Genomic DNA, 57,208 nt, shown 5'->3' with positions numbered 1-57,208 from the left:
ATGACCGGGAACACGATCGTGAAGAGCGTGATGCCGAAGCTCGGCACACGCTTGACCTCGTTGAGGTCCGGACCGGACTGGGTGTCGATGCCGCCGGCCACGGCCGGTGCGTCGACCGGGACCCAGCGGGCCGCGAGCTTGGAGAGGAGCGGGCCGCAGATGATGACCGTCGGCACGGCGACGGCGAGACCGAACATCAGGGTGAGGCCGAGGTCGGCCTTCAGCGCGGCGATGGCCACGAGCGGACCCGGGTGCGGCGGGACCAGACCGTGCAGGACGGACAGGCCGGCCAGCGCGGGGATGGCGACGCGCATGAGCTTGAGCCCGGAGCGCTGGGCGACCAGCACGATCACGGGAAGCAGCAGCACGAGGCCGATCTCGAAGAACATGGGCAGACCGATGATGACCGCGACCAGGGTCATCATCCAGACGAGCTTGTTGCCCTTGGCCTTGTCCAGCAAGGTGTCGACCACGCGGTTGGCGCCACCGGAGTCGGCGAGGAGCTTGCCGAGCATGGCGCCGAGGGCGATCAGGAGGCCGACCTCCTTGAGGACACCGCCCACGCCGTCTTCGAAGTTGGAGATCACCTTCGGGAAGTCGACCCCGGAGGCCAGGCCCACGAACGCCGAACCCAGCACGAGGGCCAGGAAGGGGTGGACCTTGAGTTTGGTGATGAGGAGGACGATCGCGGCGATGCCGAGAAGCGCCACGATGATGAGCTGAGTGTCATGCCCTGTCCACGCCGTCGTGTTCATGCGATTTCTGCCTCTCCATACGGGGTGGCCTTCAGTCCGAGACCCTGGATGATGCGGTGTGCTTCCTCTGCGGGCGTCCCCTCGATGTCCACGATGAGGACGTTCTCGTCCTCAGTGGGCTCTTCGAGAGCCTCGAACTGGGACTGGAGGAGCTCCGGCGGCATGAAGTGTCCATGGCGCGCCTGGAGGCGGTCGGAGATCTGTCCCTTGCCGCCGTGCAGGTAGACGAACACGACGTTCGGGCCGCGGAGCACGTCCCGGTACCGCTTCTTGAGCGCGGAGCACGTCACGACGCCGGGTTCACCCAGCGTGTCCCGGTTACGGATCCAATCGGCGATGGTGTTGAGCCACGGCCACCGGTCTTCATCGGTGAGCGGCTGGCCGGAGGCCATCTTGGCCACATTGGCCGCGGGGTGGAAGTCGTCGCCCTCGGCGAGTTCCCACCCCAGCGCACCGGCCAGAAATCCGCCCACGGTCGACTTGCCGGAGCCCGAGACACCCATGATCACGAGGACCGGGTGCTCGATTGCAGTCTTCTCCATTGAGGTCTGCCCTTCAGAGGAATAAGTATTATTTAATTTCTCTAGAACTGTAGACCCAGCCTACTCCTCGCGCAAGATGGCGCTGTGGAATAAATCACATTTTTAGAAGCCGGCGAACGTCGACTCCGCGTTCACGAACACCACGTGGAAGCACTCGACCAGAGCCTGTTCCCCCGCCTCGGTCCGCGCCCCGTTCTCTCGCAACTGAGCCCTGACCTGGGCGTCCATGGCTTCGGGATCCGGGTGCTGGGAGGCGTGGATGTGGATGGCGGCGAGCTTGGCCTCCACCGTCCCGGTGACGTCGACGAAGTGGTTCTCCCGTTCTTGAGGAGCCGCCATGAACCAGAGCTGCGGGACCTTGTACGCCCGCAGACCGCGCGCCTCGAGCTCGGGGTATGCGAACGGGTTCTCCGCCGCGGGGTACACCGCACGGGTGACGATCTCCCCCGCCGCCAGGTGATCCGGATGGCTCTTCTGCAGACGCTCCCAGTTGCGCTCCGGGTGCATGGTCAGCACCACATCCGGCCGGTACTCCCGGATCAGCGCGACCACCTGGCTGATGACCTCATGGTTCGGCTCGAGGTACCCGTCGCGCTCGTGCAGAGAGTGGACCGTCTCCACGCCCACCAGGGCGGCGGCGCGGCGCTGTTCCTCGACCCGGCGGGACGCGATGTCCTCCTCGGCCTCGAAGCCGCCCGCGTCGCCGTCAGTCATGACGCAGTAGATGACTTCCACCCCCGCGGCGGTCCAGGCGGCGATGGTGCCGGCCGCGCCGAAGTCCACATCGTCAGGATGCGCGGTGAAACAGAGCACCCGCCCGCCCTCACGCGGAGTGAAAGCGGACGGGTGATGAGTGATGCTCACGTGGTTCAGCCCTTCCGGCGCCGGATCTCTTCGCTGGCCTGCGGCAGCACGGTGAACAGGTCGCCCACGATGCCGAAGTCGGCGATCTCGAAGACGGGTGCGTCCTCGTCGGTGTTGATCGCGACGATCACCTGCGCCGTCTGCATGCCGGCCTTCTGCTGGATCGCGCCGGAGATGCCGGCGGAGATGTACAGCTGCGGGGACACCACGACGCCGGTCTGGCCGACCTGCGAATCGTGGCCGATCCAGCCGTTGTCGGTGGCGACGCGGGACGCTCCCACGGCGGCGCCGAGCAGATCGGCGAGCTCCTCGACGGGGCCGAAGTCGCCGTCCACGCCGCGGCCGCCGGCCACGACGATCCGTGCGTCGGCCAGGTCCGGACGGCCCGTGGCCGGCTTGGCCTCGCGGGACGTGATGCGGGCCGCCGTGCCGTAGGCGGACTCGGGAAGGTCGATCGCCTCGGTCCGTCCGTCGACCGGAGCCTCGGACGGCTCGACCGCGTGCGCTTTCACGGTGTAGACGGCCACGGCGGTGCGGGCGCGGGCCACCGTGGTGTAGGACCCGGCCAGGACGGACTTGGTGGCCGCGCCGTCGGCGCTGAGGGACACCACATCGGTCACGACGCCGGCGTTCAGCTTCACGCCGAGGCTCGCGGCGAGCTCCTTGGCGGCGACGCCGTTCTCGAGCAGGACGACATCGGCGCCGGAGCGCGACACGGCTTCTGCGACGAAGGCGGCCCGCGCGGAGCCGCCGAGCGTGCTCACGGCGGCAGGGGCGGTGTAGGTCACCGCGGCGCCGTACGCGGCGGCTTCGGTGGCTGCGGCGTCGTCGCCGATCAGGGCGACGGAGACGTCACCCAGGCCGCGGCCGAGGGTGAGGAGTTCGCGCTGGTTCTTCTTGAGGGCGCCATCGGGGCTGGTGATAACTGCAAGGACATGTGCCATGGTTCGCTCCTGGTAACGCTAGATCAGCTTCTCGGCGGCCAGGAACTCGACCAGCTTGATGCCGGCGTCGCCCTCGTCCGTGATGATGGTGCCCTGGGTGCGGGCCGGGCGCTCCTGCGCGTCCTCCAGGACCGTGAGCGATCCCGCGGCGCCGACAGACGCCGCGTCGAGGCCCAGGTCGCCCAGCGCCAGGGGGTGGGTTTTCTTGCGCTTGGCCGCGATGATGCCCTTGAAGTTCGGGTACCGGGGCTCGTTGATCTGATCCGTCACCGACACCACGGCCGGCAGGGACGCTTCGAGGGTCTCGGCGAAGCCGTCCACTTCACGGGCCGCGGCGACCGTTGCGCCGTTCACGTCGAGGGACTTGGCGTGGCCGACATAGGCCCAGCCGAGGCGGTCAGCCAGCTGCGCGGGGACCAGCGAGGTCTCACCGTCCGTGGAGGCCATGCCGCCGATCACCAGGTCCACGGGACCGTCCTGGGCGATGCGCTGGATCGCTGCCGCGAGCGCGAGGGAGGTGGCCGCCGCATCCGAACCGGCCAGGGCCGGATCGCTCAGGTGATACCCCTCGGAGGCGCCGATCTGCAGGGATTTCTTGATGGAGTTGGAGGCTCCGTCGGCGCCCATGGTCAGGGCGATCACGGTGTTGCCGCCCTTCTCACCGCCGTTCGCCTCACTGATCTGCAGAGCCGCTTCCAGAGCGTACTCATCGAGCTCGGACAGGATGCTCTCCGAACGGTCGACGGTGTGACCCGGACCGGACAGATGGCGCTCGAATTGAGCGTCCGGGACGTGCTTGACCAAGACCACGATCTTCATGGTTCTCCCATAGTGTTCTCACGCAGGCCTCGGTTCAGGCCCTGGCTGACGGGAATCACCGCGCGGGGCGGGCAGCCGCATCTGCCCGCGACGATGCGGGCGGTCGGCTGCATCTCCAAGCTTGCCACACGACGGAGGCCGGGTCCTGCCGCCGGTCACGGTGCGTCACCACGACCAGCGGCGGAACCCGGCCTCACGGGGCAGGCCGCGCCTGGCGCCTACTGCTTAGCGGCGTCCAGGGTCACCTCGATCTGCTTGCTCTGACCGTTCCGCACGACGGTCACCGTCGCCTTGCCGCCGGCAGGCTGCTCGCGGACCGCCGCGGTCAGTTCCTTGGCGTCGGAGATGGTGTACCCGGCGAACTGGGTGATCACATCGCCCTTCCGGATGCCGGCCTTGTCGGCGGCGGACCCGGGGACGACGCTCATGACGAGCCCGCCCACGGAGAACGCCGAGGAGTCGCCGGAGCCGGCGGCCTGGCTCTGCACCGTGGTGCCGAACTGGCCGTGCGTCGCCTTGCCGTCCTTGATGATGTCCTGGGCGATCCGCTTGGCGTAGTTGATCGGGATGCTGAAGCCGACGCCGATGTTGCCGGTGCTGCCGCTGCCGTCGCTGGAGCTGCTGCCCGCCGTCGCGATGGCGACGTTCACGCCGACCACCTCGCCCTTGCCGTTGACGAGGGCGCCGCCCGAGTTGCCGGGGTTGATGGCCGCATCCGTCTGGATGACATTGAGGTACACCGAGCCGCCGGAGGACGAGGACTTGTTCTGCCCGAAGGGCGGGGCGAAGTTGTAGCCGCCGTCGTCCTTGCCGGAGTCGCTGCCGTCCGAGGGGGCAGCCGAGGACTGCACCGAGATCGTGCGGTTCAGGGTGGAGACGATGCCGTCCGTCACCGTGTTGGTGAGACCGAGCGGCGAGCCGATGGCCACCGCCGTGTCTCCGACGTTGAGCTTGCCGGAATCCCCCAGCGTGGCGGGGACCAGGCCGTTCGGGTCAACCTTGATGACCGCGAGGTCGGAGAGCGGGTCCGTGCCGACCACGGTGGCCTTGAGGACCTTGCCCGCACTCGTGCGGACCTCGACCGTGGGCTTGGAGACGGCGCCATCCAGCGTCACGACGTGGGTGTTGGTCAGGATGTGGCCCTGGTCGTCGAGCACGATGCCCGAGCCGGTGCCCGAGGAGCTCCCGCCACTGGCCGCGATGGTCACGACGCTCGGGGCGGCCTTGGCCGCGGCGGCCGTGACCGCGGTGACGCTGTCCTTGTTGTTGATGACGATCCCGCCCTGACCGCTGCTGTTGGACTGGGTCGCCGCTGCGGGCTGGCCCGCGTTGAGCAGGGAGTTGCCTCCGACGCCGACGGCGCCGCCGACCAGTCCTGCTGCGAGCACCGCCGCCACAAGCGTGCCGACGCCGATCTTCCGCGCCGTCTTCGGCTGGCCGGCCGGCGTGGTGTAGGGCTGAGCCGGGGCCGCGTGCTGCGCGTAGCCGCTCTGCTGGCCGTAGAACGGGGCGCCGGGTGCCGGTGCGCCGCCGTCGTGAGCTCCCCCGTGCTGCGAGGCCGCCGCACCTGCCATCGCCGGCGCGTAGCCCGGCTGAGGCGGCTGCTGCGGCTGGGGCTGCTGGTAGCCGCCCTGCTGGTAGGGCGCCTGGTGGGCCTGCGATTCCTGGGGCTGGTCCTGCGAGGGAGACCCCGAGGCGGCCGGGTGGCTCGGGAGGGCCTGAGTGGGCTCCGTGGCGCGCTCGAGAGGCATGGTCGGGTGTTCCTGGGGACGAGGCTCCTGGGAAGCCGGTCCGCCGTGCTCGTTGCTGGGGTTCTCCGTCATCGTTCTGCCTTTCAGATTCGTCTTCTGGCTTCCACTATCCATAAGGAGTCTGAGCGGACTGAAAGCACTGGCTGACTGTTTGCTGAAAGCCTAGACGGCACGGCTGACCGGCCAGGGAACCTTTTCGCCACGGGCGGAGTTCCTTTGATGGACGCCCCTTTCGGGGCATGCCTAGAATCAAGGAAATGCCACAGCGGCCAACGGCTGAGCAGTACGGCTGGGGGACGTTCATGGCAGCGGGTCCGACTACCTCAGCGGGTCCCGTGACTGCTGAAAGGTAGCGGATGCGCACCCTGTTGAAACAGGCCAGGACGATTCTCGCCGTGGGGCTGGGCCTCTCGGCCACACTTCTCCTCGGCACCACCGCCGCGCAGGCGGCCGACCCCGTGACCATCGGTCCGGGACAGAACATCGTGGATCCAGGCAACAAGCTCGACCACGGCAAGGTGCAGTCCGCCATCAGCAAGCTGTACAAGGACCAGAAGATCAACCTCTACGTCGTGGTGGTGGACACCTTCACCAACCCCTCGGCCCCGACCGATTGGGCCAACGCGGTGGCCAAGAAGAAGAGCTTCGGTTCCAAGGACCTGCTCTACGTGGTGGCCTCCTCCGAAGGCAAGGCCAATCTGACCCGTGGCCCGAAGAGCCCCATCAGCAATGACCAGCGCGGCAAGATCAGCGACGCCGCCACGGCCCAGCTCGCCCAGGGCAAGCTGGACTTCACCGCGGCAGCGGTCGCGGTCGCCGAGCAGACGGACAAGGAACTCTCCGGCCCCGGGGCCACGCCCTTCCTCGTCGGCGGCGCCGTGGTGGTCGTCGGTGGCGCGGGCGCCTTCTGGCTGGTCCGACGTCGGCGTCAGGCCGCGCAGGCCGCCGGCATTGAGAACGCCCCCACGGAGCAGGACCGCCTCGCCCGGATGAGCATCGAGCAGCTGCGGGCCGAAAGCGGGCCTCTGCTGATCGCCGCCGACGACGCCATCAAGACGAGCGAGCAGGAACTCGGCTTCGCGGAGGCGCAGTTCGGCCCCGACGCGGTGAAGGACTTCGCCGCGGCCGTGCAGCAGGCCAAGGCCCAGCTCAGCGAGTCCTTCAAGTTCCAGCAGCAGCTGGACGACCATATCCCGGACACCCCGGAGCAGCAGCGCACCTGGCTGACCCAGATCATCGGCTACTCCGAAGCGGCGATCGCGTCCCTCACGGATCAGCAGGCGTCCTTCGACTCCCTGCGTGAGCTGGAGAAGAACGCTCCGCAGGCCGTGGTCCGCATCAAGTCCGACGCGGGCACGGCCACCCAGGCCATCCAGGACGCCGAGCAGAAGCTCGAGGGTCTCCGTCAGGGCTACGCCCCGACGGCCCTCGCCCAGGTCCAGGACAACATCGCGCAGGCACGGGAGCGGCTCGACTTCGTCGGCAACGCCGTCAACACCGCCGAGGAGCGCCTGCAAGCCGGCGACGGCGGTCAGGCCGCCGTCGCGGTCCGCGCCGCGGAAGGGGCCCTGGGCCAGGCGCAGAAGCTCGTGGAGGCGATCTCCTCCGTCGACCAGAACCTGGCGCAGGCCAAGACCTCGCTGGAGGCGGCCGTGTCCCAGGCCGCACAGGACCTCGCCCAGGCGAAGGCCTACGCCCAGACCGGTCAGCACCCTGAGCTGAACGGGCCCGTGGCGGGCGTGGAGGCCGCTCTGGCCGGGATCAAGGCCCGCTACCAGGACGGCCACCTCGATCCGGTCGCGGATCTGCAGGCGCTGTCCAACTCGACGGGCGCCCTGGATCAGGTCCTCACGGGCGTGCGGGATCAGCAGGAGCAGGCCCAGCGGGCGCGCGCGTCGCTGCAGCAGAGCATCGTCACGGCCCAGTCGCAGATCAGTGCCACGAGCGATTACGTCGCGGCCCGCCGCGGCGGTGTCGGAACCGAGGCGCGCACCCGACTGGCGGAAGCACAGCGCAATCTCGACTACGCCATCTCCATCTCCCAGAGCGATCCGGTGCAGGCCCTCAACTACGCCAACCAGGCCAACGCGCTGGCCGGACAGGCCGCCCAGCTGGCCCAGTCCGACGTCGACCAGTTCGGCATGAATCAGCGCGGCTACGGCGGCGGTGGCATGTTCGGCGGAGGCAACGGCAACGGGCTGGGAGGCGCGATCCTCGGCGGTCTCCTGATCAACTCGATCCTGAACAGCGGCAACCACCACGACTCCGGCGGGGGCTGGGGCGGTGGCTTCGGCGGAGGCGACTCCGGCGGGGGCGGCTGGGATGGCGGCTTCGGTGGGGGCGACTCCGGCGGCTGGGGCGGCGACTCCGGCGGCGATTCGAGCTTCTGACCCCGCCGGACCAGACCTTCCGACGTCACACACTTTCAGACCCACATCACCCACGAGTCCATGACCACGCCGGCGGCGGCCGCCTTCGGCATCACGGGCCACACGAAAGGTAACACCATGGCAAAGCAGTCCATTTTCGGTCGCATCGCGCAGCTGGCCAAGGCGAACATCAACGCGCTGCTCGATTCCGCCGAAGACCCGCAGAAGATGCTGGACCAGATGGTCCGCGACTACTCCAACAACATCGCGGAAGCGGAGTCGGCCGTGGCCCAGACCATCGGCAACCTCCGCATGCTGGAGCAGGACCACGCCGAGGACGTCCGCAACGCCCAGGACTGGGGCAACAAGGCCCTCGCCGCCTCTCGCAAGGCCGATGAGTTCCGCGCGGCCGGCAACGCAGCCGATGCCCAGAAGTTCGACAACCTGGCCAAGGTCGCCATCCAGCGTCAGATGAGCTCCGAGAACGAGGCCCGCGCGGCCGAGCCCAACATCGCGGCGCAGACCGAGGTGGTGGACCGTCTCAAGACCGGTCTGGACCAGATGCGCGGCAAGCTCAACGAGCTGACCTCCAAGCGCAACGAACTCGTGGCACGCGCGAAGACCGCTCAGGCCCAGACCCAGGTCAACGATGCGCTCCGCAGCATCGACATCATGGATCCCACCAGCGAGGTCGGCCGCTTCGAGCAGAAGATCCGCCGCGAAGAGGCCAAGGTCCTCGGCCAGCAGGAGATCGCCGCATCGAGCCTGGACGCCCAGTTCAACCAGCTCGAGGACCTCGGTGAGCAGACCGAGATCGAGGCCCGCCTGGCCGCCCTGAAGTCCGGTGGCAGCCCCGCCGCGATCTCCGGCACGCCGGCGTCTCCCGCCGCTGCCAAGCCGCTGGCCGGCGCCGGCACCGTGAACGAAGAGGACTTCGACCGCCTCTGAGGCTCACCGGCTCCTGACGGAGCCTGAACGGGTGCGCACTACCGTGAAAGAGCCCCCGGACCCTTGGTGGTCCGGGGGCTCTTCTGTTCGCTCTCGACGCCGGGTGCCGGCCCGGCCCGCCGATGGGTGCTTCTGGCACGGGAGAGCCTGGCACGGGTTCATCGGGGCCGGTGCCGGGCATGGCGGGGCCGGTGCCCGGCCTCAGCCCTCGTTGAGCCGCTGGAACAGCCGGTGGTCCTGCCACCGGCCCTGGATCCTCAGATACCGGGGGGCTGTGCCGAAGACGGTGAAGCCGTTCTTCAGGAGCACCCGCTGGGACGCCGTATTGTGCAGCAGCGTGCCCGCCTCCAGTCGGTGGAGCCCCAGCGTGCTGAAACCGTGCTCGACGGCCTCCCCCACGGCCCTGCCGGCCAGGCCGCGGCCGGTCCGCCCGGCGGCGACCCAGTAGCCCAGGCTGCCCGATTCGAAGGCGCCCCGCACGATGTTGTTGATGTTCAGGCGTCCGGCCACGGCGCCGTCGTCGTCCACGATGACGAAGGGCGCCCTGCTCCCCTGTGCCAGCGCGTCCAGCGCGCCGCGGATCTCCGCGCGCTGGCCCTCCTCCGTGAAGAAGAACTCGGGCCGCACGGGCTCCCACGGCGCCAGGTGCTCCCGGCTCTCTTGGAGCAGGGCGGCGACGGCGGGGGCATCGTTCAGAGTGATCGGGCGCAGGGTGTGGGGGCGCAAGGTGGTCATCAGCTCATCCTGCTCGGCGCCGGGCCGGACGGCAAGCGGACGGGCCACCTCCCGGGTGGAGTCGAGCTTGCACTTTCTCGGGGTTCCGCCCCGACGACTCCCGAGAAACTGCAAGCTCGACCCGTGCCAGGGTATGAAAAAGGGCCGGAACCCATGGTTCCGGCCCTTGCGCGTTGCGGGGACAGGATTTGAACCTGTGACCTCTGGGTTATGAGCCCAGCGAGCTACCGAACTGCTCCACCCCGCGTCGTACCCTCAACGCTACCCGCTGAGACCCTCCAGACCAATTCGGGGCCGCGTGATCTCCGCCTCATGCGCCGGGCCCCGGAAAAGCACCGGGAAAACAAGAAGGCCGGAACCATTGGTTCCGGCCTTCTGCCAGTTGCGGGGACAGGATTTGAACCTGTGACCTCTGGGTTATGAGCCCAGCGAGCTACCGAACTGCTCCACCCCGCGTCGCATGAACTACTCTACCGGCTGATGAACCGCAGACCAAATCGAGGTGACGTGATCAGCGCCTCACCTGCCGCGACACACGACGCGGGGCGGGCTTCCGGGCTACTTCCCCGGGCTGGCCGAGGGGCTCGACGACGGCGACGGGCTGGGCGTCGCCCCGCCCTGAGCGCCCTCGGCGGCCAGCGCCCGGTTCAGCGCGTCCTGCAGCTTCTTCTGCTGCTCGCCATAGGCCGCGAAGTCGCCGTTCTTCAGGGCCGCCTGGCCGGCGTCGATCGCCTTCTTCGCATCGTCCAGAGCCGCCTTCAGGCCCGGTGCGGGAGCCGTGCCGCCGCCGGTGTTGCCCGAGGACGAGCCGGAGCCTGTGCCGCCGCCGTTGCCGTTGTTGTTCGCGGCGTCGCCGGCCTTGGTGCCCGAGTTGCCGCCGAACAGCTGATCGAGTGCCGCATCGAGCGTCGGAGCGAAGCCGACCTGGTCACCGAACGCCACCAGCACGCGCTGCAGCGTCGGGTACGCGGTGCTGCCGGTCGATTTCAGGTAGACCGGCTGCACGTAGAGCAGACCGCCACCCATCGGCACCGTGAGCAGGTTGCCGCTCACCACGGACGAGGCGCCCTGCCGCAGCAGGTTCAGCTCGCGGGAGACATTCGGATCCGAGTCGAACTTGTTCTGCGCCTGACCCGGGCCCGGCACCAGCGTGTCGGTGGGCAGCTTGAGGAGCTCGAGCTGGCCGTACTTCGGATCCTTGACGCCGGTCTTGTCGCCGGCGTCGCCGTTCGCGGCCAGGAAGCCGTACAACACGTTACGGGCGTTGCCGCCCACGGTCTGCGGGATGAAGGTGCTCGTGAGGCGGAACGCCGTGCTGGACTCGCCCGGCATCTGCAGGGACATGTAGTACGGCGGCTGCTTCACGGGGGTGACGTCATTGCCCTTCACGGTCGGATCGTTGGGCACGCTCCACGCGTCGTTGTTCTGGTAGAAGCCGTCGGCGTTGGTCACGTGGTACCGGCCGAGCAGCTCACGCTGGACCTTGAAGAGGTCCTCCGGGTAACGGACGTGACTGATCAGGTCGCCGGACATCTCGGAGAGCGGCTTCACCGTGCTGGGGAAGACCTTCTGCCAGGCCTTGAGGATCGGGTCCTGATCGTCCCAGGCATACAGCGAGACGGAACCGTCGTAGGCGTCCACCGTGGCCTTGACCGAGTTGCGGATGTAGTTCACCGACTCACCGGGCAGCGCCGAGAGGCGGCCCGCAGCGGTCTGCGAATCGCGGGTGGCGGTGTCCAGCTCCTGCGACTGGGAGTAGGGCAGATCGCTGCTGGTGGTGTATCCGTCCACGATCCACTTCACGCGGCCGTCCACGACGGCCGGGTACGCGTTGCCGTCGATGGTGAGGTACGGGGCGACCTTCTCCACACGCTGGCGCGGGTTCCGGTCGTAGAGGATCTGGGAGTCGGCGTTCACGCCGTCTGAAAGGAGCAGATCGGAGGACTGGAACTTGATCGCGTACAGCAGCTTGTTCAGCGGGTTGCCCACGTTCGGGCCGCCGTTGCCGGTGAAGGTGTACTGGGTTTCGCCCTTGTCCTTGCTGGCCGGGCGGTCCTGCTCGCGGTGCGGAGAGCCGTCGGGGGCGCCCACGATCGAGTACTCCGGCGAGTTCTCACCGAAGTAGATCCGCGGCTGGTACTTGCTGTCGTCACCGAACATGCCGTTGCTCGGGATGCCCGCCTGCAGGAAGTCCGGCTTGCCGTCCGAGGTGAACTTGTTGCCCTTGGCCGCCACGACGCCGTAGCCGTGCGTGTAGACGATGTGCTTGTTGTACCAGGACTGCTGGTTCGCGTTCAGGCCGTCCGGGTTCAGCTCGCGCAGGGCGATCACCGTGTCCTGGACCTTGCCGTTGACCTTGTAGCGGTCCACGTTCAGCGTTTCAGGGAACTGGTAGTAGGGACGGTACTGCTCGAGCTGTTCGAACGACGCCGACACCAGGTTCGGGTCCAGCAGACGGATGCTGGCCGCGGTCTCCGCGTCACCGCGCAGGGCGCCCTGAGCCGCCGTCGTGGTCGCCTTGTAGTCCTTGACCGCGATCTTGTCGAGGCCGTACGCGGCGCGGGTGGCGTCGATGTTCCGCTGGATGAACTCCTTCTCCAGGGTCTGCTCCGAGGGGCGGACCTGGAACTGCTGGATGACCCACGGGTACAGGCCGCCCGCGAGGAGGGAGGTGATGATCAGCATGGCGGTGCCGATGACGGGCAGGCGCCACTTGCCGATGACCGCGGCCACGATGAAGAGCACGGCCACGATCGCTGCGGCCACCGCCAGGATCGAGCGGGTGGGCACCACGGCGTTCACATCCGTGTAGAGGGCGCCGGCCCAGCGTCCGACGTTGGGATTCTGCACGGTGGTGTAGCGGCCGAGCCAGTAGTTGGCGGCCAGCAGGAGGAGGAAGACGGCGATCGTGATGCCGAGCTGCAGACGGGCGGCATGGCTGAAGAACACGCCGCGCGGCTGGATCCGGATCGCACCGTAGAGGTAGTGGGTCAGCAGACCCGCGAGTCCCGCCACGGCCACGATGCTCATGAGCAGGGACAGCAGGAATCCGAGGAACGGCAGCGAGAAGACGTAGAAGCCCAGGTCGAGGTTGAACTGGGGGTCGGTCCGGCCGAACGACTCCTGGTTGAAGAAGAGCAGGACCTTCGGCCACTGCCCCATCGCCGCGGTGCCCGCGAAGAGGCCGAGGACCGCCGGAAGGCCGATCATCACGGCCCGGCGCACCGGCTCCAGCTGAGCCTGGTAACGGCCCAGATTGTCCTGTGCGGCCTGATCAGGCGCATAGACGGGGCGGGCCCGGTAGGCCACTCGGATCGAGAAGTAGACGGCCAGTCCCATGAGCAGGAACACGGCCAGGAAGACTCCGATCCGCGCCAGATTCTGGGTCACGAAGACCCCGATGAACCCGAGCTGCTGGTACCAGAGGACGTCGGTCCAGACATTGGCGAAGAAGACGAAGCCGGCCACGAGTGCGGCCACCACGATGAGTGTTGGCACGAAGGCTCCGCGTCGCCTGCGGGGCCCGGGGGCTGACATGGGATGGGGTGTTCCTGACACGCTCAGTACCTCGATGGAAGTTTCGCTGCGGTGATGGACGGGGGACCCGTCACACCTGTTCCACGAACGGATCGGCCGTGAGGTTCCCCGCCTTCAGCCTAACTCCCCCGCCCCTCGCCCCGCCCGGGCCGTTCCCGCACGGCCTGCCGGATGACGTGGCACGACGCCGCGGAGCGGGCCGGGCGCCACCCGGCCACGCGCCGTCGGAGGCTCAGCCTGCCGAGCAGTGCGGCAGGGCGGCGAGGTCACCGCCCTTGGCGTAGGTCTCCACCGCGGTGCGGGCGTCCGACACCGTGCTCACCTTCACGACCTCCAGCCCGTCCGGGATGTGGCCGACCACTTCGTCGCAGTTGGCCGCCGGGGCCAGGAAGAGGCCCGCGCCGGCCGAGTGGGCACCGTGCATCTTCTGCGCGATGCCGCCGATCGGCCCGACCTGGCCATCCGGGGTGATGGTGCCCGTGCCGGCGATGTGCTTCCCTCCGGTCAGATCGCCCGGGGTCAGCGTGTCGATGAGACCGAGGGTGAACATGAGGCCGGCGCTCGGACCGCCCACCTGGTCCAGCTGGTACTGGACCTTGAACGGGAACTCGAAGGAGAAGGCGAGCCCGATGCCCATGAGGTACCGGCCGTCATCGTCCTTCACGGGGGCGAAGCGGACGGTCGGCTTGTCACTCCCGCGCTGCACCTGGACGGACACCTCGTTGCCGTTCGACGCGGCGAGCGCGTCACGGACGGCGGTCATCGAGGTGGAAGGTTTCCCGTCGATGCTCAGGAGGACGTCGCCGTCCTTCAGCTTGCCCTCGGCCGGAGAGTTCTGGGTGAAGCCGCCCACCGTGAGCTTCTGCTGGAACGGGATCTTCAGCGCACCCAGGGCCGCCGCAGTGGCGTTCTCCTGGGAACTGGTCATGGCCTGGGCGTTCTCCTTCTGGTTCTGCTCCTTGGTGACGCCCTTGGGGAAGATCTGGGCCTCGTCGTAGACCGCCTTGGACGGATCGAGGAACGCCTGGATCAGCTCGAAGCCCGTCACCTTGCCGCCGGGGCCGCCCGAGACGTACACGGTGGTGAGGTCGAGGTCGCCCTGGGCCGGGAAACTCTCGTGCCCGGTGACCTGGATGACCTTCTTGTCCTCGACGGTGCCGATCGTGTTGTAGGTCGGACCCGGGGATTCGATCACATACGGGAGGGGCACGAGAGAGCCGAACGCGAGCACCGCGAAGAACAGTCCCCAGAGCACGGCGCCCAGCGGGAAACGACGACGGCGCCGCCCTCCTGGCGTGCCCTCCGGCGGGGCCGGCGTCGAATAGGGCTGCGCCGGCGGGGTCGCCGGGAACTGCTCGCTCATGGTTTCCTTCCGGATCAACGGTGCTCACTCAAGGGTAGGCGGCGAAACTGGGTGTCTCCCGCCGTCGGACCGTGCTTTGCCCTCAGCGAAACCGCCATCGGCACCGGCGACAGGGCCACCCGGCCGGAGGTACCGTGAAGGAAAAGGCCCAGGAAAGATCGGTGGACCATGAGCAACGAGCCCAACACGAACAACCCCGGCGAGGATCCCCAGGACCAGTTCCAGGAGATGCTGCGGCGACTCATGGGAGGTGCTGCGCCGGAGGGCTTCGACGTCCAGGAGTTCGCCAAGGCCAGCGGCCTTCCGGATGACCCCCAGTTCCTGGCCTCCATGTTCCAGCAGGTGCAGGCGATGCTCTCGTCCAGCTCCGACGGCCCGGTGAACTGGAAACTGGCCCACGACACCGCACGGAACGTCGCCGCTCAGTCGAGCGACCCGACCCCCAGCTCCGTCGAACAGCGCGACGTCGATCAGACCCTCCGCCTGGCGGACATGTGGCTCAACAAGGTCACCGACTTCCCCGAGCCGAACATCATCGGCAAGGCCTGGTCCCGTGCCGAGTGGGTCGAAGCCACCATGCCGACCTGGCGCCGCCTGACGGAGCCCGTGGCCAACAGTGTCGCCAAGGCCCTCACCGACGCCATGACGCAGAACCTGCCCGAGGAGCTCAAGCTGCAGGGCCTCGGCGGCATGATGGGCGGGGCCGGCTCCATGCTCCAGAACATGGGCGGCGCCATCTTCGCGATGCAGCTTGGCCAGGCGATCGGGTCGCTGGCCACCGAAGTGGTGGGCTCCACCGAGATCGGCATCCCGCTGGCGGACCTCGAGATGGCCCTGCTGCCCACGAACATCGCGGCATTCGGCGAAGGCCTGGAGATCCCTGCCGAGGACGTCCGGATCTACCTCGGTGTCCGCGAAGCCGCCCACGCCCGCCTCTTCACCTCCGTGCCGTGGCTGCGCGGTTACGTCCTGGGCGCCATCGAGGACTACGCGCGGGGCATCCACATCGACGTCTCGCGCATCCAGGACCTGGCTCAGGACGTCGACCCGTCCAACCCCGAGTCCCTACAGGCCGCGCTCCAGGAAGGCGTGTTCATGCCGGAACGGACCCCCGCCCAGCAGGCCGCGCTCGACAAGCTGGAGACCGCGCTCGCCCTCATCGAAGGATGGGTCGACGAAGTGACCACGGAAGCGCTCGAGGGTGTGCTGAGCACCGCCCCGGCACTGAGGGAGACGGTCCGCCGTCGTCGCGCCACGGGCGGTCCCGCCGAGCACGCGTTCTCCTCGCTCGTGGGCCTGGAGCTCCGGCCGCGCCGCCTCCGTGAGGCCGCCGCCCTCTGGGCCGCGCTGAAGGAGGAACGCGGGACCGAGGGACGCGACGCCGTGTGGAAGCACCCCGACCTCATCCCGACCACGGAGGATCTCAACGACCCCCAGGGCTTCGGCGCCCGCCGTCAGCTGGCCGAGGCGAGCGACGCCGAAGTGGACGACGCGATCGAGAAGCTGCTCTCCGGCGGTTTCGACGGTCCCGCCGAGGGGCCGACGGACGAGGACGGCAAGCCCGGCGCCTGAGGCACCGAGATCTTGTGTGCTCAGTTGTTGCGGATGATGCGCCGCATGACCCGCACCAACTGAGCACACAAGCTCACCGGGCCGTCATCAGTCCTCGCTGAGGCCCCTCGACTGCGCGTACGCAACGCCCGAAAGGAACGCCTTCGCCTTCTCCAGATCGGGGTAGGCCGAACACAGCTTCCAGAAGTCCGGGCCGTGCCCCGCCACGAGCAAGTGCGTCAGTTCGTGCACCAGGACGTAGTCGACCACCCAGTCGGGCATGCCCTGGAGCTTGTCGGAAAGCCTGATGGAGCGGTCCGCGGGGGTGGCGGATCCCCACCGCGAATTCTGGTTGCTGACCCAGCGGACGCTGCTCGGCCGTGCCTGACCGCCTAGGTACCGCTGGGACAGGAGCCGGGCGCGCTCGGCGAGTTCGTCGTCGTTGCGGCCGGCCGCCTTGCCGGAGGCTTCCCTCGACTGGAGGCGGAGCAGCATCTTCTGCACCCATTCGTCCTCCTGAGCGTGGGTGAAGCGCGCCGGGATGGCGACGACGACAGTCCCGCCCTCCCAGAACGCGCTCACCGTCCGCTTGCGGCGGGCCGAGCGGCGCACCACCACGGGGGTCCCGTCCGGCGCGAACCGGGGCTGCTCCGCTTGACCCGCACGGCTCATTGAGCCGCCACCACCTTCAGCACGGCCTCCCCGTACTTCTCGAGTTTGCGCTGCCCCACGCCGGAGAGGACCGCTAGCGCCTCCATGGTCTCCGGCTTCTCCTCCGCGATCAGCGTGAGGGTCGCATCGGTGAAGACCACATAGGCCGGGACGTCGGCCGAGGAGGCCTCCGCCTTGCGCCACTCACGCAGCGCCTCGAACAGCTTCTCGTCCAGCGACGGCGGGCAGTCGACGCAGCGTCCCACCTTCCGTTCCGGGCCGGTGGTGAGCTGCGTTCCGCACACCTTGCACTGGGTCGCGACGGCCTTGACGCGGTTCTTGCGGAGCCGTGCCGCGGATTCGCGCACCGTGGTGCCGTTGCCACCGGGCCGCAGGGCGTCGAGGAAGCGGGACGGCTTCCGATGGGCCCGGCCGCCGGGGGTTCGCGCCGTGGACCAGGTGAAGCAGAGGTCGGTCCGCGCACGGGTGATGCCGACATAGAGCAGGCGCCGCTCCTCATCCACGTCGGACGGGGTCTCGGCGAAGGAGATCGGCATGAGGCCTTCACTCATGCCCACCAGGAACACGGCGTCCCATTCGAGGCCCTTGGCGGAGTGCAGCGAGGCGAGGGTGACACCCTGCACCGTCGGGGCGTGCTGGGCCGTGGCCCGCTCCTGGAGCTCCGTCACGAAGTCGAGCAGGGAGAACTCCTCCCCGCGGCTGGCCGCCAGATCCTGCGCCAGGTTGACCAGGGCCGCCAGGGACTCCCAGCGCTCCCGGACGGCGCCGCCGCCCACCGGCGCCTCGGACGTGTAGCCGAGGCTCGACAGGACATCCGCCACGGTTCCGGCCACGGCGGCGCCGCGGGTCGAATCCGCCCGCGACGCGGCCCGCAGCTGGAGCATGCCTTCACGCACTTCGCGGCGCTGGAAGAACCGTTCCCCGCCACGGAGCTGATACGGGATGTCCCGGGCGGACAGGGCCTGTTCGAATGCCTCGGACTGTCCGTTGGTGCGGAACAGCACGGCGATCTGTGCCGCCGGGGTCCCGGCGGCGATGAGCGTCGCGATGCGTTCGGCCACGACCGCGGACTCCGCCTCGTCGTCGGGGCACTCGATGAACACGGGTTCCGCGGCGTGCGGGCGCTGAGCGACGAGTTCCATGGGCTTCGCCCAGATCTTGTCGGCCTCCGGCCCACCCGAGGGGCGACTGTGCAGGAGGGTGTTCGCGAGCTTCACGACTTCCGGCGTCGAGCGGTAGTCCCGGATCAGGCGCACCACCTGCGCCTGCGGGTAGGTCTTCGGGAAGTCGAGGAGATGCCGCGGGGTCGCGCCCGTGAAGGAGTAGATGGTCTGGCTGGCATCGCCCACGACGCACAGTTCCTCACGGCCGCCCAGCCAGAGCTGGAGGAGCCGTTCCTGGAGCGGGGAGACGTCCTGGTACTCGTCCACCACGAAGTGCCGGTACTGGTCGCGGACCGTCGCGGCCACCTTGGGGTCCTCTTCCAGGATGCCCACCGTGATGAGCAGGACGTCCTCGAAGTCGATGATGTTGCGGTCTGTCTTCACCTCTTCGTATGCCTCGAAGATGCGCGCGACGGCGGGCAGCTCCAGGCCGCCCGGCTCGCCACGGCCCTGCGCGCGGGCGAGGTAGTTGGCCGGGGTCAGCATCGAGACCTTGGCCCACTCGATCTCGGCCGCGATGTCCCGCACCGCGGCCCGGTCCACGGTCAGGCGCAGCCTGCGGGCCGACTCCGCGATGAGACCGGCCTTGTGGTCCAGGAGCTGCGGGACCGAGCCGCCGATCGCCTGCGGCCAGAAGTACTGGAGCTGGCGGAGCGCCGCCGCGTGGAAGGTGCGGGCCTGCACCGCGGGAACGCCGAGGTCCCGCAGGCGGCTGCGCATCTCCGCGGCGGCGCGAGCCGTGAACGTCACCGCGAGAAGGCGCTGTGGGGTGTAGACCCCGGAGTGGACGCCGTACGCGATGCGATGCGTGATGGCGCGCGTCTTACCGGTCCCGGCGCCGGCCAGGACACACAGCGGCCCGGTCAGCGTGGTCGCGACCGCTCGCTGTTCCGCATCCAGGCCTCCGAGAATCCGTTCCTCGAGGCTGCTGCCATTCTCCACGTCCAGGGTGGTTGCTCCTTCAGTCACTGCGGCCCGTGAGGTGCCGTGTCATGCGTCGTGCGTGGTCTTGCGGGTGATGCTGCGGTGTGGTCGGCAATGGTGCTGCGACCGGTGGGCCGCTGGCGCTTCGGTGGTCGAGGCGCCGGCGGCGCTTCGGTGTGAGCGGTCGGTGTCACGCCCCTCCATCCTGCTGGATCCGGATCGGTGGTGAGGCGGCAAGGCCGATGCACACCGGTCGCAGTCGCCTCAGATCCAGGTGTCTGAGCTCCAGGTGTCTGAGCTCCTGGTTGTCGGAACCGCAAGTGCCGGGAACCGTCGCTCGCCGGTTCAGGTCCTTACGCTCACCGGCGGCGCCGGAGGTTCCAGCACGTCACCGCCGTACCAATGTTCGATCAGATTCCTCGCGATCGACAAGCGGCTCGGAATGATCACCGTGCCGGCCAGGACGGCCTCCTGCAGCTCTTCACGGGTGAACCAGCGGGCATGCGTGACCTCGACGCCGTCCGGCCGGGCGTCGCTGCTCCGGGTCCGCGCGGTGAACCCCAGCATGAGGGACGCGGGGAAGGGCCAGGACTGCGATCCGAGGTACTGGACCGCGTCCACCTCGACCGCGACTTCCTCCCCCAGCTCGCGGACGACCGCCTGTTCCAGGGACTCCCCTGGGTCGACGAAGCCCGCCAGGACCGAATGACCTTTGCCGTCCGCCGGTCCGCCACCGCCCAGCAGGATCCGGCCGTCCGGTCCCACCACACTGACGATGATGGCGGGATCCATCCGCGGGAATATCTCCACGTTCTCCCGGGGACAGCGCCGCACCCAGCCGCTCTGCTCGGTCTCCGTCGGCGTCCCGCAGCGCGGGCAGAACCCGTGGCCCTCGTGCCACCCCGCGATCGCCTGGGCCTCGATGAACAGCTCTGACTCCAGAGCGGAGAGCCACGCGCCGCTCTCGCGGTAGCCACGCCACACGGTGCCCGCGGGAAGTGCGGGGTGATCTGCCGCGAGCGGTTCGCTCAGCACCAGGGCGACGACGGCGGTGCCCGCCGGCAGCGCACCGTCGCCGGGCGCGGGGGCCGGGCCGGCGTCGTCGTCGTGCGGAGGGCGCACACGGCCCAGGTGGATCTCCTGCAGAACGCGGACCGGACCCAGGGAGTCGACCTCGGCGGGCGAGAGGAAGACGAGACGCTGTGTGTCCTCGCCGGAGACCACCGGGGTGCTGCGCTGGGCCAGAAGAAGGTACCGCGTGGCGGGGTCTTCGCGGAGCGCCGCCAGAGCTCCAGCACCGGCTCGTTCCCCCGAAACGCGGTCCATGAGGGCCGGGGGCGTCCCGAGAACCGTCGGTGAGAGCAGACCTGCGGAAGTGGTGGAAAGCCCTGGGGAATGCATGTCTCAACCGTACCCACTGCCCTCCGGGATTGGCGACTCGCCGCCCGTGCTGGGGACAGTCGGGGACACACCCCTCTACGGTGGAAGATGTGAAGCGCTCCCCCCTCGAACTGGCGGCCCTGGCCGCCGCTGCAGTGCCTGGACTCTCCCCCACCGCCGTCCGGGCCGATCTTGACGACCCCTCGGACTTCGACGCCGTGCTCCTCTTCGGCGAGGACGACCAGCGCTGGCGCGTCCGTTCGCCCCGCCACGAAGAAGCCAGTGCGCGGCTCGAGAGCGAGTTCGCCATTCTCCGGGCTTTCCCGGCCGGCCTGCGTGCCGAGCTGCCGTTCCGGATCCCCACCGTGCTCGGCTGCGTCCGTCGCGGGCCGCTGAGCACCTTCGTGTACACCCATGTCGCCGGGCAGTCGCTCCAGCTGGATCAGCTGGAACGGTCCGGGGATGCGGCGGCGAAGGAGGTGGCCTCCGTGCTCGCGGCCATCCACGCCCTGCCGCAGGACGTGGTGGACCGCGCGGACCTCCCCCGCTACAGCGCCAATGAGTTCCGGCAGCGCCGCCTGAACGAACTGGACCAGGCCGCCACCAGCGGAAAGATCCCCGCCGAACTTCTGCTCCGCTGGGAGCACGCGCTGGAGGACGTGACGCTGTGGCGTTTCAACGCCTCCGTCGTGCACGGCGACCTGCACGAGGACAACCTCCTGTTCGACGACGGCAAAGTCACCGCCGTGACCGGCTGGACCGATCTGCACATCGGCGACCCGGCGGACGACTTCGCCTGGCTCGTCGCCTCCCACGACTCCGCCTTCGTGGACGCCGTGCTGCATCACTACCGCGACGCGCTGCCCGGCCCCGCCGGGCAGGACCCGGACCCCCATCTGCTCCGCCGTGCCGCGCTCTCCGCGGAATTCGCCTTGGCGCAGTACCTCATGAAGGGTCTGGCCAAGAACGACGCCACGGTGATCGCCGAGGCGGAGACCATGCTGTCCGACCTCGCCTCCGATATCCGGGAGAGCGAAGCAGCCGCCCGTGAACTCGAGGAGGCGGAGGAGGCGGCCGCCGAGGCGGAAGCCGCCGAGGAGCACGAACGCCTGGCGTACGAGCGACCGGCACAGGATCGCCCGTCGCAGGATCGGGAAACGAACGGCCCCACCCCCACGACCGGGCCGGGCGCCAAGGTCACCGTGACCTCGCTGTCCGCCGCGTCTGGAGGGGAATCGGTGAACGCCGCCGATGGCGGGTCGGATGACGACGTCGCCGAGGGGAACTCCCCCCGCCTTTCCGTGGTGCCCACTCCGTCCGGCTCCCCGGCCGACCACGCTGCCGATGGCAGTTCCGATGCCGCCGGCGCTGACGGTGACGCCGACGTCGCCTCGGTCCAGGACTCCGAGGGTTCCCCGGAGACCGATGCCGTGGCCGGTTCGGAGACGGCGAACAGCGCAGCCGACGAGAACGCGTCTTCCCCGTCGTCCGAGCACGAGGGGGAACCGGGCGCCTCGCAGGCCGGAGTCGAGACCACGGCCCTGCCGGTCATCAAGCACGAGAGCTGACCGGCTGATCGGACGGTGACGCGCCCGGCTTCGGCCGGAGCGCGTCGCTGACGATCCTCTCGAGTTCTTCCGCTCCCGCCAGGTCGTGGGGCCTGATCTCCTGCCCGTCGGCGACGTAGTAGAACGCTGCCCGGACCATGTCCAGGGGGACCCCCCGCAATCGGGACCATGCCAGGCGGTAGACGGCGAGCTGCACCGACTTCCGCGCCAGGTCCTGGGCGTCTCGCGGGACCCTTCCGGTCTTCCAGTCGACGAGGTCCCAGCCGCCGTCGGCATCGCGGAACACAGCGTCGATCCGTCCACGGACCACCAGGGGTCCCACCGAGGTTTCGACGGGCGCCTCCAGATACGCCGGAGTCCGCTGTGCCCACTCCGAGTCCTTGAACCGGGACACCAGCTCATCCAGTCCCAGCGCGGTGTCGAAGGCGGAATCCTCACTCAGCGGCTCGTCGAGATCCAGCATTCCGGCCTGACCGAAGAACTCCTCCACCCAAGCATGGAACACGGTGCCCTTCCGGGCGGCCTGACCCGGCTCCCGGGGAACGGGACGCCGGAGCCGGCGGGCGACCGCCTCGGAGTCCGTCCCGAGCTCCACCAGAGTGGATGCCGAGATGTGGGCGGGCAGGCGGACTTCGTGCCTCCGGGGCTGCCGCTGCTGGGCCGCGAGCAGGAGTTCGGCGTCCTCCCACCAGATCTCACCCTGCGCCGTGCGGACGGGGCTCTTCCCGTCGCGGCCTTCCGCCGCAGTGCCGGGTCCACCGGTCCGGCTTTCCGGACCCGGCTCCAGAGCGGCGAGCACGGCGTGAGCGGATGCTTCCAGGGCCGCGCGCCGCCCGGGCACCAGGCTCCTGCGCTGCCCGGTGTCGCCGTCGACCGGGCCTTCCAGGGGGTCGTACGGCCACGGGGATCGCCGGGTCTGCGCGGTCAAGGGGTTCGTGTCCGGGATGTCCTCCTCCCCCACGCTGAGGCCGTGAAGCTGGACTTCAGCGAGCTCGTCGTCCTCGGCCAGGGGCAGCAGCTCTGCCAGGAAGTCCGACATCGGCCGGAGAGCCCCGGCCGTGGCGTAGGCATGACTGGACACCCAGAGCAGGTCCTTCGCCCGGGTGTACGCGACATAGGCGAGCCGCCGTTCCTCGCGGACTGCGTGGGCCTTCGCCTCTTCGGCGAACACCTTCGCGCTGCGGGTCCACTCGGCCTGACCCGCCTCCGTGGTGTCCCACAAGGGCAGACTCGCATGATCGCCGCGCAACGGCCACGGCAGGGTGTCGATCTCGGTGTCCCAATGCGCGGCCCGCTCCGAGGGGAAGTCCTTGGTGTTGAGGCCTGGCACGAACACCGCGTCCCATTCCAGACCCTTGGACGCGTGAACGGTCAGGATCTGCACGGCTTCGGGATCGGGTTCCGGGGGCGCTGCCGCCAGCCCGTTCTCCTCACGCGCCGCGGCCTCGAGCCAGGAGAGGAAGGCCAGCAGGTCCACCCGTTCATTGCTGCGGTTGAACTGGAGCACCTGGTCCGTGAAAGCCTCCAGATTCCGGCGCGCGGAATGCAGGCTCCTCCCAGCACGCGCTTCCACTTCGATGTCGAGGAGCATCGCCCGCTCGACTTCGGCGATCAGGTCCACCAGTTCATGACCCAGGTGGCCGCGGAGCCGGCGGAGTTCTTCGGAGAGCCGTTCGAGCCTCTGCTGACCGAGCGGACTGAGCGACCGCCCGGCCGGCGACACCCAGCCGGGTCTGGGCAGGAAGTCGAGTCCCTCGATCAGACTCGAGTCGTCCACCGGGTCAGGGGTCAGCGCGCTGTCGTCATCCAGTTCTTCAGCGTCTTCCCGGATCCGGGCGGACCGGCGACGGGCCAGTTGGGACGACCACTCCTGAAGGGTCATGAGGTCCGCGGGGCCGATCCTCCAACGGGCTCCCGCCATGAGACGCATCAGCTTGTCCGACCGCCCTGGATCGGCCAGAACATGCAGGGTGGCCGTGAGATCCATGATCTCCGGCGTCTCCAGCAGTCCGCCCAGGCCGATGACCTCATACGGGATCCCGCGCAGCTCCAGGGCATCCTGGACCGGCAACATCTGTGACCGCTTGCGGCACAGCACCGCCATCGTGCGGGCGGGCTGGCCCTGAGACCGGAGGGCGAGCACATCGTCGGCGAGCGCCGCCGCCTCACGGTACTGGTCCGCGAAGCGCGCCAGGACGACGGCGCCTGCCGGCGCACCCGGGCGTGGCCGGAGCTCGGGGACGCTCTCGGTCCCGGCAGCACGGGACGAGAGCGGTCCGGCCACACGATTCGCGACTTCCAGGATCCGTTCGCCATTGCGCCAGGCGGTGGTGAGGTAGTCCGTTCCGGACGGTTCCAGACCGCCGTCGGGCCGCCGTCGCGGGAACGCCTCGGTGAAGCGGAAGAGCTGGCCCGCGGAGGCGCCGCGGAAGCCGTAGATCGACTGATTCGGATCGCCGACGGCGGTGACGGCGTGGCCGTCGCCGAACAGTTCCGAGAAGAGCACCATCTGGGCGTGCGAGGTGTCCTGGAACTCGTCCAGAATGACCACTTTGCTGCGGTCCCGCTCGAGCTGCCGGGCCTGCGGGACATCCTGGGCGATCGTCGCGGCCAAGGCCACCAGATCGCCGTAGTCCAGAAGGCCGCGCTGCCGCTTGGCGTCCGCGTAACGGCCCACCATGCGGGCCAGGGCCACCCGGGTGCGGAACTTCGTCTGGAGAGCCCTCGCCGCGGTGTCGGCGGCCCGGCCGGTCACTTTAGGAGGCAGGGCCTCGTAGTGCGCGAGCAGGTCTGCGACCCACTCCTCCACGCTGACACGCTGCGAGGAGCCGGCCAGCGCACCGGGCACCGCAGGACGGAGGTGCTCGGCACACTCGCCCGCGAGCTTCAGAACCCCGTTGACCAGGCTCGACTTCGCTGCCTCGACGTATTCCATCGGGCCGTCGTAGCTCTCCACCACCTGGCTGGCGAGCTGCCAGGCCTGGGCCGGACCCATGAGCGTGACGTCACGCTCGATCCCGAGGCGCAGGCCGAAATCGGAGACGAGAGAATTCGCGTACGAGTGGTAGGTGGAGACCCGTGGTTCGTGCAGCTCGTCCACGGCCAGTTCCACGGGGGCGATACCGAGACGCTGATTGACCTGGGCGAACTGCTGGAGGGCCTTCCGGACCCGATGAGCGAGTTCACCCGCGGCTTTGCGGGTGAACGTGACCCCGAGAACCTCTTCGGGACGGACCAGACCATTGGCGACGAGCCACACCACCCGGTCGGTCATGGTGGCGGTCTTTCCCGACCCCGCGCCCGCGATCACCAGCAGTGGCTCGAGGGGTGCGGAGATGATGCGGGACTGCTCCTCCGTGGGAGTGTTGCCGCCGAGCAGCGCGGCCAGGTCCTCCGGCGAGATGATCGCCGACGTGGTTTCAGTCATTCCGTGACTTGCCTTCCCGAGTGGCACAGCGGGCAGACCTCCGGGGTCTTGCAGCCGCCGAAGGGTGTCCCCGCCGAATCGTGCCGGGCTTCGAATGCGTGACCGGCCATGGCGATGGCCGCCTGGTGGACGAGATCCATCGCCCATCCGTCGTCCGGACCCAGCTCCGGCTGCTGCTGTTCGGTGAACCCCTTGGTGCTGTCACCGAGCTGGACCAGCGCCGCGCCGCCGCTCCGGGAGATGGGCGGGACCACCCGGTTCACGCCGGTCCTCTGGCCAGCGGAGGAGGCATCCTGGACGACACCCGCTTCGAACGCGCCGGCGTTGATGGCCGCCTGATACGTGCCGAGCTGGGCGTGCTGAATGATGTCCTCCTTCCGCGGTTTGGACTTGCCGGTCTTCAGGTCGACCACGTAGGCGCCGCCCCGCGAGTCCACCTCCAAGCGGTCGATCTGGCCCCGGATCCTGGTATGCAGCGTTCGGGCCGTGGTCTCCCCCTCCGGCACGAACTCCAGTGGCTCCTCCAGGTCCACGGTGAAATCAATCTCCACCGCTGCGAGGGACCGTCCTGCGCCCGTGCCTCCTGTGCCCTTCAGGGATGCGACGTAACCGGCGAGCTTGAAGAGCATCAGATCCGCACGCCGGCGGAGGGCGTCGTTCTCCCAGCCTTCCGGCAGCCCCAGTTCCGGCCAGCGTCGGTCCAGCAGCTCCCGATACTCCTCGAGAGTGGCCTCCGGCAGCTCCGCGGCGATGGCATGGATGAGCGTTCCCAGGCTCCTGGCGAAGTCCGTGTGCGCCTCTCCGCCGGCGGCCGGGACGAACCACTCGAGCGGCGATTTGCTGGCCTTCTCCACCTTCGACGGCGAGACCACCACGGTCCCGCCGTCCGGAACGAGATCGTCCTCGGTGCTGGCCGGAGACAGGCCCCACCACTGTGCGGGGTGCGCTCCCGGGACGTCATGCCGGGCGAGGAGCGCGAGCACCTGGGCAGCGTCCTGCGCGACGGCGGTGCGCCCGTCCCGAGGATCCGCGCCCTCCGGCACGGTGGGCTGCGCGTTCGCGTGCGCTTCCTCCGCCGTGCGCCGCAGCTCGGCGACCAGCGAGCGGAGATCCAGGGAACGGATGGCCTGAGTCCCCACCTCGTCCGAGGCCCCGGGGACGGCCAGCTCCAGGAACGCCGAGGAGCGGGATTCCTCGTCCTCCACCGCGGTCAGCACGAGCCGCTCGGAGGCCCTGCTGAGTGCCGCCACGAAGGTCCGGAGCTCATCGGTGCGGATGGCACGGAGCCGCTCGCCGGGACCCTGCTGCACGGCGACCGCAGGACCGTGTTCCATCGCGTCGGCGAGCAAGGTGTTGCCCAGGAGCTCACCGCGCAGCCTGGTGTTCGGCCAGGTCCCCTCCTGAAGCCCGGCGATGAAGACCACCGGCCACTCGCGTCCCGCGGCGCCGGCCGGAGTCAGGACCTCCACCGCTTCCTCCACGGGCGGGCGGGCGGTGAGCGTGTCCATGGGGAGCTCCTGCGCGGTCAGGTAGTCGTAGAACTGCGCCGCACCCGACCCGGGGAACTGGGTGGCGAAGCGCTCCGCGCTTTCGAACAGAGCCATCACGGCGTCCAGGTCGCGATCAGCGCGTGCGCCGGCCGTGCCGGATTCAAGGGCGGTCTCCGCCCACGGGTCGGCAAGGCGGGAGGCCTTCCAGATGGCCCACAGCACGGTCTCCCCGTTGGCCGCCCGCTCCTGCGCCGCTTTCCTGCCGCCCGCCAGCATCCGGGCGATCCTCAGGGCGTGACGGGCCACGAGTCCCATCGTCTCGAGCCAGTCCGGATCCTCCAGAGCCTCCACGAGCAGCTCATCGCTGCCCCGCGTTCCGCCGGCGGTCAGTTCTTCATGACGCAGACGCTGCCGCAGGCGCCGGATGTCCAGGCTCGAGGCCCCGCCGACCCGCGAGGACAGGAGTTCCACGGCTCGTTCAGGGTCCAGGGCGAGCTCTCCCAGGACCACGCCCAGGACGTCCAGCAAAGGCCGAACCGCCAGTTCGTCACGGACGGCCGTCTCCCCGAGAGACACCCGCACGGGGATCCCCTGGGCCAGGAGGAAGCGTTGCACCCGTGAGACTTCCGCACCGTTGCGGACCACCACGGCGAGGTCCTCAAGGCTCTTCTTCCCCTTGAGGTGTTCGGACTTGATCTCCGAGGCGAGGAACCGCAGTTCGTGTCCGCTCCCACGGAACACCGCGCCGGTGACGGGCGCCTTCCGCCAGGAATTCTCAGCTGCGACGGCGTCGCCATCGCTTCCTTGGGCCGTGGGCGCCGCCGTGGTCTCCAGCGTGCGCGCCCAGGAGGCGTCCGCACCGCGGGGCACCCGGGCGGCGGCACGCCGGTACACCTCGGCCAGGGGCGGGGTCAGCCGGTGCGAGGTGGTGAGCTCCAGGTTCAGGGCGCGCCGCCCGTCCGTGCCGGATCCAGCCGTGCCCACTCCGTCCGTGCCGAGCTCCTCCGCGACCCGGGACACCAGGTCCGGGCGCGCGCCACGGAATCCCTGGACCGCGGTGTCCGGGCAGACCGTCGCGATGACGTCCTTCCCCTGCGCGACGTCGAGGAAGAGCTCGTACACCGAGCGGTTGGACTCGTGCAGATCATCCACCAGGATCAGCTGGAGGCGGTCCCGCTCGGCGGCCAGGAATTCCGGCGCCCCGGCGAACACCGATCGCGCGGCGGAGATGATCCCCGCGGGGTCGAAGGCCCCGGCGTTCCGCAGGTCCATGACATCCCGGTACTCACGGTAGAAGCGTGCCGCGGCCAGCCACTCCGGGCGCCCCACCGCCTCGGCGAGCTCCTCCAGGTCCTCCGCGCCGCCGTCGTGCTCGATGAGGCGGTCGAAGAGTTCCCGGACCTCCTGCCGGAAACCGCGGGTGGGCAGGGCGGCTTCCAGGTCGCGGGGCCAGGTGATGCCGGTGCCGGGAGTCTCCCGCGCGCCGTCCAGGAGTTCCTTGATCACCTGGTCCTGTTCGGGTCCGGACAGCAGGCGGGGTGGGCCGTCCAGGGCGACCGCCCCCTCGGCGTGGGCACGGCGGATCACGTCGAAGGCGTAGGCGGCCCAGCTCCGGGCCGGGGTGGTGCCGAGGCTCCTGCCCAGCCGGGCCGTCAGGGAGTCCCGCAGACGAGTGGCCGCCACACGGCTCGGAGCCAGGACGAGGACACGCTCCGGGTCCACCTCGCCGGCATCCACCCGTCGCACGGCGGCTTCCACGAGCGCGGTCGACTTCCCGGTTCCGGGCGCACCCCACAGGATCACGGGTCCGCTCCCCTGCGGGAGATCGACCGCCGCCTGCTGGTCCGCGCTCAGCCGCGGCTGAACACCCGCCACGCGCAGTGGCGGCAGCAAGGTGGGACGCGCGCCACGGGCACCCGTGGCCTGCCTTCCTGAGTTCTCTTCCGTCACGCGAACCATTCCATCACGGTGCTCCGACATTCTTTCCGGACCCGGCACCCTCCTCGGCTTCCGACCGCCGCAGAGCATCGGCGAGGGCATCCATCAGCAGGAAGTCCTCTTCACGGGGCGCCCAGCGCGCTGCCGGGAAGTCCACTCGCCAGCGGCCCTCCCCGGTCCGCGCGAAGTCCTCCACCTGGCCCCGGAGCGGAGTCCCCTCCTCCCGGTACCGCCGGAAGGCCTCCGGTTCATGGCCGCTCGGGGCCTCTCCGCTGGCCCGCAGCACACGCCACCAGCTGAGGCCCTCCGAGTGCCTCGCCATGATCGCGCCGATCTGACGCGGACCGCCCTGCCCGAGCAGATCGGAGATGTCGCTGTACGCCACCGCAGTGCCCCGGGGCACCATGGCCACGATCCGCCGGACCGCATCGATGTATTCCTGCCGCATGTTCCTCAGCGTAGAGGGCCGCGTCCGACCTGCCCTGCCCTGAACGCCGCATGTGGACAATTCCGTCGGCCGGTCCAGGTAGCGTTGAGGCATGAGCAGCACGCAGCGGAACGAGAGCATCTGGAACGCGGGTCCCCGCGCGGCCTTCGACGTCGAGACCACCGGAAAGAACTCCCGCGCGGCCCGGATCGTCACCGCCTCGCTCATCGTCGTGGACGCGAAGGGCGACGTTCTGCAGGAACACGAGTGGCTCGCGGATCCCGGTGTCGAGATCCCCGCCGAAGCCGCCGAGGTGCACGGCATCACCACCGCCAAGGCGCGAGCCGAAGGCCGGCCGGCCGCCGCCGTCGTGCTCGAACTCCGCAACACCATCCAGGAGCTGTTCGACGCCGGCACGCCGGTCATGGCTTTCAACGCCAACTACGACTTCACGGTCCTCGCCGCCGAATGCGCCCGCCACGGCATTCCGCAGGTCACGCGCTTCCCCGTGCTGGACCCGTTCATCATCAACAAGCAAGTGGACCGGTACCGGAAGGGGACCCGGACCCTCGGGGCGCTCTGCGAAGAGTATGGCGTCCGCCTGGACAACGCCCACACCTCCGCCGCTGATGCCCTGGCCACGGTGCGGCTGCTGGACGCGATGGCGCAGAAGTTCCCCAAGATCGTGATGCCGACGGCGTCCCTGCACCGGCTGCAGATCGAATGGGCCGCGGCTCAGGCCGCCGATTTCCAGCAGTACCTCCGCCGGACGAAGCCGACCGCCGTGATCGAAGGCGAGTGGCCGGTCCTGCCTCCCGAAGAGCCCGAGCGCGGCGGTTTCTGACTCCCCTCGCCCCCCCGACGACGGACCGTGGCCGTCGACGTCGTCGTGGCGGGCTGGCCCTGCCGCCCTTGACACCCGCGCCCGGTGAGATCAAGGTCACAGCGCGGCGTGATCCGGCCCGCAGTCCAGTGCTTCTGAGATAGCCCCCTCTCACCACCGCTTTCCCAGCGTATCTTCAGCTTAAGTTGCAGAAAATTCGGTGAAATCAAGTCAACTCCGAATGTTACGCCTTCATGAAGCCGACAATCGCACCGTGCCATACTTAAATTCATTCTTCGGCTCGCGCCGGGTGGCACCATCAGAACCCCTTCGCGCGGGCCGTTTCGACGACCGGAACCCCCGGAGTCCGCACGGATCATCTTCCGCGAACGGACCGGGCCAGGCCACGAGAGAAAGCACCACACCCTTGAAACTGACCGGAAAACTCCTGAAGACCGGCGCCGTCGCGGCCGTCCTCTCCCTGTCCCTCGCCGCGTGCGGCGGGACCTCGGGCCCGGCCAGCGGCGGTGCCTCCACGGATGCCCTCGCAGGCGCTCAGACGCCGGACAAGTACACGACGGCGGACGTGACCCCCCTCGACAAGATCGAGAAGGACAAGCTCGGCCTCCTGACCCCGGGCGTCCTGAAGGTCGGCACCCTGTCCGACGCCCCGCCGAGCATCTACATCGACAAGTCCGGCAACTTCACCGGCTTCGACAACGAGCTGCTCCGCGCCATGGGCGCCAAGCTCGGCCTCAAGGTCGAGTTCGCCTCCACCAAGTTCCAGAGCCTGCTTGCCCAGGTCAAGAACAAGCAGTTCGACGTCGGGTCCTCCTCCATCTCCACCACGGACGCCCGTCGCAAGACCGTCGGCTTCACCAACGGTTACGACTTCGGCTTCATGGCCCTCGTCTCCAAGACGGACAGCAAGGTCAAGGCCATCTCGGAGCTCAAGGAAGGCGTCCGCGTCGGCGTCGTCCAGGGCACGGTCCAGGACGACATGGTCACCAACCAGCTCAAGCTCGATCCGGTCCGTTACCCGGACTACAACACCGCCTACGCGAACGTGAAGAGCGGTCAGATCGACGCCTGGCTGGCCCCGTCCCAGCAGGCCGAAGGCCAGATCAAGGAAGGCGACGGCACCAAGATCCAGGAGAAGAAGGTCGCCACTCAGAACTTCTCCGCCTACGCCGTGGCCAAGGACAACCAGCCGCTGACCGACGCCCTGAACTCCGCCCTCGACGCCGTGATCGCCGATGGCACCTGGACCAAGCTCGTGAAGCAGTGGTTCCCGGAGCGCAAGACCGACGCCGAGCGTCTGCCGGACGGCTGGAAGCCGGGCAGCAAGGCCGTCAAGGTCCCCGCCGACAAGTAACGGCTGACCGCAGGTCACGTCGCTGTGAACACCGCCCCTCAAGCCTGGGCCCTTCGGGGTCCAGGCTTGAGCGGCTGATACCGAAGGAGTCATATGGACGCCTGGAGCCGCCTTGCGGACACCTTTCTGAACTGGGACTACATCGCTGAGGTTCTGCCCACGATGTTCTCCTACGGCTTGCTGAACACGATCGTCCTGGCTGTCAGCTCGGCACTGATCGGCATGGTCCTCGGCATCCTGCTGGCCCTGATGGGCATCTCCCGGAACCCCGTGGCCCGGTGGATCGCCCGCATCTACACCGACGTCTTCCGCGGCCTGCCCGCGGTGCTGGTCATCCTGGTGATCGGCCTGGGCTTCGGCCCGATCTTCAAGGACCTCACGGGTCTCTCGAGCCCGTACCCCATGGCGATCATCGCCCTCGGCCTGATGGCCGCCGCGTACACCGGCGAGATCTTCCGTTCCGGCATCCAGAGCGTGGACAAGGGACAGCTGGAGGCCGCCCGCGCGCTCGGCTTCGGCTACGGCTCGTCCATGCGCTCGATCGTGGTGCCGCAGGGCATCCGCCGCGTGCTGCCGGCCCTGATGAACCAGTTCATCTCGCTCATCAAGGACTCCTCCCTCGTCTTCACCCTGGGGCTCATGTCCCGTGAGCGCGAGCTGTTCCAGATCGGCCAGGACTTCGCCGCGAACAACGGCAACCAGTCGCCGCTGGTCGCCGCCGCCATCTTCTACCTGGTGCTGACCATCCCCCTGACGCACCTGGTCAACTACCTCGACAACCGCCTGCGCACCGGCAAGGCCCAGAAGGCCGAGCCGGATGAGGCCGCAGCCGTCATCGGGAAGGGATCCCACGCATGAGCCAGTTCGAATCCGGTTCCCTGACGGGCAAGAACCTCCACCTCGCCTTCGGCAGCAACAAGGTGCTCCGCGGCATCGACCTCCATGTCGAGAAGGGCACGGCAGCCTCGGTCATCGGCCCGTCCGGCTCGGGCAAGTCGACGCTGCTGCGCGTCATGAACCGCCTGATCGAGCCCGATCAGGGTGACATCCTGCTGGACGGCCGCTCGGTGCTCAAGGACAATCCCGACGAGCTGCGCCGCCGCATCGGCATGGTGTTCCAGCAGTTCAACCTGTTCCCCCACAAGTCGGTGGGCGAGAACGTCGCGTTCGCCCTGCGCAAGCTCCGCAAGCTGCCCAAGGACCAGGCCTGGACCGAGGCTCTGGCACAGCTCGACAAGGTCGGGCTGAAGCACAAGGCGGAGGTGCGTCCCGCCACCCTGTCCGGCGGGCAGCAGCAGCGCGTCGCGATCGCCCGCGCCCTCGCCATGCAGCCCGAGGTCATGTTCTTCGACGAGGCCACCTCGGCCCTGGACCCGGAACTCGTCAAGGGCGTGCTGGCCCTCATGACGGACCTGGCGAAGGACGGCATGACCATGGTGGTCGTCACCCACGAGATGGGCTTCTCCCGCAACGTCTCCAACCAGGTGGTGTTCATGGACGGCGGCGTGGTGGTCGAGAACGGGTCCCCGGACCAGCTCTTCACCGACCCGCAGACCGACCGTCTGAAGACCTTCCTCTCGGACGTGCTCTGACGCCCTCCCCGTTCGCGAGGGAACAGGTGAGGCCCCCATCCGGCTCGGGTGGGGGCCTCACCTGTTCCCTCGCGGGGTCAAGGGCACGACGACGGCGGCGGCGAACCGCGCGCGGGTCACAGCGGCAGGACGCCGGCGCCCTTCAGATCCCGCATGACGATCGTGGAACTGAGCTTGGCCACCCCGGGCAAGGCGGCGAGATGGGTGTCGTAGAGGGTCTGGAAGCCGGCCAGATCGGTGGCCACGCACTTCAGGAGATAGTCGGGATCCCCGAACAGCCGGTACGCCTCGACGATCTGCTCCTCCGCCACCACGGCGTCCTCGAACGCCCGGATCGTCTCCTGGGACGTCTCCCGGAGCGTGACGAACACGAGGGCCCCGAATCCGAGTCCGACGCTCTGCAGATCCACCTCGGCACGGTAGCCGCGGATGACGCCGTCGGCCTCCAGATCCTTGAGCCGTCGATGGCACGGCGCCACGGTCAGCCCGACCTCCGCGGCCAGCGCGGTGGCCGTCATCCGGCCGTCCTTCTGGAGGCTGCGCAAAATACTTCTGTCAATGGCGTCGATCACGAGAAGAATCTATCGCACATCCAGCGAATCCGCCGCAAAGTCGCGAGCACTTCTCGCGGAGATTTCCCTAGTCTTGCGCCATGGACTTCTCGCCGTTCCTGGGCTTCGCAGGCATCTCCCTGGCCCTCGTCATGACTCCGGGCGCCGACTGGGCCTACACCATCGCCGCCGGCCTCCGCCGCTCCTCCCCGGTTCCGTCCGTGGCGGGCCTCTGCACGGGCTACGTCCTCCACACCGCCCTCGTCACGGCCGGTCTCGGGGTGCTCCTGGCGGCCCGGCCGGATCTCGTGTCCTGGCTGTCCATCGCGGGGGCCTTCTACCTCGCCTGGCTGGGTCTGAGCACGCTGCGGTCGTGGCGTTCGGCACGGATCGAGTCGACCGGCCCGGCCTCCTCGGGCGACCTTCCGACCCTGGACCAGAACGCGGGAACCCTGCAGTCCACGCCGACGGCCGAGCGTCCACGCCGCGGGCGGGAGTTCCTGGTGGGGCTGGGCACCAGCGGCATCAATCCCAAGGGCGTGCTCCTCTTCGCCGCGGTCATGCCGCAGTTCGTGACGCTGAGTTCACCCCTGCCGGTGGCCGCGCAGACGACCGTCATGGGCCTGTCTCACGTCCTGATCTGCGTGCTCGTCTACGGGGCAGTGGCGTTCGCCGCCCGCCGTCTGCTCCGGAGCCGCCCCGGGCTGGCCCGCACGGTCACGCTGGGCAGCGGATTGCTCATGCTCCTGATCTCCGTCGCTCTCCTCGTCGAGCAGGGCGGGCACCTGCTCGCCTGAGGCCGCTCCCCCCGCCCCGGCCGTCCGGGTCAGGACGCGGACTTGGTCCGCACGACGAGCTGAGCGGCCGCCTCGGCCTTCGACCGGAAGGCGGGATCGGCCTCGGCCCTGGCCACGACGGCATCCAGCATCCGGCTCGCGGTCCAGCTGTTGGCACACACCAGGAGCGACCCGCCGGCATTGAAGAACCCGATCGCGCGGTCCTCGACGCTCAGCGAGGACAGCTGCTTCGCCTCGCAAAGGTCGTCCGACACGACGGCCCCTTGGAATCCGAGATCCTGACGCAGCATGCCCTGGATGATCACCGGGGACATCGGCGCCATCCGGGCCGGATCGATACGGTCGTAGTAGGCGTTGGACAGCATCACCCACTGGACTCCTGACTGGACGGCCTGGCGGAACGGCTGAAGGGAGGGGTCATTCCGCGTGGTGACGGTGTCGTGCACATCGGCGGCGACGTCGGTGTTGGCGGTGACCCGGCCGAGCCCTGGGAAGTGCTTCACCACGGGGTCCACACCGGCCGAGCTCATCCCCTGGGCGAAGGCGTTTCCTGATGCCGCGACCGTCGCCGGATCGAGACCGAAATTGCGCTGATAGTGGCCGATCGGGATGTTCTGCGGCGCGAAATCGGCCGAGGGCACCACGTCCAGCACGGGTGCCAGATCCATCGTCATCCCGGCCGACCTCAGTTCGCTCCCCCATTGCCGGGCGGCCGACCGGAGATCGGCGGGAGCCCATTGCCCCTGCTGCAAGGCGCTCGGAATCGCACTGAACCCCGGTCCGCGCAGCACCTGCACCTGCCCGCCCTCCTGGTCGGTGGCGACGGCGGGCGGAATGACGGCCTGCGACGACTGGACGGCGGCGCGCAGCTGAGCGACCACGGATGCCGTCGCATCGACGCCGCCGGAGGTCCTGCCATTCAGATAGAAATTCCCCACGCCGCCCTGGAGAGACGCCGCGGTCGCCCCGAGGTTACTGCCGTCCGCTTTGGCCGAGACGAGGAACAACTGGCCCATCCGCTGGCGCAGGCTGAGCGACGCCAGGCCGGTGGGCGGCTTGGCGGGGCTGGTCCGGGGCGTGGCGGACGACGGCGCCGGGCTCGGAGTGCTGCGCGTCGGTGTGGGCGTGGGCGTCGGAGTGGGGGCCGCCGAGCGGGTCGGCGACGGCCCAGTCGTGGCGCCGGCGCTCCCGGACGCCGTCGACGATCCCGGTGGAGTCACCGGCTGCGCCTGGCACGCGCAGCCGGTGAGCACGCAGCCGGAAAGAACCAGGAACAGGGCGGTGATGCCCGCTCCTCGGGCTTTTCTCAGGCTGCGCGCGCCCATGGTGAGTCCTGTGATCAAGCCCCCGCGGCTGCCTTGGCCGCGGCGGGAAGTGCGGTGAAGATGCGGTCCATGGCGGCGTCGTCGTGGGCGGCGGACAGGAACCAGGCCTCGAAGACGCTCGGCGGCAGGTAGACGCCGGAGTCGAGCATGGAGTGGAAGAACGGCGCGTAGCGGTGCGCTTCCTGGGCCTGAGCCTGGGCGTAGTCGTGGACGCCGGTGGCGGAGGTTCCGAAGGCCACCGAGAAGAGGTTCCCGGCGCGCTGGATGGAGTGGTCCACCCCTTCGGCGTCCAGGGCGGCCGAGAGGGCCGTGGACAGTTCCAGCGAACGGGCGTCCACCGTGGCGTACACCTCAGGCGTCGCGTGGGTCAGCGTGGCGACGCCGGCCGCCATCGCGACCGGGTTACCGGACAAGGTGCCCGCCTGGTAGACGGGGCCCAGGGGAGCGAGGTGGTCCATGACCTCGGCGCGGCCACCCAGCGCCGCGGTCGGCAGGCCACCGCCGATCACCTTGCCGAAGGTGAAGAGGTCGGGAGCCCAGCCCTCGGTGGCGCCGGTCAGGCCCCAGTAGCCGGCCCAGCCGGTGCGGAAGCCCGTGAGGACCTCGTCCAGGATGAGCAGGGCGCCGTTGGCCTCGGTGATCCGGCGCAGGCCCGCATTGAAGCCCTCGCCCGGGGTGACGACGCCCATGTTCGCGGGCGCGGCCTCCGTGATGACCGCGGCGATGCGGCCCGGGTGAGTGGCGAAGGCGGCTTCGACGGCCGTGAGGTCGTTGTACGGAAGCACCAGGGTCTGCGACGCCGTGGCCTCGGTGACGCCCGCGCTGCCCGGCATCGCGAGGGTGGCCAGGCCTGAGCCGGCCGCGGCGAGGAGCGAGTCCACGTGGCCGTGGTAGCAGCCGGCGAACTTGATGACGAGTTCACGGCCGGTGAAGCCGCGGGCGAGGCGGATGGCGGTCATGGTCGCCTCGGTGCCGGTCGAGACCATGCGGATGCGCTCGACGGCGGGGACGCGCTGCATGACCAGTTCGGCCAGGCGTCCCTCATCCTCCGTGGATGCTCCGAAGGAGAGGCCGCGGTCCACGGCCTGGTGCACGGCGTCCAGGACGGCGGGGTGCGCGTGGCCCAGAAGGGCGGGGCCCCAGGAGCAGACGAGGTCGACGTATTCCTGGCCGTCGGCGTCGTACAGGTAGGCGCCCTTCGCACCCGCCATGAACCGAGGAGTGCCGCCGACCGAGCCGAACGCCCGGACGGGCGAATTCACCCCACCGGGCATGAGTTGCTGGGCACGGGCAAAGAGCTCTTCGGAGTGGGTCATGAGTCCATTCTCCCACTCCGGGAGGGCTTGACGCACGTTCAGGAGACCCCTGGACCCGGCCGCCCCAGGAGCATTTCGCGCTCCTCCGCCATCCTGCTCCGGATGGCCGAGACGACCGCCGCGACGGCGGGCTGGCGGAGCGCGTCGGCTCGCACCACCATCCAGTACGGGAGCTGTTCGCTGAACCGCTCCGGAAGGAGCCGGACCAGGTCCGGGTGCCGGTCCGCCATGAAACACGGCAGGAAGCCGATGCCCGCCCCGGCCCGCGTGGCCTCGACGTGGACGAACACGTTGGTGGACGTCAGGGCGTCCCGCATCTGCGGCGCGAGCCGGCGCGGCGCGTCCAGGTCGTCCACCTGCAGCATCGAGTCCACGAAGTACACCAGGCCGTGCCGGGCGAAATCCTCCTCGCACTCCGGTGTCCCGTGCCGAGCCAGATAGTCGCGGGACGCGTACATGCCGAGCGTGTAGGCGCCGAGCGGGATGGCCTCCGCCCGGTGCACCTGCGGTTCGCCGACCACTACCTCGATGTCGACTCCGGAGCGCTGCTGCTGAGCACGGCGGGTCACGGTGACGAGCTCCACCGCGAGACCCGGATGCGTCCTGCGCAGCGCCGCGACCGCTGGCGAGGCGATGTAGGCGCTGAAGCCGTCCGTCGCAGTCATCCGGACCACCCCGGCCACCGGGTCCTCCGCCTCGGGCCCCAGCCGCGCGACGGCGTCGGCCACCTGGGACGCGACGCCCACCGCCCGCTCCCCCAGCGGCGTGAGCTCCCAGCCGCCGGCCGACCGGACCAGGACACGGCCGCCGGCCGACCGGACCAGGACACGGCCGCCGAGCGATTTCTCCAGGGCGGCGATCTTGCGGGCCACGGTGGTGTGGTTCAGGCCCAGGGCTCCGGCGGCCACGGTGAACCGTCCGGAGCGGGAGACCTCCAGGAGGACCAGCAGTTGATCCGGCGAGGGTGACGGCGTCGTCATGGGCACCACCTTAGACCCGCCGCCCGCCACGTGCTGTGCGATTTTGCACATGCGTGGTGCGGCACTGGTCATTGATGCGGCAAATTCGCGCAGCAATACTGGCAGAGATCCAGTGATGCGCATCACAACGCGGTGGTGCCGGCGCACTGCAGACACCGGAGGAACTCCATGAGCACCAGAGAACAACCCGCCGAAGCGGCCGCCGACCGTCCGCTCCTGACCCGCATCGTCTCCGCCTCCATGGCCGGGACCGTGGTGGAGTGGTACGACTTCTTCCTCTACGCCACGGCGTCCACCATCGTCTTCAACAAGATCCTGCTGCCGAAGATGGGCAACGAGTACGACGCCATCATCGCGGCATTCATCACCTACGCCGTCGGCTTCATCGCGCGGCCCCTGGGCGGCGTGGTCTTCGGTCATCTCGGCGACCGCGTCGGCCGGAAGCAGACCCTGCAGATCACCATCATGATGATCGGGGTCGCGACCGTCCTGATGGGCTGCCTCCCGAGCTACCAGCAGATCGGCGTATGGGCGCCCATCCTCCTGGTGGCGCTCCGCTTCATCCAGGGCCTCGCGCTGGGCGGCGAATGGGGTGGCGCGGTGCTCCTGGTGGCCGAACACGCCCCCGACGGTCAGCGTGCGTTCTGGTCCTCCTGGCCCCAGGCCGCGGTGCCGCTCGGCAACGTCCTCGCCACCCTGGTCCTCTGGATCATGACCTCGGTCCTGGCGCCGCCGGAGTTCCTGGCGTGGGGCTGGCGCGTCGCGTTCTGGCTGTCCGCGGTGGTGGTCCTGGTCGGGTATTACATCCGCACCCGGATCACGGACGCCCCGGTGTTCCAGGAGGCCAAGGCGGAGATGGACCGCGAGAAGAACGCCGGGTTCGGCGTCTGGGAGGTCCTGCGCAAATACCCCCGCGGTGTGCTCGTGGGGATGGGCCTGCGCTTCGCGGAGAACATCCTGTACTACCTCGTGGTGACGTTCTCGATCGTGTACCTCGGGACGGCCCTCAAGGTGAACACGGCGGAGATCCTGGGCATGATCGCCGTGGCGCACGTGTGCCACTTCATCGCGATCCCGCTCGTGGGGCGCCTCGCCGACCGCGTCGGACGGCGGCCCGTCTACCTCGCCGGCGCGATCCTCGGCGGCACCTGGGGCTTTTGGGCGTTCCCCGCCTTCGGGACGCGGACCACGTGGATCGTGCTGTTGACGATCATCGTCGGCCTGCTGTTCCACTCCCTGATGTACGCCGCGCAGCCGGCCATCATGGCGGAGATGTTCCCCACCCGGATGCGGTACTCGGGGGTCTCCATCGCCTATCAGGTGACCTCGATCGTGGCGGGCTCGCTCGCGCCGGTCCTGGCCACCGAGTGGCTCAAGAGCACCGGCTCCTGGTGGCCTACCGCCGCGTACCTCGCCGTGGCCGGCGTCATCACCCTGGTGGCGGCACTGTGTCTGCGCGAGACGCGCGGGATCTCCCTGAGGGCCCTCGACGCCGGAGCCGCGCCGGGCCGCGGGGCCTCCGCCGCCGTCGTCGGACATCCGAAGGAGTCCCTGCGATGAGCGCGGACCGGCAGCGGAAGGCGCTCGTCACGGGAGGAGCGTCGGGGATCGGGGCCGCCGTGGCGGCGGCCCTGGCGGACTCCGGGCTGCACGTGGTGGTGGCGGACCTCGACGGCGACGCCGCGGAGGAGGTCGCCGCCCGGATCGGCGGGGAGGCGTGGGCCGTCGACCTCCTGAACACCGCCCCGCTGGAGACCCTGAAGCTGGACTGCGACGTCCTGGTCAACAACGCCGGGTTCCAGAAGGTCGCGCCGATCACCGAGTTCGACCCGGACACCTTCCGGCGGATCCAGCGGCTCATGGTGGAGGCGCCGTTCCTCCTGATCCGGGCCGCGCTCCCCGGGATGTGCCGCCGGGGCTGGGGGCGGATCATCAACATCAGCTCGGTGCACGGCCTGCGGGCGTCGCCGTTCAAGAGCGCTTATGTGACCGCCAAGCACGCGCTGGAGGGGCTGTCGAAGGCCACCGCCCTCGAAGGCGCGGCGCACGGCGTCACCTCGAACTGCCTGAATCCCGGCTATGTCCGGACCCCGCTGGTCGAGCGCCAGATCGCGGACCAGGCCGCCGCGCACGGCATCACCCCCTCCGAGGTGCTGGAGAAGGTGATGCTGACCGAGATGGCGGTCAAACGCCTCGTGGAACCGGAGGAGGTCGCCTCGCTCGCGCGCTTCCTCGCCTCCGACGACGCCGCCATGGTCACCGGGGCCAGCTACACGATGGACGGCGGCTGGTCGGCGCGCTGACGTCGGCGTTGATCTCCCCCGCGAGAACGGGCATGCCCCGGCGCCGAAGCGCCGGGGCATGCCCGTGGTCAGGGTGAACGCTACGCCAGCATGTCGTTCACGAGCGGCGCGACCTGGGTGCCCAGCAGCTCGATGCTCTTCAGCATGGAGGCGTGCGGGAGCGTGCCGTTGGAGTACTTCAGGTCGAAACGCTGCATGCCGAGGTTCTTCTTGGCCGTGACGATCTTCCGGGCCACGGTCTCCGGGGAACCGACGTAGAGCGCGCCGTGCGCCGCGACCTGCTCGTTGAACTCGATACGGCTCGCGGGACCCCAGCCACGCTCGGCGCCGATCTTGTTGCGGCTCGCCAGCCAGTGCGGGAAGAACTCCTCGCGGGCCTGTTCATCCGTCTCGGCCACGTGGCCCGGGGAGTGGACGGCGAGGGGCTGCCATTCCTTGCCCTGCTCCTCGAGGGACTTGTAGTACAAGTCGACGTAGGGACGGAAACGGGCCGGATCGCCGCCGATGATCGCGAGCGTCATCGGGTATCCGTAGCTCGCGGCGCGCACCACCGACTGCGGGCTGCCGCCGACGCCGATGGAGACGGCGAGGAGGCCGTCCGAGACCTGCGGGTACGCCATGAGCCCGCGGATCGGTCCGCGAGTGCGGCCCTCCCAGTGGATGGGCTTCTGCGAGCGTGCCTTGTCGAAGAGGGCGAGGCGCTCCTCGAACAGGAGCTCGTAATCCTCGAGGTCGTAGCCGAAGAGCGGGAAGGACTCGATGAACGATCCGCGGCCCAGGACCACTTCGGCCCGGCCTCCGGAGATGGCATTGAGGGTGGAGAAGCGCTGGAAGACGCGGATGGGGTCGTCGGAGGAGAGCACGGTGACGGCCGAGGAAAGACGGATGTTCTCCGTCTTCCCGGCAATGGCCGCGAGGACCACCTCCGGCGCGGACACCGCGAAGTCCTTGCGGTGGTGCTCCCCCACACCGAAACCGAACAGACCCACCTGATCGGCCAGGACCCCTTCCTCCACCACGTCACGGAGAACTTCCTCATGAGACTTAGGCGTGCCGTCCTCGTGGAGGGTCACATCACCGAAGGTGTCGACGCCGAGATGAACCGAGTGCGTGGAATCTGTATGCATATGCATGCAAACCGAGGGGGTGCCGGATTCATTCCCGGCCGCGGAACGGGGCGTCCGGGACGCCGTCTCAGGCGTCTCGAACACCCCGGATCATCCCAGGCTTCAGCCCTGGCGCAGCCACCCGGCCAGCTCACTGGCCCAGTAGGTGAGGATCATATCGGCGCCGGCCCTCTTGATACTCAGGACGGACTCCATGATCGCCGCGTCGCGGTTGATCCAGCCGTTGGCTGCCGCGGCCTCGATCATCGCGTACTCACCGGAGATCTGGTAGGCCGCGACGGGCACCGGGCTCATCGCGGCGACGTCCGCCAGGATGTCCAGGTAGCTCATCGCCGGCTTGACCATGACCATGTCCGCGCCCTCGTCAAGATCCAGCTGGACCTCGAGCAGGGCCTCACGACGGTTGGCGGCGTCCATCTGGTAAGTCCGGCGGTCACCCTGGAGCTGGGAATCCACCGCTTCACGGAACGGGCCGTAGAACGCCGAGGCGTACTTCGCGGCGTACGCCAGGATCGAGACGTCCTGGAACCCGGCGGCGTCCAGCGCGGAGCGCATCGGGGCGATCTGGCCGTCCATCATGCCGGACGGGCCGAGGACGTGCGCGCCGGCCTCGGCCTGCGCCACGGCCATCCGCGCGTAGATTTCCACCGTGCGGTCGTTGTCCACGCGGCCGTCGGCGTCGAGCACGCCGCAGTGGCCGTGGTCGGTGAACTCATCCAGGCAGACGTCGCTCATGACCACCAGCTCGTCGCCGACCTCGGCGCGGACGTCGCGGATGGCCTTGTTGAGCACGCCCTCGGGGTCGAGGCTCGCGGTGCCCTCGGCGTCGCGCACCGCCGGCACGCCGAACAGCATGATGCCGCCCACGCCCAGCTCCACGGCCTCGGCGGCCGCGCGCTTGAGGGAATCAGTGGTGTGCTGCACGACGCCGGGCATCGACGTGATCGGGGCCGGCTCGCTGAGGTCTTCCCGGATGAACGCGGGCAGGATCAGCTCGGCCGGCGCCAGGCGGTGCTCGGCGACCAGACGGCGCAGAGCAGGAGTGGTCCGGAGACGGCGGGGACGGTGGTGGAGTTCCATGGGTTCTTCTCCTGAATGTCAGTCGCGCAGCGCCGCGATGACGGCGTCGACGATTCCCTGGGGTGTGGGGGTGGCCGCGACGGCGGCCACGGTGAGGCCGAGGCGCTCCGCCTCGGCGGCGGTGCTCGGCCCGATCGCCACGAAGCGGGCCTGGAGGGCGTCACCGAGACGCTCCACGACGGCCCGTGCGGCACTCGGCGAGGCCGCGACGACGGCGTCGAGCCGCCCGTGCGCGTCGGCCTCCCGGGCGTGCTCCGGGCTGAGCACGGCATAGGAGGAAGCCTTCGGCGCACCGGTCACGCTGCGGCCGAGTTCGATCGTGAGGCGGCGTTCCGGCCGGGCCGGGGCGTCCACCGTGTGGTACGCCGTGACGGTGTCCACGGTGTTCCCCGCGGCCCGGAGCCCTTCCGAAAGCACCGTGCCTGCAATGTCGGCCTGGGGCAGGAGGATCCGGTGACCCTGTCCGGTCCAGAGCGCCAGGAGTCCTTCCGCGGACTGCTGGTCCTCCGGAGCGAGTGTCACGGCGAGGCCCAGCCGTTCCAGGATGACCCGCGAGGTCGGCCCGATGGTCGCGACCCGGACCGCGGCCTCCGTGAGCGCCTTCCAGCGCTCAGAGCCCGCGTACTGCACGAGCGCCCGGACCGTGGTGATGCTGCTGACCACGAGCCAGTCGTACTCCCCCGCGATCGCGCGGTCCACGGAGTCGACCAGCACGGACGGCTCGTCCACGGCCTCGAAGTCGATGAGGGGCAGCAGCGCCGGGTTGGCGCCGTGCGCCTTCAGGGCTTGGTTCATGGCCTGGGCACGGTCCGGGGAGCGGGTCAGGAGCACGGTGCGGCCGGCGAGCGGCAGACGCTCGGGGTCCAGGCCGAGGCGTTCCCGCTCGGCCTGGATCTCCCGTTCCTCCTGGTCCGTGGACGCCTGAGGGAAGCCCTCGGCGGAGGGCCGCTCAGCCGAGGTCGGCAAAGTCCGCCACCCCGGCGTCGAGGAGTTCCTCGGCCAGTTCGATCCCCAGGAGGGTCGCTCCCACTTCGGTGAAGACGTCCGTCGCCTTGGAACGGCGCTCGTGCCGGGTGCCGTCCGGTGCGCAGACCACGGCCTGCAGGTGCAGGAAGCTGCCCTTGCGGAACGCGTGGGCGCCGACGGGAGCGGCACACCCGGCCTCGAGCCTCGCCAGCAGCGCGCGCTCCGCGGTCACGGCGAGGCGGGAATCGGCGTCGTCGATCGCCGCGAGGGCCTGCGCCAGGACGTCCGGCGCCGCGGCCTGCGAGAGGTCCTGCGGCGCGTCCGCGCTGCGCGTCTCCACGGCCAGGGCGCCCTGCCCGGGGGCGGGAAGCATGACGGACGTCTCGAGGTACTCGCTGATGACGTCCGTCCGGCCCAGGCGCTTCAGCCCGGAGGCCGCGAGCACCACGGCGTCCAGGTCACCCGGGGCGTCCGCGGCATTGCCCGGGAGGCCCGGCACACGGCCCAGACGGGTGTCCACGTTGCCCCGGATGTCCACGATCTCCAGGTCAGGACGGGTCAGCAGGAGCTGGGCCGCCCGGCGCGGGGAACCCGTGCCGACCCTCGAACCGATGGGCAGGGTCTCCAGCGTGAGGCCGTCCCGCGCGCAGAGCGCGTCACGGACGTCCTCACGCGCCGGGACCGCCGCGATCGTCAGACCGGGGACGGCCGCCGTCGGGAGGTCCTTGAGCGAGTGGACGGCCACATCGCAGCGCTCCACCAGCAGCGCGTCGCGCAGCGCGACGGCGAACACCCCGGTGCCGCCCATCTGGGACAGCGGGCCGGTGAGGACGTCGCCGTCGGTCTTGATGCGGATCAGTTCCGTCTCAAAACCGCCGACAGCGGCCAGCTGATCTGCGGTGTGCTGGGACTGTGTGACAGCCAACTGGCTCCCACGCGTTCCGATGCGGACGCCCATGCTCTTCTCTTCCTCCCTGTCCCGGTTCCCCGGGGTGATGCGGCCTAGGCCGGGTATGCGTCGTGCGTGGTGCCGAGACTGACACCGGCTTCGGCGATCACCGGCTTGGCGCCGCGGAAGTTCTCGCAGCAGCCGGGACGGCAGATGTCGTACCAGGCGCCGAGGTCCGTGACGTGCGGGCGGGCGGCGATGTTCTGGGCCACCGTCCGCTCGCTGATCAGGTCCACGAGGCCTGCCACGAAGGTGCCGTGCGTGCCGGGGGTGGGCACGCGGACGGCCTCGACGCCGAGTTCCTTGCAGGTCTCCAGCGCCTCGGTGTCCAGATCCCAGGCGACCTCCATGTGGTCGCTCACGAAGCCGAGCGGCACGATCACGGCGCCCTTGACGCCCTGCGGAGCGATCTCCTCCAGGTGGTCGTTGATGTCCGGCTCGAGCCACGGCACATGCGGGGCGCCGGAGCGGGACTGGTAGACCAGATCCCAGGCGACCTCGGGAGCCACGACGGCCATGATGGCGCGCGCGGCGGCCAGGTGCTGAGCCACGTAGGCCGAGCCGCCCTCGAAATCGCGGGGCTCGTCCTCGCTGCGGCCCGCGGCCTCGGCGTCACGGGTGGGGATGGAGTGCGTGGCGAACAGGACGCGGATCTCCGAGTCCCGGGAGCCGTCCTCGGCTTCCAGCGCCACGCGGATCTTCTGCAGGCCTTCGAGCGTGCCCTCGACGAACGGGAGGATGAAGCCCGGGTGGTCGAAGTACTGACGGACCTTGTCCACCTGCAGCTTGCCGTCCAGGCCGGTCTCGGTGAGCGCGAGGCCGATGTCCTCGCGGTACTGGCGGCAGCTGGAGTAGCAGGAGTACGCGCTCGTGGTGATCATGAGGACGCGGCGGTGGCCGTCGTCGTACATCTGCTGGAGCGTCTGCGGGATGTAGGGGTCCCAGTTACGGTTGCCCCAGTAGAGCGGCAGGTCGAGGCCACGGGTGGAGAGCTCGGACTCGATGGCCGCCTTCAGCTCACGGTTCTGCTGGTTGATGGGGCTGATGCCGCCGAACGCGCGGTAGTGGTGGCTCACCTCTTCGAGGCGCTCGTCCGGGATGCCGCGGCCACGGGTGACGTTGCGCAGGAAGGGGATCACGTCGTCCTGGCCCTCGGGCCCGCCGAAGGAGGCGAGAAGGACGGCGTCGTACTCGGCCGGGGCCATGCGGCCGCGGTCAGTGACGGGGTTCGGTTCGGTGCTGATGTGCAGCGCCTCGAGGGCGGCGTCGACTGGGGTGCTCATGCAAGGACCTCGGCAATCTGGGCCGCCGGGATGCGACGACCGGTGTAGAACGGGATTTCTTCGCGGACGTGGTTACGGGCCTCGCTGTGACGCAGGTGACGCATCAGGTCCACCAGGTCCACCAGCTCCGGCGCTTCCAGGGCCAGGATCCACTCCCAGTCACCCAGCGCGAAGGACGCCACGGTGTTGGACTGGACCTGCGGGAACTCGCGGCCGAGCAGGCCGTGCTCACGGAGCATCTGGCCGCGTTCCTCCGCGGGGAGGATGTACCACTCGTAGGAGCGGACGAACGGGTAGACGCACAGCCACTCCTCGGCGGGGACGCCGCGGGAGAAGGCCGGCGTGTGGCTCTTGGCGAACTCGGCGTCGCGGTGCACGCCCATGGCGGAGAACGCCAGCTCGGTGCCGGCGAACAGCTCGGTGCGGCGGATCCGGCGCAGCGCGGCCTGGAGTTCCTCCGGCTTGGCGCCGTGCAGCCAGAGCATGACGTCGGCCTCGGCGCGCATGCCGGAGACGTCGTAGGCGCCGCGGAGGGTCACCTGATGGTCGGAGAGCGACTCGATGAGGGTCTCGAAGTCGGCCACCGCGCCCTCGGCCCGCTCCACGGCGCCGGTGCGCTTGAAGACGGCCCAGAGGGTGAAGAACTCGTTGCCGCCGCCCTGGGGCTCCGGCGCCCCGGCGTGGTGTCCTGCTGCTGCGTGGCTCATGCTGCTGTGTCCTCCTGCATCGGAAGTGATCGGATGTCCGTCTCCGCTGTGTACTTCGGTACTTCTTTTGACTTCTACGATATGTAGAATTCTAGGCCCGTGAGGGCCCCTGCCTGGAACCGGTCGCGGTTCCAGGGAAAATCTTGAGCGTGTCCGCCACCACGGCGGCGAGGCCGGTTCCCGCAAGCCATGCTCCCACGACGTCGAGTCCCGGCTCCGCGGCGCACAGATCCCGGACGGCCACGACACGCTGCCGGTGCCCGACCGCCGCGAACGGCAGCGCTCCGGACCAGCGGATCACGTCGTGGTCCAGCACATCCTCCGCGGCGAGGGGCACGCCCAGCAGCTCGGACGCATCGGCCAGGGCCGCCTGGAAGAGCTCCTCGTCGCTCTCGGGGGTGCCGTCCGCGGGGCCGGGCCGCTGACCCGGGTCACCGTCCTGGCGGCCGTAACTGAGGCGGAGCACGTGCACGCCCGGCCCGGCGGTCTCGGCCAGCCAGGGCCACTTCGCCGTCGCGTGGGTGAGGGCCTTCGCCTGCACGCCCTGTGTCTGGGGCGCCACGAGGATGCCGGTGCCGCGCGGACGGGCATCCAGCTCGGGCTGGTCGACCACGAGGGTCACGAGCTTGATCTGTGCCCCCGGCTCGGGGCGGTGCGCTGCGAGAGCGGGCACCTGGGAGGCGAGCAGCTCGACGGCGGCGGGGCCGTCCAGCGCCACGACCAGGTGCTCGGCGCGCAGGGTCTCCACTGCGCCGTCGCGCTCGACGGGGATGAACCAAAGGCCCTCGGCGTCCCGACTGACGGGCCGCGCCACGGCAGAGGTGAGCACGCGGGCGCCGCCCTCCCGGACGCGCGCTTCCAGCGCCTCCACGAGCCGGTGCATGCCGCCACGGACACCCGCGACGGCGGACCCCGCACGGCGCGGGCTTCCAGACCGGTCCGTGTCCCCGGCGATCGCCCGGGCGGACTGCCGCTGCGCGAGGACGGCCGCGCCGAGCGAGCCATGTTCCCTCATCCGCTTCCGCAGGCCGGGAGCCACCATGTCCACATCGAGCAGACCCGGATCGGCGGCGTGGACTCCGCCCACCACCGGCTCGACCAGGCGTTTCAGCACGCGCCGGCCCTGCCGCAGCCTGACCAGCCGGGCCACGCTGCTGACGTCCGCGCCCGCGCCGAGGTTTCCGGGCAGCACCCGGTCGAGGCTCGCCCGCAGCGATCCGGCCCAGCCGAGCGTGCGGCGGACCTCCTCGTCCCACGGATCGGCAGGGATGCCGAGGACACCGGTCTTCGGGAGTTCGCGCGGTCCTTGCGGAAGCCTCACCCACGCACCCGACGGATGCGGCGCGACCACGTCCCGATCGAGTCCCAGGTCCGTCAGCAGAGCAGGGATGGCGTCGCCGCGCGTCGCGAAGGACTCCGCGCCCGAGTCGAGCGTCAGCCCGCCCACGGTGTGCGAACCCACCGCACCGCCCAGCACGGGCCGCGCCTCCACGAGTGTGACGGCCACGCCGTCGGCGCTCAGCCGGTACGCGGCCAGCAACCCCGACACTCCCCCGCCGACGACGACGGCGCGCCGCACCCCGGTGGGCACGGTCGCCGGAGCCGGGCCGCGGCCCTGCTGTGGCTGGGTGTGCTGGGGCATGGCGGGCTCAGTACCCGATCGAGTGGATGAGCTCGACCACGCGGGTGAGCACTGCGGGATCCGTCTCCGGAGGAACGCCGTGGCCGAGGTTGACCACGTGGCCCGGTGCGGAGGCGCCTGCCGCGATGACCTCGCGGACGTGGGCTTCCAGGACCTCCCACGGCGCGGGCAGCAAGGCGGGGTCGATGTTGCCCTGCAGCGGGACCGCGCCACCGAGTCGGCGGTTGGCCTCGTCGAGGGGCAGACGGTAGTCGACACCCATGACGTCCACGCCGACCCGGTGCATGGCGGGCAGCAGCTCGGACGTTCCGGTGCCGAAGTGGATCAGCGGGGCGCCGAGGCCGCGGACCGCGTCCAGGGCGCGGGCGGAGGCGGGGGCGACGTAGCGCTCGTAATCGGCCAGGCCGAGGGAGCCGGCCCAGGAGTCGAACAGCTGCGCGGCCGAGGCGCCGGCTTCAAGCTGCGCCTGGAGGAAGAGACCCGAGGCGTCGGCGGCCCAGTCGGCCAGGGCCTTCCAGGTCTCGGGGTCCGCGTGCATCATCGTCCGCGGGCCGAGGTGGTCGCGCGACGGGCGGCCTTCCACCATGTAGGCGGCCAGGGTGAACGGAGCGCCCGCGAAACCGATGAGCGGGGTGCTGCCCAGTTCCTCGACGGTGAGGCGGACGGCCTGGCGGATGGGCTCGAGGGCCTCCCAGGTGAGCTTGGGCAGAGCGGCGACGTCCGCCGCGGTGCGCACCGGGTTCTCGAGGACCGGGCCGACACCGGGGACGATGTCCACCCCCACGCCCGCGAGCTTGAGGGGGATGACGATATCGGAGAAGAAGATACCGGCATCGACGTCGTGGCGGCGCACGGGCTGCAGCGTGATCTCGGCGGCGAGTTCAGGCTTGAGGCAGGAGTCCAGCATGGAGATCCCCTGGCGGGCCTCACGGTATTCGGGCAGCGAGCGGCCGGCCTGGCGCATGAACCACACGGGCCGGCGGGTGGGCTTGCCCCCGCGGTATGCGGTGATCAGCGGGGAATCCGACGTGGCGCCGGTGACCAGCGGGTGGGCAGCCGGGAGGGCCTGGAGCATGGAAGGCATATCTTGATTGTGCCCACCTTCGAGGCCGCAACTTGACGACACTTCGTCACTGACACAGTGTCAGTGATTTCCGCGCCATTGCTGGGATCCGCGGATTCACGGCCGGTTTTTCTACAAAGGTGCGAAGAGCATAAGATGGTGCCACTGTGGTGCTCTTTTCACTCACGGCGACCCACGCCGATCTGAACCTTGAAACCGTTGCTCGGCTGAGCAAGGGCGCTTCCGCCGTCGCCTCGCGGAGCGCCATGTCGCCGCCCCTCCCCGCCCGCTCCGGTGACGCCGCCGAGGACCTCGCACTGAACGGCTCCGTGGTGCTCGCGACGTGCAACCGCTTCGAGATCTACGCCGAAGCCGCCACCGAACGCGGCCTGGAAGCCGCGCGTGACGAACTTCTCAAGAACATCACCACGCAGAGCGGCCTGGACGTGGACACCGTTTCCCAGGCCCTGACGCTCCGCCGCGGCCCCGAAGTGGCCCGCCATCTCTTCTCGGTCGGCGCCGGACTCGACTCCGCCGTCGTCGGCGAAAGGGAGATCGCCGGCCAGGTGCGCCGCGCCCTCATCACCGCCCAGGATTCCGGCACCGCCAGCCCCGGTCTGGTGCGCCTCTTCCAGGCCGCCAGCCGCACGGCGAAGGAGGTCGGCACCCGCACCGCGCTGGGCAGCCGCGGCCTCTCGATCGTCTCCGTGGCGCTCGAACTGGCCACCGAGCTGTCCGTGGACCGCGACTGGAAGAACACCAGCGTGGTCCTCTTCGGCACCGGCGCCTACGCCGGAGCCACCATGGCCCTGCTGCGGGAACGCGGCTGCACCCAGGTCAGCGTCTTCTCCGGCTCCGGCCGGGCGGGCGAGTTCGTGGCGGCCCGTGGCGGCACCGCGCTCGACGCGGACAATCTGTCCGCCGCGATCGCCGAGGCCGACGTCCTGATCGGCTGCAGCGGTTCGGACCGCAGGGTGTCCGCCGAGGAGCTCGCCGAGGTCCGCGGCCCGGAGCCCAAGCCGTTGATCGTGATCGACCTGGCGCTCAGCCGCGACTTCGACCCCGCCGTCGATGAGCTCGACGGCGTGGAGCTCCTCACGCTGGAATCCGTGCGGCTCGCCGCACCCGAGGAAGCCGCCGAGTCCCTGGCCGAGGCCACCCGGATCGTGGATTCCGCAGCTCAGGAGTTCGAAGCGGAGCGTCGCTCCCGCAGCGTGGACTCCGCCATCGTGGCGCTGCGCCGCCACACCATGTCCGTGCTCGACTCCGAGATGGAACGTGTCCGGGCACGGCACGGCTGCACCGCCGCCGCGGAAGAGGTGGAGTTCGCCCTGCGCCGCATGGTCAAGCAGCTCCTGCACACCCCGATGGTCCGCGGCCGCGAACTCGCCGCCGCCGGTCTGCAGGAACAGTACGTGAACGCCATCGAGGCGCTCTACGGGATCGACGTCGCTGAGCCGCAGCCCGCAGCGACGGAGGCCGGCTGCCCGGCGCATGAGGCGCCCCGGCAGGACCTGGCCGCCCATGAGGACACCGCCCAGGACCTCAGCGCCTGAGACCTCGGTGGCTGAAACCTCGATGCCTGGGTCCCGGGCGTCCGGGCGCTGAGGCTCTCGCCTCTCAGTAGACCGGCTTGCCCGGCTCCACGTCCCGCACCCACGCCAGCACGCCCCCGTCGAGGTGGCTGACCTTCGTGTACCCCTCACGGCGCGCGGCGGCCAGCACGTTCGCGGAACGGCTGCCCGCCTTGCAGTGGAACACGATCTCCGTGTCCCGCGGCAGTTCGTCCCAGGCGTCGCCGGCCAGGATCCGGCCCTGTGGGATGAGGACCGAGCCGGGGATCGCCACGATGTCCCGCTCGCCCGTCTCCCGCACGTCCACGAGCAGGAAGTCCCGCGTGCCCGCGTCCCGCTGCCCCAGCATCGTGGCCAGGCGCCGCGCGTCGATCACTCCGTCCTCACCGGCGGCCTCCGACGACGACGGCGCCTCCTCCGCGGGCGCCGTGCCGCAGAACGCGGCGTAGTCGCTCAGCTCGGTGATGGGCTGCGCCTCTGGATCCTTGAGCACGGTGATCTCGCGCCAGGACCCGCCCAGGGCATCGAACAGCGCGACACGGCCCAGCAGCGACCGGCCCACCCCCGTCACCAGCTTGATGGCCTCACTCACCATGAGGGAGCCCACCGCGGCGCACAGCATGCCGAACACTCCGCCTTCACCACAGCTCGGGACGCTGCCGGCGGGCGGCGCCTCCGGGTAGAGATCCCGGTAGGTGGGGCCGCGCTCCTCCCAGAACACGCTCACCTGCCCGTCGAACCGGAAGATCGAGCCCCACACGTACGGCTTGCCCGCGATCGCCGCGGCGTCGTTGACGAGGTACCGGGTCTCGAAGTTGTCGGCTCCGTCCAGGATCAGGTCGTACTGACGGAAGAGCTCGACGGCGTTGGACGAGTCCAGACGGACGCGGTGCTGGACCACGGTCACCAGCGGGTTCAGCTCGGCGATGGCCAGCGCGGCCGATTCGGTCTTCGGCAGCCCCACACGATCGACCGTGTGCATCACCTGCCGCTGGAGATTGCTCAGCTCCACGACGTCGTCGTCCACCACGCCCAGGGTGCCCACCCCCGCGGCCGCGAGGTAGAGCAGGGCCGGCGAGCCCAGCCCGCCGGCGCCGATCACCAGGACGCGCGCATTCTTCAGCCGGCGCTGGCCCTCGGAGCCGATCTCCGGGATGATCACGTGGCGCGAGTAGCGCTCGAGCTCTTCGCGGGTCAGATCCGCCGCGGGTTCGACCAGGGGCGGCAGGGCGGTGCGGGAAGTCAGGGAGGACATGTCTTCAATGTATGCCCACCGCCTCACACGCGTCATATTACCTATGGGTAAACTGGCCTTCACGCCGGACGCACAGGGATGGCGCTGGAAGTAAAGGATGGAATGTGACGGTGAGCGAAGCACGGCCGGGCGCTCGTACCGCGCGTCTTCCCCGGGACGAACGGCGGGCACAGCTGCTCCAGGCGGCCCAGGAGGTGTTCGTCGCGAACGGCTATCACGGCGCCGCGATGGACGAGATCGCCGAGACGGCCCGGGTCAGCAAGCCGGTCCTCTACCAGCACTTCCCCTCCAAACGGGAACTCTTCCTCGCCCTCCTGGAAAGCCATCTGGCGGTGCTGACGGACATGCTCCTGACGGCCATCGACTCCACCACGGACAACAAGCTCCGCGTCCAGGCCGTCATGCGGGCCTACTTCGAGTTCATGGCCGGCGACGATCAGGCGCACCGCCTGGTCTTCGAGTCCGGTCTGACCAATGACGAGGAGGTCAGCGACCGTCTGGAGACGTTCAACCGGACCTTCGCCGACGCCGTGGCCCGGGTGATCGCCGAAGACACGAAGCTCCCGCTCCTGGAAGCGCAGCTCCTCGGACGCGGCCTGGCCGGCATGGCCCAGGTCAGTGCGCGGTACTGGCTCGAGACGGACGGGAAGCTCGACCTCGACGTCGCCAGCGACCTCATCTACCGCCTCGCCTGGCGCGGTATCAGCCGTTTCCCGAAGGAGACCTGAGCGCGCGTCTCCGCTCCGCCGGCCCGGTGTTCGCTCCCAGCGTGCCCGATCGGGCCTTCTCCCCCGGCCCGCCATATTAGGCTTGGAACAGCTGTTGAAGCCTGCGGTGCGCCGTGTTCGTCCGTGGCCCGCACGAAACTGCCAGGAGGCAATTGTGGAAGTAAAGATCGGCATCCAGAACGTCGCTCGCGAAGTCGTGTTCGAGTCCTCCGAGGAAGCGGAGGCCATCGCCACCGCCGTCTCCGAGGCGCTGGCCTCCGGCGGGCAGCTCTCCCTCACCGACGACAAGGGCCGTCGCGTGATCATCCCCGCCGCGGTCCTCGGCTATGTCGAGATGGGCCCGGAGGAGCAGCGCCGCGTCGGTTTCGGCGCTCTGTAGGCAGTCATGCTGTCCCTGATCATCCCGGTCCTGCTCGTGGCAGCCGTCGGCGCGCTCGCCTGGGCCGTCAACCGGCAGCGCGCCACGGTGGGCGCCACGCTCCCTGCCGGGGCGGGCGTGCTGGTCACTGCACTCAGCTGGATCGTCTTCATCGCGTTCGGGCTGGGCTACCTGCCCGGCTGGACCTGGCTGCCGTGGATCGGGCCGCTGGTCCTGGGCATCGCGGCGTCGTTCGCCGTGTCCTGGATCCTCAGCTCCCGGCGGTCCGCCGAGGACGCCAAGGCGCTGACGGAGATCCTGAAAGTCTGAGATCTTCAGGCCCGACGCCGAGGGGCGCCTCCCGTACCGTTCAGGTCCGGGAGGCGCCCCTCCGTCGTTGTCGCCTCGCGCTCAGGGCTCGCTGTGCGCCGCGATCCGCGCCGAATCCCCCGCCTCTGAGCCCCGGCCCCGGAATCCAGCCCCTGCACTCTGGGCGCCAGAGGAACGTCCCAGAGGGACCCCCGTGGCTCAGAGGAACTCGGCCCGGCCCTCCATGCTGGAGGAGGCCAGTGCGTGCTCGCGGCGGGGGATGCGGCCGGCGAGCCGGGCCAGGCGGCCGGCCGTCACGGCGTGCCGGAACGCGGTGGCCATGCGGACCGGGTCCTGCGCGCGGGTGACCGCCGTGGCCAGGAGCACCGCGTCACAGCCGAGCTCCATGGCAAGTGCGGCATCGGACGCGGTGCCGATGCCGGCGTCGAGCACGACGGGAACGGATGCCCGCGAGACGATCACTTCGATGTTGTGCGGGTTGAGGATGCCCAGCCCGGTGCCGATCGGAGCGCCCAACGGCATCACGGCCGTGGCGCCGAGCTGTTCCAGGCGGAGGGCCAGGACGGGGTCGTCGTTCGTGTAGGCGAAGACCTTGAATCCCCGGGACACCAGCTGTTCGGTGGCGTCCACGAGCTCGACGGCATCCGGGAGCAGCGTGTGCTCATCGGCGATGACCTCAAGCTTCACCCAGTCCGTCTCCAGGGCCTCGCGCGCCAGTTCGGCGGTGAGCACGGCGTCGCGCGCCGTGAAACACCCTGCCGTGTTCGGCAGGACGCGGATGCCCTGATCCACGAGCAACTGGAAGAGGGAGCCGCTCTGGGCAGGGCTGTACCTCCGCATGGCGACGGTGGTGAGTTCCGTCCCGGAGGCGACGAGCGCGGCGCCCAGCCCGTCGAGGCTCGGCGCCCCTCCCGTCCCCATGATGAGCCGGGACCCCAGCTCCACTCCGTCCACCACCAGAGGATCGACCCCCTGGTCCTGCAGGATCTCCGTCATGTCAGCCTCCCTGCACCGCGGTCACGAGTTCCAGTTCATCGCCGTCTTCCAGCGCGGTCCCGGACCACAGGCTCCGCGGGATCACGGTGGCGTTCCGGGCCACGGCCATCCCGACGCGGCGGCCGTCCGCCGCCCGTCCGTCCGGCAGGATCTCCCGTCCGGTCACCTGGGAGACCAGGACCGCCACGGTGGCGTCCTCCCCCACGGCGCGCCGTTCGCCGTTCACGGTGATGTTCATGCGTGCGCCTCCACTGTGTGTTCGTTCAGAAGTCCCGGGCTGAACCGGTCGGGCCGGAAGGCCGCCCAGCGCCCGTCGTCATGTCCGTCGAGCAGGTCCAGGACCGCCCGGGCCGCCACCGGCGTCAGCAGGACGCCGTGGCGGAAGAATCCGGTGGCGATGACCAGTCCGGCCACCTCGCCGCCGCCTGCCGCCGCAACCCGCCCGAGCAGGGGCGCGTTGTCCGGTGTCCCGGGCCTCGCCCGGGCCGTGATCTCCTCGAGTTCGAGTTCCGCCACGGCAGGGACCAGCTGCTGAGCATCCCGCAGGAGTTGATGCACCCCGCCCGCGGACACTCCTGCCTGCCCGTCCTCGCGCTGGGTCGCTCCGATGACCACCGTGCCGTCCTCGCGGGGCACCAGGTAGACGGGGATTCCGCGGACCGAGCCGCGGACCGTCGCGGACAGGAAAGGCCGCAGTCGTTCCGGGACCCGCAGGCGCAGGATGTCCCCGTGCACCGGCCGGATCGGCAGGTCGAGTCCCTCGGGCAGCCCTCGCAGCTCGGGCGAGGCCAGTCCGTTGGCCACGACGACCTCACCCGCGGACACGACACCGCCCGAGGCGAGCAGGACCCCCGTCACCCGGTCCGCGGAGGAGCCGCCGTCGTCGTCGTCCGCCGCCCATTGCAGACCGTCCGCGCGCTCGGCCAGCACCGTCCCGCCGCCGCGGCGGAAGGCCTCCAGCATCGCGGCGTGCAGCATCCGCGGATCCACCTGGTGGTCGCCCGGGGTGAGGAATGCACCGGACAGCTGCGGCGAGAGCAGGGGCTCCATCCGCCGCGCCTCCCGCAGCGAGACCGCCTGGACCTCGAGGCCGTGTGCCTGCTGCGCCGCTTGCAGGTCGGCGAGCGCGGCCCGGTCGGCCGCGTCGAAGCCCACCACGAGCGTCGGCGTCGTCCGATGGCCGCCGGCGGGTCCGAACGGGGCGGCGAATTCCTCCCAGAGCTCCGCCGACTCCAAGGTCAGGGCGAGGAGGTCTTCCTCCTGATAGTGGTACTCGCTCACCGGGGCCAGCATGCCGGCGGCGGCGAAGGTCGCGCCCTGTGCGGGGGCGGGATCGATGAGGGTCACGCGGCGGCCGGAGCGCAGCAGCGTCCAGGCGATGCCCAGGCCCACGATGCCCGCGCCGATCACGGCGACGTCCACCGGCTCCTGCTCCATGCTCCTCGTCCTTCCCTCCGCCGGTACTAACCGGATCAGGTGTGGCGGTCGGCGCTCAAGCCCTCTCAGCCGGCGAATGTGACCATCCGCTCCGGCTCCCGCAGTACCGGACCAGTCTAGAGGAACTAGGCTGAAGCCCATGGGTAATCGAGCAATTGCGACACCTTCCCTCGCCGCGGCACGGCTGTACGTCTGCACGGATTCGCGGGCGGACCGAGGCGACTTCGCGGACTTCGTGGACGCCGCGTATTCCGGCGGGGTGGATATCATCCAGCTGCGGGACAAGACGATCGAAGCGGCCGAGGAACTGGAACTCCTCACGGTGCTCCGCGACGCTGCGGAGCGGCACGGGAAGCTCTGGGCCGTGAATGACCGCGCCGACATCGCGCGCCTGTCCGGCAGCCCGGTGCTGCACCTCGGCCAGAAGGACCTGCCACTCCCCGCCGCGCGTTCCCTGCTGACCGACGACGTCGTGCTGGGCCTCTCGAGCCATGCGCCGGAGCAGGTGGACGCAGCCCTCGCTGCCGCGGCCCGCGGTGAGACCGACTACTTCTGCGTGGGACCGCTCTGGGCCACGCCGACCAAGCCCGGACGCGCCGGGGTGGGTCTCGATCTGGTCCGGTACGCGGACTCGACCGGGACCTCGGTCCCCTGGTTCGCCATCGGCGGCATCGACCACCGGAACGTGGCCCAGGTGGTCGAGGCCGGCGCGCGCCGCGTGGTCGTGGTCCGCGCCGTCACTGAGGCGTCGGATCCCGCGGACGCCGCCCGGCGCCTGCTGGCGGAGCTCCCCGACGCCTGACTCTTCTTAAACTGCGACAGCCCCGGCCACCTTCTCGCGAAGGGGCCGGGGCTGTCGGCGTTGGAGCAGAACCTACTGGATCTCGTACTTCATGCCCTCCGGCTTGCTGGGCATGGCGCACAGCACGATGAGGATGATGCCACCCACGTACGGGATGAGCGACAGGAAGAACATCGGGCCGGGGAAGCCCGCGTCATGCAGACGGCGCCACGCGACGGCGATGAACGGCACCAGAAGCGCCAGGCTGATGATGCCGCCGATGATCATAAGGATCATGCCGAACACCATGCCACCGGTGAAGGTGACGTCCGAGGCAGAGCTGCTGTAGCCGGAATCGTAGACAGCAGTCTGGCTGAGAAGCCCGCCCGCGAACAGCGCGTAGCCGAGGATCGCCGGGATCGCCGCGACGACCGCCTGGAAGAGGTACCACCACCAGAACTCACTGCGGCTGGCACGGCCCTTGAAGTTCGCGTAGTTGGCGAAGCCCATCTTGATGGCCTGCGTGAACCCGACGCTCGGGCGCGGAACGTAGGGCGGGTAGAGGCCACCGCTGTATGCGGGCTGGCCGTACGGGCTGGCGGGCTGCTGCTGGTAGCCCTGCTGACCGTACGACTGCTGCTGGCCGTACTGAGGAGCCTGAGGCGCCTGGGGTGCTCCGTACGGAGGAGCCTGCGGAGGCTGC

The 57,208-nt window shown here is 69.7% G+C and carries 48 protein-coding genes, 2 tRNA genes and 1 riboswitch (2 of these 51 only partly in view); of the genes, 16 read left to right on the top strand and 34 right to left on the bottom strand.

Features of this window, described 5'->3' with window-relative positions; genetic code table 11:
• The 6 genes from BLV63_RS07140 to BLV63_RS07115 form a co-directional block, all read right to left on the bottom strand.
• Positions 1-755, bottom strand: partial view of a GntT/GntP/DsdX family permease gene (locus tag BLV63_RS07140; protein ID WP_066211117.1) — the 5' portion only. It extends 628 nt beyond the left edge of the window; 755 of the gene's 1,383 nt are visible here — the first part of the coding sequence; it begins with the start codon at positions 753-755; its stop codon lies beyond the left edge, outside the window.
• Entirely contained in the window at positions 752-1,297 is a 546-nt protein-coding gene (locus tag BLV63_RS07135) for a gluconokinase (RefSeq protein ID WP_066211119.1), read from the bottom strand. Before BLV63_RS07135 ends, BLV63_RS07140 begins: the two co-directional genes overlap by 4 nt.
• Before the next feature lie 102 nt (positions 1,298-1,399).
• Positions 1,400-2,161, bottom strand: a complete 762-nt coding sequence (locus BLV63_RS07130; protein ID WP_254780504.1) for a PIG-L deacetylase family protein — start codon at positions 2,159-2,161, stop codon at positions 1,400-1,402.
• Positions 2,162-2,166: 5 nt separating this feature from the next.
• A complete protein-coding gene (locus tag BLV63_RS07125) occupies positions 2,167-3,105 on the bottom strand; it encodes an electron transfer flavoprotein subunit alpha/FixB family protein (protein WP_066211122.1) in 939 nt (312 codons plus the stop codon).
• Positions 3,106-3,123: 18 nt separating this feature from the next.
• Positions 3,124-3,924 (bottom strand): electron transfer flavoprotein subunit beta/FixA family protein, encoded by an 801-nt coding sequence (locus tag BLV63_RS07120; RefSeq protein ID WP_066211123.1) that lies wholly within the window; start codon positions 3,922-3,924, stop codon positions 3,124-3,126.
• A 218-nt stretch (positions 3,925-4,142) separates the two neighbouring features.
• Complete coding sequence (locus BLV63_RS07115) at positions 4,143-5,747, bottom strand: S1C family serine protease (RefSeq protein ID WP_066211125.1); 1,605 nt, start codon at positions 5,745-5,747, stop codon at positions 4,143-4,145.
• Between the two features lie 284 nt (positions 5,748-6,031).
• On the opposite strand from BLV63_RS07115, the gene BLV63_RS07110 reads away from it, so the two are divergent.
• Positions 6,032-8,065, top strand: coding sequence for a TPM domain-containing protein (locus tag BLV63_RS07110; protein WP_066211127.1), 2,034 nt, complete (start codon positions 6,032-6,034; stop codon positions 8,063-8,065).
• 117 nt (positions 8,066-8,182) lie between these two features.
• A complete protein-coding gene (locus tag BLV63_RS07105) occupies positions 8,183-8,992 on the top strand; it encodes a PspA/IM30 family protein (RefSeq protein WP_066211973.1) in 810 nt (269 codons plus the stop codon).
• Positions 8,993-9,193: 201 nt separating this feature from the next.
• On the opposite strand, the gene BLV63_RS07100 is transcribed toward BLV63_RS07105, so the two are convergent.
• From BLV63_RS07100 to BLV63_RS07080, 5 genes are all read right to left on the bottom strand, one after another.
• Positions 9,194-9,727: a GNAT family N-acetyltransferase gene (locus tag BLV63_RS07100; RefSeq protein WP_066211975.1), complete on the bottom strand. Its 534-nt coding sequence runs from the start codon at positions 9,725-9,727 to the stop codon at positions 9,194-9,196.
• Positions 9,728-9,900: 173 nt separating this feature from the next.
• Positions 9,901-9,974 (bottom strand) — tRNA-Met (locus BLV63_RS07095).
• Between the two features lie 135 nt (positions 9,975-10,109).
• Positions 10,110-10,183 (bottom strand) — tRNA-Met (locus tag BLV63_RS07090).
• Between the two features lie 102 nt (positions 10,184-10,285).
• The gene (locus tag BLV63_RS07085) at positions 10,286-13,264 is read right to left on the bottom strand and encodes a UPF0182 family membrane protein (RefSeq protein WP_082724009.1); all 2,979 of its coding nucleotides are present in this window, start codon (positions 13,262-13,264) and stop codon (positions 10,286-10,288) included.
• A gap of 232 nt (positions 13,265-13,496) precedes the next feature.
• On the bottom strand, positions 13,497-14,627 hold the full coding sequence (locus BLV63_RS07080; protein WP_066211131.1) for a YlbL family protein: 1,131 nt from the start codon (positions 14,625-14,627) through the stop codon (positions 13,497-13,499).
• Between the two features lie 168 nt (positions 14,628-14,795).
• Between BLV63_RS07080 and BLV63_RS07075 the strand changes: the two genes are divergently transcribed.
• Positions 14,796-16,199 carry a zinc-dependent metalloprotease gene (locus tag BLV63_RS07075; protein WP_066211133.1) on the top strand — a complete coding sequence of 468 codons (1,404 nt, stop codon included), beginning with the start codon at positions 14,796-14,798 and terminating at the stop codon, positions 16,197-16,199.
• Positions 16,200-16,286: 87 nt separating this feature from the next.
• On the opposite strand, the gene BLV63_RS07070 is transcribed toward BLV63_RS07075, so the two are convergent.
• The 3 genes from BLV63_RS07070 to nudC all read right to left on the bottom strand — a co-directional run bounded on the left by BLV63_RS07070 (position 16,287) and on the right by nudC (position 20,338).
• Positions 16,287-16,850, bottom strand: coding sequence for a M48 metallopeptidase family protein (locus BLV63_RS07070; RefSeq protein WP_066211135.1), 564 nt, complete (start codon positions 16,848-16,850; stop codon positions 16,287-16,289).
• Positions 16,847-18,982, bottom strand: a complete 2,136-nt coding sequence (locus tag BLV63_RS07065) for an ATP-dependent DNA helicase UvrD2 (protein WP_066211136.1) — start codon at positions 18,980-18,982, stop codon at positions 16,847-16,849. The genes BLV63_RS07070 and BLV63_RS07065 overlap by 4 nt, the downstream gene beginning before the upstream one ends.
• A gap of 300 nt (positions 18,983-19,282) precedes the next feature.
• A complete protein-coding gene (gene nudC / locus BLV63_RS07060) occupies positions 19,283-20,338 on the bottom strand; it encodes an NAD(+) diphosphatase (RefSeq protein WP_066211138.1) in 1,056 nt (351 codons plus the stop codon).
• 89 nt (positions 20,339-20,427) lie between these two features.
• On the opposite strand from nudC, the gene BLV63_RS07055 reads away from it, so the two are divergent.
• Positions 20,428-21,885, top strand: a complete 1,458-nt coding sequence (locus tag BLV63_RS07055) for a phosphotransferase (RefSeq protein ID WP_074784111.1) — start codon at positions 20,428-20,430, stop codon at positions 21,883-21,885.
• On the opposite strand, the gene BLV63_RS07050 is transcribed toward BLV63_RS07055, so the two are convergent.
• From BLV63_RS07050 to BLV63_RS07040, 3 genes are read right to left on the bottom strand one after another with little or no spacing between them, the layout of a single operon-like run.
• Positions 21,869-25,312, bottom strand: a complete 3,444-nt coding sequence (locus tag BLV63_RS07050) for an ATP-dependent helicase (protein ID WP_066211139.1) — start codon at positions 25,310-25,312, stop codon at positions 21,869-21,871. The two genes, BLV63_RS07055 and BLV63_RS07050, sit on opposite strands and share 17 nt — an antisense overlap.
• Positions 25,309-28,752, bottom strand: a complete 3,444-nt coding sequence (locus BLV63_RS07045) for an ATP-dependent helicase (protein WP_254780502.1) — start codon at positions 28,750-28,752, stop codon at positions 25,309-25,311. The genes BLV63_RS07050 and BLV63_RS07045 overlap by 4 nt, the downstream gene beginning before the upstream one ends.
• A 13-nt stretch (positions 28,753-28,765) precedes the next feature.
• The gene (locus tag BLV63_RS07040; RefSeq protein ID WP_066211140.1) at positions 28,766-29,188 is read right to left on the bottom strand and encodes an MGMT family protein; all 423 of its coding nucleotides are present in this window, start codon (positions 29,186-29,188) and stop codon (positions 28,766-28,768) included.
• Positions 29,189-29,279: 91 nt separating this feature from the next.
• On the opposite strand from BLV63_RS07040, the gene BLV63_RS07035 reads away from it, so the two are divergent.
• From BLV63_RS07035 to BLV63_RS07020, 4 genes are all read left to right on the top strand, one after another.
• Entirely contained in the window at positions 29,280-30,011 is a 732-nt protein-coding gene (locus BLV63_RS07035) for a 3'-5' exonuclease (RefSeq protein WP_066211141.1), read from the top strand.
• A gap of 406 nt (positions 30,012-30,417) precedes the next feature.
• Positions 30,418-31,365 carry an ABC transporter substrate-binding protein gene (locus BLV63_RS18785; RefSeq protein WP_066211143.1) on the top strand — a complete coding sequence of 316 codons (948 nt, stop codon included), beginning with the start codon at positions 30,418-30,420 and terminating at the stop codon, positions 31,363-31,365.
• Positions 31,366-31,458: 93 nt separating this feature from the next.
• Positions 31,459-32,223, top strand: a complete 765-nt coding sequence (locus tag BLV63_RS18780) for an amino acid ABC transporter permease (protein WP_066211145.1) — start codon at positions 31,459-31,461, stop codon at positions 32,221-32,223.
• Positions 32,220-32,957, top strand: a complete 738-nt coding sequence (locus tag BLV63_RS07020; protein ID WP_066211147.1) for an amino acid ABC transporter ATP-binding protein — start codon at positions 32,220-32,222, stop codon at positions 32,955-32,957. The genes BLV63_RS18780 and BLV63_RS07020 overlap by 4 nt, the downstream gene beginning before the upstream one ends.
• A gap of 116 nt (positions 32,958-33,073) precedes the next feature.
• On the opposite strand, the gene BLV63_RS07015 is transcribed toward BLV63_RS07020, so the two are convergent.
• A complete protein-coding gene (locus tag BLV63_RS07015; RefSeq protein WP_082724012.1) occupies positions 33,074-33,529 on the bottom strand; it encodes an Lrp/AsnC family transcriptional regulator in 456 nt (151 codons plus the stop codon).
• A gap of 80 nt (positions 33,530-33,609) precedes the next feature.
• Here BLV63_RS07015 and BLV63_RS07010 point away from each other — a divergent pair, with 80 nt between their 5' ends.
• Entirely contained in the window at positions 33,610-34,305 is a 696-nt protein-coding gene (locus BLV63_RS07010; protein ID WP_066211151.1) for a LysE family translocator, read from the top strand.
• A 29-nt stretch (positions 34,306-34,334) separates the two neighbouring features.
• Here the strand turns inward: BLV63_RS07010 and BLV63_RS07005 are convergent, their stop codons facing one another.
• From BLV63_RS07005 to BLV63_RS06995, 3 genes are read right to left on the bottom strand one after another with little or no spacing between them, the layout of a single operon-like run.
• Positions 34,335-35,630, bottom strand: a complete 1,296-nt coding sequence (locus BLV63_RS07005; protein ID WP_254780500.1) for a glycoside hydrolase family 3 N-terminal domain-containing protein — start codon at positions 35,628-35,630, stop codon at positions 34,335-34,337.
• Positions 35,631-35,644: 14 nt separating this feature from the next.
• A complete protein-coding gene (gene hemL, locus BLV63_RS07000) occupies positions 35,645-36,946 on the bottom strand; it encodes a glutamate-1-semialdehyde 2,1-aminomutase (protein ID WP_066211158.1) in 1,302 nt (433 codons plus the stop codon).
• Positions 36,947-36,984: 38 nt separating this feature from the next.
• Entirely contained in the window at positions 36,985-37,926 is a 942-nt protein-coding gene (locus BLV63_RS06995; RefSeq protein WP_066211978.1) for a LysR family transcriptional regulator, read from the bottom strand.
• 168 nt (positions 37,927-38,094) lie between these two features.
• Between BLV63_RS06995 and BLV63_RS06990 the strand changes: the two genes are divergently transcribed.
• The gene (locus BLV63_RS06990; protein ID WP_066211160.1) at positions 38,095-39,486 is read left to right on the top strand and encodes an MFS transporter; all 1,392 of its coding nucleotides are present in this window, start codon (positions 38,095-38,097) and stop codon (positions 39,484-39,486) included.
• A complete protein-coding gene (locus BLV63_RS06985) occupies positions 39,483-40,229 on the top strand; it encodes a 3-hydroxybutyrate dehydrogenase (RefSeq protein WP_066211161.1) in 747 nt (248 codons plus the stop codon). Before BLV63_RS06990 ends, BLV63_RS06985 begins: the two co-directional genes overlap by 4 nt.
• 80 nt (positions 40,230-40,309) lie before the next feature.
• Here BLV63_RS06985 and BLV63_RS06980 read toward each other — a convergent pair whose 3' ends face one another.
• The 8 genes from BLV63_RS06980 to hemE form a co-directional block, all read right to left on the bottom strand.
• Entirely contained in the window at positions 40,310-41,356 is a 1,047-nt protein-coding gene (locus BLV63_RS06980) for an LLM class flavin-dependent oxidoreductase (RefSeq protein ID WP_254780498.1), read from the bottom strand.
• Between the two features lie 102 nt (positions 41,357-41,458).
• Positions 41,459-42,436, bottom strand: a complete 978-nt coding sequence (hemB, locus tag BLV63_RS06975) for a porphobilinogen synthase (RefSeq protein WP_066211164.1) — start codon at positions 42,434-42,436, stop codon at positions 41,459-41,461.
• 18 nt (positions 42,437-42,454) lie between these two features.
• Positions 42,455-43,402, bottom strand: coding sequence for a uroporphyrinogen-III synthase (locus BLV63_RS06970; protein WP_306306584.1), 948 nt, complete (start codon positions 43,400-43,402; stop codon positions 42,455-42,457).
• Positions 43,386-44,360, bottom strand: coding sequence for a hydroxymethylbilane synthase (hemC, locus tag BLV63_RS06965; RefSeq protein ID WP_066211166.1), 975 nt, complete (start codon positions 44,358-44,360; stop codon positions 43,386-43,388). Before hemC ends, BLV63_RS06970 begins: the two co-directional genes overlap by 17 nt.
• Positions 44,361-44,404: 44 nt before the next feature.
• A complete protein-coding gene (locus BLV63_RS06960; protein ID WP_066211168.1) occupies positions 44,405-45,634 on the bottom strand; it encodes a ferrochelatase in 1,230 nt (409 codons plus the stop codon).
• Positions 45,631-46,341, bottom strand: a complete 711-nt coding sequence (gene hemQ / locus BLV63_RS06955; protein WP_066211170.1) for a hydrogen peroxide-dependent heme synthase — start codon at positions 46,339-46,341, stop codon at positions 45,631-45,633. Before hemQ ends, BLV63_RS06960 begins: the two co-directional genes overlap by 4 nt.
• Before the next feature lie 91 nt (positions 46,342-46,432).
• The gene (gene hemG / locus BLV63_RS06950; RefSeq protein ID WP_082724014.1) at positions 46,433-47,983 is read right to left on the bottom strand and encodes a protoporphyrinogen oxidase; all 1,551 of its coding nucleotides are present in this window, start codon (positions 47,981-47,983) and stop codon (positions 46,433-46,435) included.
• Positions 47,984-47,990: 7 nt separating this feature from the next.
• Positions 47,991-49,067 carry a uroporphyrinogen decarboxylase gene (gene hemE / locus BLV63_RS06945; RefSeq protein ID WP_066211172.1) on the bottom strand — a complete coding sequence of 359 codons (1,077 nt, stop codon included), beginning with the start codon at positions 49,065-49,067 and terminating at the stop codon, positions 47,991-47,993.
• 146 nt (positions 49,068-49,213) lie between these two features.
• Here hemE and BLV63_RS06940 point away from each other — a divergent pair, with 146 nt between their 5' ends.
• Positions 49,214-50,602, top strand: coding sequence for a glutamyl-tRNA reductase (locus BLV63_RS06940; protein ID WP_066211174.1), 1,389 nt, complete (start codon positions 49,214-49,216; stop codon positions 50,600-50,602).
• A 64-nt stretch (positions 50,603-50,666) separates the two neighbouring features.
• Here BLV63_RS06940 and moeB read toward each other — a convergent pair whose 3' ends face one another.
• The gene (gene moeB, locus BLV63_RS06935) at positions 50,667-51,875 is read right to left on the bottom strand and encodes a molybdopterin-synthase adenylyltransferase MoeB (RefSeq protein ID WP_066211177.1); all 1,209 of its coding nucleotides are present in this window, start codon (positions 51,873-51,875) and stop codon (positions 50,667-50,669) included.
• 104 nt (positions 51,876-51,979) lie between these two features.
• On the opposite strand from moeB, the gene BLV63_RS06930 reads away from it, so the two are divergent.
• From BLV63_RS06930 to BLV63_RS06920, 3 genes are all read left to right on the top strand, one after another.
• Entirely contained in the window at positions 51,980-52,603 is a 624-nt protein-coding gene (locus BLV63_RS06930; RefSeq protein ID WP_066211179.1) for a TetR/AcrR family transcriptional regulator, read from the top strand.
• Positions 52,604-52,757: 154 nt separating this feature from the next.
• Positions 52,758-52,982 carry a DUF3107 domain-containing protein gene (locus tag BLV63_RS06925; RefSeq protein ID WP_066211181.1) on the top strand — a complete coding sequence of 75 codons (225 nt, stop codon included), beginning with the start codon at positions 52,758-52,760 and terminating at the stop codon, positions 52,980-52,982.
• Between the two features lie 6 nt (positions 52,983-52,988).
• Positions 52,989-53,291, top strand: a complete 303-nt coding sequence (locus BLV63_RS06920) for a cytochrome c-type biogenesis protein (protein ID WP_066211182.1) — start codon at positions 52,989-52,991, stop codon at positions 53,289-53,291.
• A gap of 198 nt (positions 53,292-53,489) precedes the next feature.
• Here the strand turns inward: BLV63_RS06920 and BLV63_RS06915 are convergent, their stop codons facing one another.
• The 3 genes from BLV63_RS06915 to thiO form a co-directional block, all read right to left on the bottom strand.
• Positions 53,490-54,287: a thiazole synthase gene (locus tag BLV63_RS06915; RefSeq protein ID WP_066211184.1), complete on the bottom strand. Its 798-nt coding sequence runs from the start codon at positions 54,285-54,287 to the stop codon at positions 53,490-53,492.
• A gap of 1 nt (position 54,288) precedes the next feature.
• Positions 54,289-54,525 carry a sulfur carrier protein ThiS gene (thiS, locus tag BLV63_RS06910; RefSeq protein ID WP_066211186.1) on the bottom strand — a complete coding sequence of 79 codons (237 nt, stop codon included), beginning with the start codon at positions 54,523-54,525 and terminating at the stop codon, positions 54,289-54,291.
• Complete coding sequence (gene thiO, locus BLV63_RS06905; RefSeq protein WP_066211188.1) at positions 54,522-55,724, bottom strand: glycine oxidase ThiO; 1,203 nt, start codon at positions 55,722-55,724, stop codon at positions 54,522-54,524. The genes thiS and thiO overlap by 4 nt, the downstream gene beginning before the upstream one ends.
• A riboswitch (TPP riboswitch) is annotated at positions 55,720-55,836 on the bottom strand. (Overlaps the previous gene by 5 nt.)
• A 27-nt stretch (positions 55,837-55,863) precedes the next feature.
• Here thiO and thiE point away from each other — a divergent pair.
• The gene (gene thiE, locus BLV63_RS06900) at positions 55,864-56,526 is read left to right on the top strand and encodes a thiamine phosphate synthase (protein WP_066211190.1); all 663 of its coding nucleotides are present in this window, start codon (positions 55,864-55,866) and stop codon (positions 56,524-56,526) included.
• Positions 56,527-56,598: 72 nt separating this feature from the next.
• On the opposite strand, the gene BLV63_RS06895 is transcribed toward thiE, so the two are convergent.
• A protein-coding gene (locus BLV63_RS06895; RefSeq protein WP_066211194.1) for a DUF805 domain-containing protein crosses the window boundary here: on the bottom strand, positions 56,599-57,208 show its 3' portion. It continues 80 nt past the right edge of the window; only the last 610 of its 690 coding nucleotides appear in the window; its start codon lies off the right edge, out of view — the gene reads right to left on this strand; the stop codon is at positions 56,599-56,601.

Origin of the sequence: Arthrobacter woluwensis, assembly GCF_900105345.1 — a bacterium.
Taxonomy (GTDB): domain Bacteria; phylum Actinomycetota; class Actinomycetes; order Actinomycetales; family Micrococcaceae; genus Arthrobacter_E; species Arthrobacter_E woluwensis.
Note: the sequence above shows the minus strand (reverse complement) of the source record. Positions and strands in the feature narration are given on the sequence as shown.

Excerpts from the sequence above, each read along its gene's own strand:
- thiE (WP_066211190.1), top strand. The coding sequence starts at position 55,864 with ATGGGTAATCGAGCAATTGCGACACCTTCCCTCGCCGCGGCACGGCTG.
- BLV63_RS06980 (WP_254780498.1), bottom strand. The coding sequence starts at position 41,356 with ATGCATACAGATTCCACGCACTCGGTTCATCTCGGCGTCGACACCTTC.
- BLV63_RS07040 (WP_066211140.1), bottom strand. The coding sequence starts at position 29,188 with ATGCGGCAGGAATACATCGATGCGGTCCGGCGGATCGTGGCCATGGTG.
- BLV63_RS07125 (WP_066211122.1), bottom strand. The coding sequence starts at position 3,105 with ATGGCACATGTCCTTGCAGTTATCACCAGCCCCGATGGCGCCCTCAAG.
- BLV63_RS06960 (WP_066211168.1), bottom strand. The coding sequence starts at position 45,634 with ATGAGCACCCCAGTCGACGCCGCCCTCGAGGCGCTGCACATCAGCACC.
- BLV63_RS07050 (WP_066211139.1), bottom strand. The coding sequence starts at position 25,312 with ATGACTGAAACCACGTCGGCGATCATCTCGCCGGAGGACCTGGCCGCG.
- BLV63_RS18780 (WP_066211145.1), top strand. The coding sequence starts at position 31,459 with ATGGACGCCTGGAGCCGCCTTGCGGACACCTTTCTGAACTGGGACTAC.
- BLV63_RS07070 (WP_066211135.1), bottom strand. The coding sequence starts at position 16,850 with ATGAGCCGTGCGGGTCAAGCGGAGCAGCCCCGGTTCGCGCCGGACGGG.
- BLV63_RS07115 (WP_066211125.1), bottom strand. The coding sequence starts at position 5,747 with ATGACGGAGAACCCCAGCAACGAGCACGGCGGACCGGCTTCCCAGGAG.
- BLV63_RS07105 (WP_066211973.1), top strand. The coding sequence starts at position 8,183 with ATGGCAAAGCAGTCCATTTTCGGTCGCATCGCGCAGCTGGCCAAGGCG.
- nudC (WP_066211138.1), bottom strand. The coding sequence starts at position 20,338 with ATGCATTCCCCAGGGCTTTCCACCACTTCCGCAGGTCTGCTCTCACCG.
- hemQ (WP_066211170.1), bottom strand. The coding sequence starts at position 46,341 with ATGAGCCACGCAGCAGCAGGACACCACGCCGGGGCGCCGGAGCCCCAG.
- BLV63_RS07005 (WP_254780500.1), bottom strand. The coding sequence starts at position 35,630 with ATGGGCGCGCGCAGCCTGAGAAAAGCCCGAGGAGCGGGCATCACCGCC.
- BLV63_RS07010 (WP_066211151.1), top strand. The coding sequence starts at position 33,610 with ATGGACTTCTCGCCGTTCCTGGGCTTCGCAGGCATCTCCCTGGCCCTC.
- BLV63_RS06915 (WP_066211184.1), bottom strand. The coding sequence starts at position 54,287 with ATGACGGAGATCCTGCAGGACCAGGGGGTCGATCCTCTGGTGGTGGAC.
- BLV63_RS06995 (WP_066211978.1), bottom strand. The coding sequence starts at position 37,926 with ATGACGACGCCGTCACCCTCGCCGGATCAACTGCTGGTCCTCCTGGAG.
- hemB (WP_066211164.1), bottom strand. The coding sequence starts at position 42,436 with ATGGAACTCCACCACCGTCCCCGCCGTCTCCGGACCACTCCTGCTCTG.
- hemL (WP_066211158.1), bottom strand. The coding sequence starts at position 36,946 with ATGACCCACTCCGAAGAGCTCTTTGCCCGTGCCCAGCAACTCATGCCC.
- moeB (WP_066211177.1), bottom strand. The coding sequence starts at position 51,875 with ATGTCCTCCCTGACTTCCCGCACCGCCCTGCCGCCCCTGGTCGAACCC.
- thiS (WP_066211186.1), bottom strand. The coding sequence starts at position 54,525 with ATGAACATCACCGTGAACGGCGAACGGCGCGCCGTGGGGGAGGACGCC.
- BLV63_RS07135 (WP_066211119.1), bottom strand. The coding sequence starts at position 1,297 with ATGGAGAAGACTGCAATCGAGCACCCGGTCCTCGTGATCATGGGTGTC.
- BLV63_RS07120 (WP_066211123.1), bottom strand. The coding sequence starts at position 3,924 with ATGAAGATCGTGGTCTTGGTCAAGCACGTCCCGGACGCTCAATTCGAG.
- BLV63_RS06985 (WP_066211161.1), top strand. The coding sequence starts at position 39,483 with ATGAGCGCGGACCGGCAGCGGAAGGCGCTCGTCACGGGAGGAGCGTCG.
- thiO (WP_066211188.1), bottom strand. The coding sequence starts at position 55,724 with ATGGAGCAGGAGCCGGTGGACGTCGCCGTGATCGGCGCGGGCATCGTG.
- hemC (WP_066211166.1), bottom strand. The coding sequence starts at position 44,360 with ATGGGCGTCCGCATCGGAACGCGTGGGAGCCAGTTGGCTGTCACACAG.
- BLV63_RS07020 (WP_066211147.1), top strand. The coding sequence starts at position 32,220 with ATGAGCCAGTTCGAATCCGGTTCCCTGACGGGCAAGAACCTCCACCTC.
- BLV63_RS07110 (WP_066211127.1), top strand. The coding sequence starts at position 6,032 with ATGCGCACCCTGTTGAAACAGGCCAGGACGATTCTCGCCGTGGGGCTG.
- hemG (WP_082724014.1), bottom strand. The coding sequence starts at position 47,983 with ATGCCCCAGCACACCCAGCCACAGCAGGGCCGCGGCCCGGCTCCGGCG.
- BLV63_RS06990 (WP_066211160.1), top strand. The coding sequence starts at position 38,095 with ATGAGCACCAGAGAACAACCCGCCGAAGCGGCCGCCGACCGTCCGCTC.
- BLV63_RS07075 (WP_066211133.1), top strand. The coding sequence starts at position 14,796 with ATGAGCAACGAGCCCAACACGAACAACCCCGGCGAGGATCCCCAGGAC.
- hemE (WP_066211172.1), bottom strand. The coding sequence starts at position 49,067 with ATGCCTTCCATGCTCCAGGCCCTCCCGGCTGCCCACCCGCTGGTCACC.
- BLV63_RS07080 (WP_066211131.1), bottom strand. The coding sequence starts at position 14,627 with ATGAGCGAGCAGTTCCCGGCGACCCCGCCGGCGCAGCCCTATTCGACG.
- BLV63_RS07035 (WP_066211141.1), top strand. The coding sequence starts at position 29,280 with ATGAGCAGCACGCAGCGGAACGAGAGCATCTGGAACGCGGGTCCCCGC.
- BLV63_RS06920 (WP_066211182.1), top strand. The coding sequence starts at position 52,989 with ATGCTGTCCCTGATCATCCCGGTCCTGCTCGTGGCAGCCGTCGGCGCG.
- BLV63_RS07100 (WP_066211975.1), bottom strand. The coding sequence starts at position 9,727 with ATGACCACCTTGCGCCCCCACACCCTGCGCCCGATCACTCTGAACGAT.
- BLV63_RS07085 (WP_082724009.1), bottom strand. The coding sequence starts at position 13,264 with ATGTCAGCCCCCGGGCCCCGCAGGCGACGCGGAGCCTTCGTGCCAACA.